This is a genomic window from Rhodothermales bacterium (assembly GCA_034439735.1).
In the GTDB taxonomy this organism is placed as follows: domain Bacteria; phylum Bacteroidota; class Rhodothermia; order Rhodothermales; family JAHQVL01; genus JAWKNW01.
The window spans coordinates 1-57,235 of the sequence record JAWXAX010000098.1 but is presented as its reverse complement, the minus strand read 5'-3'; the positions used below and the strand labels follow the sequence as shown (position 1 = coordinate 57,235).

Annotated in this window: 54 protein-coding genes and 3 tRNA genes; 45 read left to right on the top strand and 12 right to left on the bottom strand. The window is 61.0% G+C overall.

The features are described from left to right. The 17 genes from SH809_08215 to SH809_08135 all read left to right on the top strand — a co-directional run. A partial coding sequence (locus tag SH809_08215) for an NFACT RNA binding domain-containing protein (protein MDZ4699672.1) occupies positions 1–597 on the top strand: 597 nt, incomplete at its 5' end. Between the two features lie 120 nt (positions 598–717). Next, positions 718–1,536, top strand: a complete 819-nt coding sequence (locus tag SH809_08210; GenBank protein ID MDZ4699671.1) for an undecaprenyl-diphosphate phosphatase — start codon at positions 718–720, stop codon at positions 1,534–1,536. A 264-nt stretch (positions 1,537–1,800) separates the two neighbouring features. Next, positions 1,801–3,288: a sigma-54 dependent transcriptional regulator gene (locus SH809_08205; GenBank protein MDZ4699670.1), complete on the top strand. Its 1,488-nt coding sequence runs from the start codon at positions 1,801–1,803 to the stop codon at positions 3,286–3,288. Positions 3,289–3,329: 41 nt separating this feature from the next. Continuing rightward, complete coding sequence (locus SH809_08200; GenBank protein ID MDZ4699669.1) at positions 3,330–4,145, top strand: EcsC family protein; 816 nt, start codon at positions 3,330–3,332, stop codon at positions 4,143–4,145. Between the two features lie 40 nt (positions 4,146–4,185). Further along, positions 4,186–5,499, top strand: a complete 1,314-nt coding sequence (gene der / locus SH809_08195; GenBank protein ID MDZ4699668.1) for a ribosome biogenesis GTPase Der — start codon at positions 4,186–4,188, stop codon at positions 5,497–5,499. A 206-nt stretch (positions 5,500–5,705) separates the two neighbouring features. Continuing rightward, entirely contained in the window at positions 5,706–6,731 is a 1,026-nt protein-coding gene (gene holA, locus SH809_08190) for a DNA polymerase III subunit delta (protein ID MDZ4699667.1), read from the top strand. Between the two features lie 200 nt (positions 6,732–6,931). Continuing rightward, the gene (locus SH809_08185; protein ID MDZ4699666.1) at positions 6,932–7,510 is read left to right on the top strand and encodes a sigma-70 family RNA polymerase sigma factor; all 579 of its coding nucleotides are present in this window, start codon (positions 6,932–6,934) and stop codon (positions 7,508–7,510) included. A 118-nt stretch (positions 7,511–7,628) separates the two neighbouring features. Then, complete coding sequence (locus SH809_08180) at positions 7,629–8,261, top strand: hypothetical protein (GenBank protein MDZ4699665.1); 633 nt, start codon at positions 7,629–7,631, stop codon at positions 8,259–8,261. Positions 8,262–8,491: 230 nt separating this feature from the next. Further along, positions 8,492–8,564: transfer RNA gene (locus tag SH809_08175), tRNA-Val, on the top strand. A 55-nt stretch (positions 8,565–8,619) separates the two neighbouring features. After that, a complete protein-coding gene (gene bioD, locus SH809_08170; protein MDZ4699664.1) occupies positions 8,620–9,345 on the top strand; it encodes a dethiobiotin synthase in 726 nt (241 codons plus the stop codon). Between the two features lie 66 nt (positions 9,346–9,411). Further along, positions 9,412–10,185 carry an AmmeMemoRadiSam system protein B gene (gene amrB, locus SH809_08165; GenBank protein MDZ4699663.1) on the top strand — a complete coding sequence of 258 codons (774 nt, stop codon included), beginning with the start codon at positions 9,412–9,414 and terminating at the stop codon, positions 10,183–10,185. Between the two features lie 13 nt (positions 10,186–10,198). After that, positions 10,199–11,119 (top strand): DUF2520 domain-containing protein, encoded by a 921-nt coding sequence (locus tag SH809_08160; protein MDZ4699662.1) that lies wholly within the window; start codon positions 10,199–10,201, stop codon positions 11,117–11,119. Between the two features lie 75 nt (positions 11,120–11,194). Then, the gene (locus SH809_08155; protein MDZ4699661.1) at positions 11,195–11,608 is read left to right on the top strand and encodes a hypothetical protein; all 414 of its coding nucleotides are present in this window, start codon (positions 11,195–11,197) and stop codon (positions 11,606–11,608) included. A 46-nt stretch (positions 11,609–11,654) separates the two neighbouring features. Beyond that, positions 11,655–12,470 (top strand): peptidylprolyl isomerase, encoded by an 816-nt coding sequence (locus tag SH809_08150; GenBank protein MDZ4699660.1) that lies wholly within the window; start codon positions 11,655–11,657, stop codon positions 12,468–12,470. Between the two features lies 1 nt (position 12,471). Then, positions 12,472–14,010, top strand: a complete 1,539-nt coding sequence (lysS, locus tag SH809_08145) for a lysine--tRNA ligase (GenBank protein ID MDZ4699659.1) — start codon at positions 12,472–12,474, stop codon at positions 14,008–14,010. 42 nt (positions 14,011–14,052) lie between these two features. Beyond that, complete coding sequence (locus SH809_08140; protein MDZ4699658.1) at positions 14,053–15,309, top strand: MFS transporter; 1,257 nt, start codon at positions 14,053–14,055, stop codon at positions 15,307–15,309. Between the two features lie 328 nt (positions 15,310–15,637). Further along, positions 15,638–16,810 (top strand): ATP-binding protein, encoded by a 1,173-nt coding sequence (locus SH809_08135; protein ID MDZ4699657.1) that lies wholly within the window; start codon positions 15,638–15,640, stop codon positions 16,808–16,810. An 8-nt stretch (positions 16,811–16,818) separates the two neighbouring features. Here the strand turns inward: SH809_08135 and SH809_08130 are convergent, their stop codons facing one another. Together SH809_08130 and SH809_08125 are read right to left on the bottom strand one after the other, a co-directional pair. Continuing rightward, positions 16,819–17,493 carry a response regulator transcription factor gene (locus tag SH809_08130; GenBank protein ID MDZ4699656.1) on the bottom strand — a complete coding sequence of 225 codons (675 nt, stop codon included), beginning with the start codon at positions 17,491–17,493 and terminating at the stop codon, positions 16,819–16,821. A gap of 16 nt (positions 17,494–17,509) precedes the next feature. Next, positions 17,510–20,416 carry a two-component regulator propeller domain-containing protein gene (locus SH809_08125; GenBank protein MDZ4699655.1) on the bottom strand — a complete coding sequence of 969 codons (2,907 nt, stop codon included), beginning with the start codon at positions 20,414–20,416 and terminating at the stop codon, positions 17,510–17,512. Between the two features lie 606 nt (positions 20,417–21,022). On the opposite strand from SH809_08125, the gene SH809_08120 reads away from it, so the two are divergent. The 7 genes from SH809_08120 to SH809_08090 all read left to right on the top strand — a co-directional run bounded on the left by SH809_08120 (position 21,023) and on the right by SH809_08090 (position 27,092). Beyond that, on the top strand, positions 21,023–22,204 hold the full coding sequence (locus SH809_08120; GenBank protein ID MDZ4699654.1) for a hypothetical protein: 1,182 nt from the start codon (positions 21,023–21,025) through the stop codon (positions 22,202–22,204). A gap of 120 nt (positions 22,205–22,324) precedes the next feature. Further along, positions 22,325–23,551, top strand: a complete 1,227-nt coding sequence (locus SH809_08115; GenBank protein ID MDZ4699653.1) for a hypothetical protein — start codon at positions 22,325–22,327, stop codon at positions 23,549–23,551. Between the two features lies 1 nt (position 23,552). Further along, positions 23,553–24,017 (top strand): hypothetical protein, encoded by a 465-nt coding sequence (locus SH809_08110; protein MDZ4699652.1) that lies wholly within the window; start codon positions 23,553–23,555, stop codon positions 24,015–24,017. 29 nt (positions 24,018–24,046) lie between these two features. Continuing rightward, a complete protein-coding gene (locus SH809_08105; GenBank protein ID MDZ4699651.1) occupies positions 24,047–25,033 on the top strand; it encodes a hypothetical protein in 987 nt (328 codons plus the stop codon). Continuing rightward, complete coding sequence (locus tag SH809_08100) at positions 25,030–26,175, top strand: molybdopterin-dependent oxidoreductase (protein ID MDZ4699650.1); 1,146 nt, start codon at positions 25,030–25,032, stop codon at positions 26,173–26,175. The genes SH809_08105 and SH809_08100 overlap by 4 nt, the downstream gene beginning before the upstream one ends. A 198-nt stretch (positions 26,176–26,373) precedes the next feature. Beyond that, positions 26,374–26,670: a hypothetical protein gene (locus tag SH809_08095; GenBank protein ID MDZ4699649.1), complete on the top strand. Its 297-nt coding sequence runs from the start codon at positions 26,374–26,376 to the stop codon at positions 26,668–26,670. A 173-nt stretch (positions 26,671–26,843) separates the two neighbouring features. Then, positions 26,844–27,092 (top strand): hypothetical protein, encoded by a 249-nt coding sequence (locus tag SH809_08090; GenBank protein MDZ4699648.1) that lies wholly within the window; start codon positions 26,844–26,846, stop codon positions 27,090–27,092. A 15-nt stretch (positions 27,093–27,107) separates the two neighbouring features. Here SH809_08090 and queG read toward each other — a convergent pair whose 3' ends face one another. The 4 genes from queG to rpsT form a co-directional block, all read right to left on the bottom strand. Next, entirely contained in the window at positions 27,108–28,100 is a 993-nt protein-coding gene (gene queG, locus SH809_08085; GenBank protein ID MDZ4699647.1) for a tRNA epoxyqueuosine(34) reductase QueG, read from the bottom strand. A 51-nt stretch (positions 28,101–28,151) separates the two neighbouring features. Then, on the bottom strand, positions 28,152–29,294 hold the full coding sequence (locus SH809_08080; protein ID MDZ4699646.1) for an OmpA family protein: 1,143 nt from the start codon (positions 29,292–29,294) through the stop codon (positions 28,152–28,154). 187 nt (positions 29,295–29,481) lie between these two features. Beyond that, entirely contained in the window at positions 29,482–30,411 is a 930-nt protein-coding gene (locus SH809_08075) for a PKD domain-containing protein (GenBank protein ID MDZ4699645.1), read from the bottom strand. A 301-nt stretch (positions 30,412–30,712) separates the two neighbouring features. Further along, positions 30,713–30,964 (bottom strand): 30S ribosomal protein S20, encoded by a 252-nt coding sequence (gene rpsT, locus SH809_08070; GenBank protein MDZ4699644.1) that lies wholly within the window; start codon positions 30,962–30,964, stop codon positions 30,713–30,715. Between the two features lie 251 nt (positions 30,965–31,215). Between rpsT and SH809_08065 the strand changes: the two genes are divergently transcribed. The 13 genes from SH809_08065 to SH809_08005 all read left to right on the top strand — a co-directional run bounded on the left by SH809_08065 (position 31,216) and on the right by SH809_08005 (position 41,793). Further along, positions 31,216–32,130 (top strand): M23 family metallopeptidase, encoded by a 915-nt coding sequence (locus SH809_08065; GenBank protein MDZ4699643.1) that lies wholly within the window; start codon positions 31,216–31,218, stop codon positions 32,128–32,130. 85 nt (positions 32,131–32,215) lie between these two features. Beyond that, positions 32,216–32,635, top strand: coding sequence for a polymer-forming cytoskeletal protein (locus SH809_08060; protein ID MDZ4699642.1), 420 nt, complete (start codon positions 32,216–32,218; stop codon positions 32,633–32,635). Between the two features lie 38 nt (positions 32,636–32,673). Then, on the top strand, positions 32,674–32,940 hold the full coding sequence (locus SH809_08055; protein ID MDZ4699641.1) for an AtpZ/AtpI family protein: 267 nt from the start codon (positions 32,674–32,676) through the stop codon (positions 32,938–32,940). Positions 32,941–33,103: 163 nt separating this feature from the next. Then, entirely contained in the window at positions 33,104–33,409 is a 306-nt protein-coding gene (locus SH809_08050; GenBank protein MDZ4699640.1) for a hypothetical protein, read from the top strand. A gap of 24 nt (positions 33,410–33,433) precedes the next feature. Then, a complete protein-coding gene (atpB, locus tag SH809_08045) occupies positions 33,434–34,585 on the top strand; it encodes a F0F1 ATP synthase subunit A (GenBank protein ID MDZ4699639.1) in 1,152 nt (383 codons plus the stop codon). A 53-nt stretch (positions 34,586–34,638) separates the two neighbouring features. Then, positions 34,639–34,875: an ATP synthase F0 subunit C gene (atpE, locus tag SH809_08040; GenBank protein MDZ4699638.1), complete on the top strand. Its 237-nt coding sequence runs from the start codon at positions 34,639–34,641 to the stop codon at positions 34,873–34,875. Positions 34,876–35,011: 136 nt separating this feature from the next. Beyond that, positions 35,012–35,506, top strand: a complete 495-nt coding sequence (gene atpF / locus SH809_08035; GenBank protein ID MDZ4699637.1) for a F0F1 ATP synthase subunit B — start codon at positions 35,012–35,014, stop codon at positions 35,504–35,506. A gap of 90 nt (positions 35,507–35,596) precedes the next feature. Continuing rightward, positions 35,597–36,148 carry an ATP synthase F1 subunit delta gene (atpH, locus tag SH809_08030; protein ID MDZ4699636.1) on the top strand — a complete coding sequence of 184 codons (552 nt, stop codon included), beginning with the start codon at positions 35,597–35,599 and terminating at the stop codon, positions 36,146–36,148. Between the two features lie 44 nt (positions 36,149–36,192). Beyond that, the gene (gene atpA / locus SH809_08025) at positions 36,193–37,785 is read left to right on the top strand and encodes a F0F1 ATP synthase subunit alpha (protein ID MDZ4699635.1); all 1,593 of its coding nucleotides are present in this window, start codon (positions 36,193–36,195) and stop codon (positions 37,783–37,785) included. A 110-nt stretch (positions 37,786–37,895) separates the two neighbouring features. Beyond that, on the top strand, positions 37,896–38,819 hold the full coding sequence (atpG, locus tag SH809_08020; protein ID MDZ4699634.1) for an ATP synthase F1 subunit gamma: 924 nt from the start codon (positions 37,896–37,898) through the stop codon (positions 38,817–38,819). 134 nt (positions 38,820–38,953) lie between these two features. Next, positions 38,954–39,042, top strand: a tRNA-Ser gene (locus SH809_08015). 87 nt (positions 39,043–39,129) lie between these two features. After that, positions 39,130–40,536, top strand: coding sequence for a chromate efflux transporter (gene chrA, locus SH809_08010; GenBank protein MDZ4699633.1), 1,407 nt, complete (start codon positions 39,130–39,132; stop codon positions 40,534–40,536). 87 nt (positions 40,537–40,623) lie between these two features. Further along, complete coding sequence (locus SH809_08005; GenBank protein MDZ4699632.1) at positions 40,624–41,793, top strand: T9SS type A sorting domain-containing protein; 1,170 nt, start codon at positions 40,624–40,626, stop codon at positions 41,791–41,793. A 13-nt stretch (positions 41,794–41,806) separates the two neighbouring features. Here SH809_08005 and SH809_08000 read toward each other — a convergent pair whose 3' ends face one another. After that, entirely contained in the window at positions 41,807–42,583 is a 777-nt protein-coding gene (locus SH809_08000; GenBank protein ID MDZ4699631.1) for an enoyl-CoA hydratase/isomerase family protein, read from the bottom strand. A gap of 132 nt (positions 42,584–42,715) precedes the next feature. Here SH809_08000 and SH809_07995 point away from each other — a divergent pair. The 4 genes from SH809_07995 (at position 42,716) to SH809_07980 (ending at position 46,586) form a co-directional block, all read left to right on the top strand. Beyond that, positions 42,716–42,802 (top strand) — tRNA-Ser (locus SH809_07995). A gap of 131 nt (positions 42,803–42,933) precedes the next feature. Beyond that, positions 42,934–44,331: a TolC family protein gene (locus tag SH809_07990; protein MDZ4699630.1), complete on the top strand. Its 1,398-nt coding sequence runs from the start codon at positions 42,934–42,936 to the stop codon at positions 44,329–44,331. Between the two features lie 82 nt (positions 44,332–44,413). After that, complete coding sequence (locus tag SH809_07985; protein ID MDZ4699629.1) at positions 44,414–45,829, top strand: efflux RND transporter periplasmic adaptor subunit; 1,416 nt, start codon at positions 44,414–44,416, stop codon at positions 45,827–45,829. Between the two features lie 22 nt (positions 45,830–45,851). After that, positions 45,852–46,586, top strand: coding sequence for an ABC transporter ATP-binding protein (locus tag SH809_07980; protein MDZ4699628.1), 735 nt, complete (start codon positions 45,852–45,854; stop codon positions 46,584–46,586). 116 nt (positions 46,587–46,702) lie between these two features. On the opposite strand, the gene SH809_07975 is transcribed toward SH809_07980, so the two are convergent. Next, positions 46,703–47,200 carry a hypothetical protein gene (locus SH809_07975; GenBank protein ID MDZ4699627.1) on the bottom strand — a complete coding sequence of 166 codons (498 nt, stop codon included), beginning with the start codon at positions 47,198–47,200 and terminating at the stop codon, positions 46,703–46,705. Between the two features lie 84 nt (positions 47,201–47,284). Here SH809_07975 and uvrA point away from each other — a divergent pair, with 84 nt between their 5' ends. The 4 genes from uvrA to SH809_07955 all read left to right on the top strand — a co-directional run bounded on the left by uvrA (position 47,285) and on the right by SH809_07955 (position 54,541). Beyond that, entirely contained in the window at positions 47,285–50,242 is a 2,958-nt protein-coding gene (uvrA, locus tag SH809_07970; protein MDZ4699626.1) for an excinuclease ABC subunit UvrA, read from the top strand. A 220-nt stretch (positions 50,243–50,462) separates the two neighbouring features. Next, positions 50,463–52,436 carry an ATP-binding protein gene (locus SH809_07965; protein MDZ4699625.1) on the top strand — a complete coding sequence of 658 codons (1,974 nt, stop codon included), beginning with the start codon at positions 50,463–50,465 and terminating at the stop codon, positions 52,434–52,436. Between the two features lie 115 nt (positions 52,437–52,551). Continuing rightward, positions 52,552–52,890, top strand: a complete 339-nt coding sequence (locus SH809_07960; protein ID MDZ4699624.1) for a hypothetical protein — start codon at positions 52,552–52,554, stop codon at positions 52,888–52,890. Positions 52,891–53,197: 307 nt separating this feature from the next. Next, on the top strand, positions 53,198–54,541 hold the full coding sequence (locus tag SH809_07955; protein ID MDZ4699623.1) for a M24 family metallopeptidase: 1,344 nt from the start codon (positions 53,198–53,200) through the stop codon (positions 54,539–54,541). Positions 54,542–54,567: 26 nt separating this feature from the next. Here the strand turns inward: SH809_07955 and SH809_07950 are convergent, their stop codons facing one another. From SH809_07950 to SH809_07935, 4 genes are all read right to left on the bottom strand, one after another. Continuing rightward, a complete protein-coding gene (locus SH809_07950) occupies positions 54,568–55,389 on the bottom strand; it encodes a hypothetical protein (GenBank protein ID MDZ4699622.1) in 822 nt (273 codons plus the stop codon). Positions 55,390–55,397: 8 nt separating this feature from the next. Then, positions 55,398–55,709 carry a PqqD family protein gene (locus SH809_07945; GenBank protein MDZ4699621.1) on the bottom strand — a complete coding sequence of 104 codons (312 nt, stop codon included), beginning with the start codon at positions 55,707–55,709 and terminating at the stop codon, positions 55,398–55,400. Positions 55,710–55,892: 183 nt separating this feature from the next. After that, the gene (locus tag SH809_07940) at positions 55,893–56,270 is read right to left on the bottom strand and encodes a hypothetical protein (GenBank protein MDZ4699620.1); all 378 of its coding nucleotides are present in this window, start codon (positions 56,268–56,270) and stop codon (positions 55,893–55,895) included. A 50-nt stretch (positions 56,271–56,320) separates the two neighbouring features. After that, positions 56,321–57,235: dihydrodipicolinate synthase family protein (locus tag SH809_07935; GenBank protein ID MDZ4699619.1), on the bottom strand; the 915-nt coding region annotated here is incomplete at its 5' end.

Below are 57,235 nucleotides of genomic sequence, written 5' to 3'. Positions count from 1 at the left end.
CGTTCCCTCCTCGAAAACGCCCGCGCCTATTACGAAAAAGCGCGCGCCACCCGCGATGCCCGCGCCCACGCCGAAACCCGGCTCGACGACGCCGAACGCCAGACTTCAGAGGCGGAACGATTGCTCGAACGCCTCCGGCCCCTCACCACCGCCGCCGACGTACAGAAGTTCATGAGCGACGAGGCGGATGCCCTCGCGCCGTTTATGTCCGCCGGCGCTAGATCCATAGAACGCCTGCCGTTCCGGCGGTTCGACCTCGGGCAGGGATACGAGGTGTGGGTCGGGAAAAATGCGCAACAGAACGATGCGCTCACGTTTCAACACGCCAGAAAATTCGACCTCTGGATGCATGCCAGGGGCGTCGCCGGCTCCCATGTCGTGCTCCGCAGACCCGGTAGAACGACTCCGACGCCGCGTCCGCTGCTCGAGCGCGCCGCCGGCATCGCCGCGTATTTCAGCAAAGCCCGCGGCAGCAATCTGGTGCCCGTCATCGTCGTCGAGCGGAAGTACGTCCGTAAACCCCGCGGCGCCGCCCCGGGCGCCGTGCTCGTCGAACGAGAAGAGGTCCTGATCGTATCACCGGCGCTGCCGGTGTAAAGAAATGCGCACGGCCGGCGAATACATCTAAAAGATCCGCAGCCGTCTACCGCATCAACGAGTCTTGAACAATGGCAACATCTCCTTGAACCTTACACTTCAAACCTGATACTAAATCCTATGCATTGGTGGGAAGCGGTGTTACTCGGGCTCATACAGGGCCTCACTGAATTCTTACCCGTTTCCTCATCGGGCCATCTCGTGCTGGCGCAACACCTGCTTGGCCTATCGCCCAAGGGGTCGCATAACGTCACATTTGATGTATTTGTGCATTTTGGGACGGCCATGAGCATCCTCACCGTGTACCGGCACCGCATCCTCGAGATCCTCACCGAAACCCTGCGCGCGCTGGGCAAACCGGCCCAACTGCCCCGGCAGTACCATACCAACGAAACGTTCCGAACGGCCTGTTTCATCCTCCTGACGATGATCCCGACGGGCATAACGTACATCCTATTCAAAGACTTCCTGGAGGCCCGTTTTTCCGATCCGCGCTTCACCTGCGCCATGCTCCTCGTCACGGGCACGCTGCTCCTGTTGACCCAGCTCCGCAAAAACCCCTCGGGCCCCATCACCCCCATCAAGGCCCTGCTGATCGGCGTCGCCCAGTCGGTCGCGATGCTGCCGGGCATCTCGCGTTCCGGCTCTACCATCTGCGCCGCGCTCTACCAGAACGTGACGCCCCAGCGCGCGGCGGACTTTTCTTTCCTCATGCTTCTGCCCGTCGTGATTGGCGCCACGCTGATCAAGGGCATGGAGGTCCTTCAAACCGGCATCGAGATCTCCTGGACGAACTTCGGCATCGGCGCCATCGTTGCCTATGCATCGGGCATTCTCGCGATCAAGGTAGCCATCGAATTCGTCCGCCGGGGTAATCTGCGCTACTTTGCCTACTACTGTTTTGTGGTCGGGGCCCTGGGTCTGTGGCTGATCACGTGATCGGCCGTGGGCGTCGTTTGCGGTGAGGCAACAAAAAAGGGCATTTGCGCTTTAAGACGATACGTGATGCCGCTTTCGATACGTATGTTGTAGCCAGATCGGTTGTCCTCCGGCCCCCTTCCGCACGGTAGCCGCATCTCCATCCCCGGTCGTCGGCCGTGCAGATCCCCTGAGTAGTAGATATCCCCACGTATAGAGGCCGCTCCGGTTGTTTGTTGCCGGCGGCCATTTCGCGTTTCCCCCCACGATACCGTTTAGAGTGCCATGCGATCCAGGATTTTTGTTGTCGACGACGACCACCACTATGCCCGCATGATCAGCTACCACCTGGATAAAAATCCAGCGTACGAGGTCACGGTTTTTGCAAGCGGCAACGAGATGCTGGAGCAGCTGGATGAGCAGCCCCACGTAATCGTCCTGGATATCATGATGCCGGGCATCGGGGGGATTGAGACCCTCAAGACGATCAAAAAGCGGTATCCGGATCTCCCCGTGATCATGATGTCCGCCCAGGGTGTTGTAGATACGGCGGTAGAAGCGATGAAGGCCGGCGCGTACGACTATATTACGAAGGGAAGGGACGACCTCAATAAGCTTTCCATCGTTGCCAAGAATGCGCTGGACCGCGTCTCGATGTCGCAGGAGTTAGAAAATCTGCGTGAGGAAGTGTCGGCCCAGTACAGCATCGAGGGGTTGATCGGCGAAAGCGCGGCCATGCAGGCCTCGTATAGGCTCATCCACAAGACCCTCCGGGGCGACCTCACTGTCGCCATCCAGGGCGAAAGCGGCACCGGAAAAGAACTGGTCGCCAAGGCGATCCACTACAACTCCGTCCGTAAGAACGGTCCCTTCGTGGTGGTGAACTGCGCCGCCATTCCGCGCGAGCTGATGGAGAGCGAGTTCTTCGGCCACGAAAAAGGGTCGTTCACGGGCGCACACGCACGCAAGATCGGGAAGTTCGAACAGGCCGATGGTGGGACGATCTTCCTCGACGAAATCGGCGAGTTGAACCTGGATCTCCAGGCCAAACTTCTGCGGGCGCTCCAGAACTTCGAGATTACCCGCGTGGGCGGGAACGATACGATTCGGTTCGACGCACGCGTCATCTCGGCGACGAACCGGGACCTCATCCCGATGATCCGAAAGGGCGATTTTCGAGAAGATCTCTACTACCGCCTCTGTCAGTTCCCCATCCAACTCCCGCCGTTGCGCGACCGCGGCCAGGACATTCTGCTGCTCGCGCACACGTTCCTCAGCACCTACCTCAACGCGCACCCCGAATTCAAGGGCAAAAAGCTGTCGACCGAAGCGCGTAAGGTGATCCTCAATTATGCCTGGCCCGGCAACGTCCGCGAACTCAAGAGCGCGATCGAGCGGGCCATCCTGATTTCCGACAGCGCCGAGATTTCCGTCGAAGATTTGATGCTCCACGAGCGGACGATGATCTCGGCCTGGGCGGACCGATCCGCCGGAGCCCAGCCCTCTTCGACTGCCGTTGCTGAAAGCCGACCGCGGCCGAAGGCGCAACATCACGAGTCCGAGAACGGTATAGAGGTGGAAATCGAACAGGTGGCCGGCGTCACGCTCGGCCACAACGGGACGGACATCGTGCCGCTCGAAGAACTGAAACAGCAGGCTGTCGAACGCGCCTACCGCATTTGTGATGGCAATGTCGACAAGGCGGCCGTAGAACTTGGCATCGGACGGGCCACCATGTACCGATTACTGAAGAAGTACGAATTGATCGGCTAATCCATACGCGTGCCGTGCCGACAGCGCACGAACGGACTCCTATGCGGCTCTCGGCTTACGAAAAAGACGTCCAACGCGAGTTGGAGACGTGGCAACACGGGGATGCCTCCTTCCTCGTCAAAGCGCTCAACTGGGCCATGCAGCCCATGGACTGGGTAGTGGAGCGTGTAGTCCCGGCGGACCTCATCGATCAGGCCAGCGGCGCCGTCGAGCAGTTCATCACGATGCTCAACAACGCCTCGGAATGGACGATCGACACCAACGACATCCTCGCGGAAGCGCGCCGGCGCGGGTTGGAGGTGGACGATGTGGCGGACCTCCGCGATCAGCCCCTGGAAACCCTCGATGCCATCGCCCGGAGCTTCTTCAATCAGAACGCCCTGCTCGCCGCGGTAGAAGGCGGCGGTACCGGACTCGGCGGCGCGGTGTTTATAGCCGCGGACATCCCCCTGCTGTTTGGCATCAATCTTCGGTTGATCCAGCAGATCGGCGCGGCCTACGGATTCCTTTTGCGCGGCCCGTCGTACGAACCCCTCGTCCTATCGATCTTTAACGTGGCCTCAAGCAACGAGCCCCGCGCGAAACACGAGGCCATGCGCGAGATCAGCGTCGCCGCGGCGGCCATCGCCAACAACCTGGAGTACAAAGGCCGGGTTACAGGCACATTCCGGGATCAGAACCGCCACCTGCCGCGCGAGATTGCGAAGAATATCCTTGGGCGAAAAATCGCTCAGGCCATACCGATTGCCGGCGCCGCCGTCGGCGCGGGCATCAACTACTGGTTCACCACCGAAACGGCCGAAACCACCTATATGCTGTTCCGCGCGCTCTACCTCGAACGCAAACAGCGGCTCTAGCGCCACCACCCCTCCGACGTACGTCCGAACGCCCAATCCAATGCCCTTAGTCGCTATTGTAGGACGCCCCAACGTGGGCAAGTCTACCTTTTTTAATCGGCTCATCGAAACACGTCAATCGATCGTTCACGACGAACCGGGCGTCACGCGGGACCGGATTTACGGGGAGTCCGTGTGGAACGGCGTGGCCTTCGCGGTTACCGACACCGGCGGCTATGTCGCCCACTCCGAGGATCGATTCGAAAAAGCGATCCGCGAACAAGTTGAGATCGCCACCGAAGAGGCGGATCTCGTCCTATTCGTCGTGGATGTCATGACCGGGATTACGGGGCTGGACCAGGAACTGGCGCAGATGCTACGCCGATCGAAGACGCCCGTGATCGTCGTGGCCAACAAAGCCGACAATGCGGAGCGGCGCTGGGGGACGAGCGAATTTTATGAACTCGGCTTTGAAGAAATCGTGGCTATCAGCGCGTTGAATGGGTCGGGCACGGGCGAGTTACTGGATATCGTCGTCCAGCGCCTGCCGCCTCCTGTCGTGCGCGACGTCGCCGACGAGCGGCCGCGCATCGCGCTGATCGGCCGGCCCAATGTGGGTAAGTCGTCGCTCACAAACACGTTGTTGGACCAGAACCGTTCGATCGTAACCGAGATCAGCGGCACCACGCGCGACGCCATCGACGCCACGTTTAAATACCACGGCCGCGAGATCATACTCGTCGACACAGCCGGCCTGAGGAAACGAGCCCGCATCGTCGAAAACGTGGAGTATTACGCCCAGTTGCGGACTGAACGCGCGATCCAGGAATGTGATGTGGCTGTACTCCTCATCGACGCGACACAGGGCATCGAGTCCCAGGACGTCCGGGTCCTCAAGCAGGCCGAAGAGATGAAAAAAGGGCTCGTGGTCGCGGTCAATAAGTGGGATCTCATCGAAAAAGAAACCAACACGGCCCGCGATTTCACCGCAGACATGCACGACCGGCTCAAAACCCTCACGTACGTGCCCGTGGTTACGGTATCAGCCGTGACTAAACAGAGGGTGCACAAATTGCTGGACACGGCGCTCGACGTCGCGGAACGCCGCAGCACACGCATCCCGACGAGTAAGCTCAACGAGGCCATGCTCGATGCGATCGGCCGGACGCCGCCCCCGCTCTACCGCAACCGGGCGATCAAGATCAAATACGTCACCCAGGTACACGAGCGCCCACCCGTCTTCAGCTTTTTCTGCAACTACCCACAGGGCGTGCAGGAGTCGTACCGCCGCTTCCTGGAGCATCAACTGCGCAAAGCATTCCCGCTCGAAGGCGTCCCTTTTACGATCCACTTCAAGGCCAAGTCCACGCGTTAGCCCGGCGAAGGTAGCCGCGGCATACGATTCCTATCCCCCGAGACGTTAACACTCCGAGGCCAGCCGGCACACGGGTCGCCCCGGCGTCGTATCTTGTCCGTCCCGGCATGCCTTTCACCGCACGGCCCGATCGTACACTGGGTGTGGCCGGCCCATCGGGGGTATTACGACTGTGCTTCGCCCTCCCATCCAATCCAGGAATATCCATGGCAGGTGGTGGTCTAACGTTCGAACAGCTGGAAACGGCCTTCCGACACCGCAACTTCAAGCCGCTCTACTTTCTGTACGGCGATGAGCGGTTCCTGATGGACGAGTTGCAACGCCTGCTGATTGCCAACGGGCTGGAGGAGCACGAACGCGCGTTCAACCTGGACATCGTTTATGGAAACGAATCCGATGCCCCGGCGGTGCTGGCGCTTTGCTCCACCTACCCGGTCATGGCGCAGCGTCGCGTCGTGATCGTGCGGGAATTCGATCAAATGCGGGACAACCAGCGTTTCGCGACCTATGCGGAGCATCCCAATCCGACAGCCATCGTGCTCCTGCTCTGCGGGAAGAAGCCGAATCTCTCCGCACACCCCTACCGCGGCTTGAAGAGCCACGCCGAATGGGCGGAGATCAAGCCGCTATATGACAACCAGATGGGCGGCTGGCTTCAAAAACGTGTCCATGGCCTGGGATATACAATCACGCCTGAAGCCGTCCAGATGCTTACAGACTATGTCGGAGTCAACCTACAGGCCGCTGTTGGCGAAATCGATAAACTCATTACCTACATAGGCGACCGCTCCGTCATCACGGGCGATGACGTTGTTCGCGCGAGTGGACAAACGCGTGAGTTTAATGTATTCGAATTACAACGCGCCATCGGCGAGTACCGCTATTCTGACGCACTACGGACGTCGGAACGGTTGTTGCGCCAGGCATCAAATAGACGGGGAGAGGCTCTGATGATTGTATCAGTGCTAACCTCTTACTTCACAAAATTATGGAAACTTCACGGTATGCAAGGGCGCGGTGTTTCCGACAAAGAAATTGCAGCGCGTGTCGGAGTTTCTCCTTACTTTATTAAGGAGTACCAGCAAACGATCCGACGTTTCAACAGAATGTCTGTGGAAAACGCATTTGCATCTTTACTCGCCGCAGATTATGAATTAAAGGGGGGCTCGGGCCGAGAAGAGGGGCTTGTACTCTCCCTGCTCATGCGCCGTCTGGCCGGCACGCCTGGCTGAGCATGACACCAAAACCCGCTACGTGTACGGGTTGTAACGATATAGCTACAAGATAGACACACGGACTGACAGGTTGGCATATGCCATGCTGACCGTCACCGACCGATAGAACGCATATGACACCGACACCGTCGAAGAAAATAAAGGACGTCGTTCAGCGTAAGCCTCAGGCCAATCGGCATTTCGAATCGCTCTCTTCCATGAGCGATGAAGATCTGATGTCGTACTTCCAGGCCGGCACCGTCGAAGCGTTTGATATCCTCGTGAGCCGGTACAAAGACCCGCTTACGAACTATATATATCGATTCCTCGGAGACATGAAGGAGTGTGAGGACCTGCTTCAGGAGACGTTCCTGCGTGTCTATCGCAACCGCCATTCGTATCGCCGCATCGCGAAATATTCGACATGGCTGTACACGATCGCCGGCAACCTGGCGCGCTCGGAATACCGGAAGCGTAAGCGGCGCCGGCTGTACTCACTCCAGTCCGTAAACCGGGATGAAGAAGAGTACGAGGTCGAAATCCCGGACGAAACATTCTCCCCGGACAAGCATACGGAGAGTACCATACAGGATCGCCATATTCAGGAGGCTCTTCGTCAGATACCGGAAGAGTTTCGTGAGGTGGTCGTGTTGCGCGACGTCCAACAACTGGCGTATGAGGAGATTGCGGAGATTACCGGGTTGCCAATGGGGACGGTTAAGAGCCGAATCAACCGCGGCCGCACCAAGCTCCAAACCCTCCTGAAGGACGTGTACGTGCCGCACGAGACGAACTGATACCCGATGCCTCCCGAGACCTGGAATTTCCAGGACTCGGGAGGGCCGGTCCGGGTCGTCTGGGCGACTTTGCCTTCCTGGATGTACACCACGTACGTTTCAGTAAGTGCGTCTTGTTATGACAGACGGATACCACGACTCGGAAAACGAGGACTTTTCGGACCTGGACGAGTGGCTATGTGAGTATGTCGACGGCACGATCGACATGGCCGCTCGTCACGCTCTCGAAGACTACATGCGGGTGAATCCCGCACTGGCGCAGCACGTCCAGTGTCTGCTCCAGGCAAAAAACCTCCTTTGTCTGTACGGATGCCGCCATCAGGCGCCCCGCAGTCTTCAACCTCGCCTCCACGAACGGCTGGCGCGTGAGTCTCATGGCACCCCCCTACAAGGCGCTGCCTTCCTCACCTCTCGGCTCGGCAAAGTAGCCACAGTATCCGCTCTTGTCGCCCTCGTCATCCTGATAGGAAATCTACCACAAACCCAACCACCCGAACGCGCGATCCGGCTCCCCCCCTCCGCCGCCACGTATTCCCAACGCCCGTATCGACCGTCGCTCCGCGCCAGCTTCTTCGCCTCTCCCCTGAGCGCCCGAGCCGCCTCGCCCTCTTTCGCCTCCCTCAGCTACGTCCCGCGTGTCTACCCACTTGTCCCACCAGCCCTCTTTCTGGAAACGCTGGAGGTCTCCCGCCCCGTTACCGGCCCTACCGTCGAACCAGGCAGCAGCCTCTCGGAAATCGGTACACCCTAAGGGGTGTTGACATTCGGCGGATTGTCAACACACCCTAACGTTCGCAACACAATTCTTACACAAACGTGGCTATTGTCGTAGGCGCCAACCACTCACATGGTACGACTGCCGTACAGCACGTTCTTTTCCATCGATAGCGAAACTTGCACGATTGCATCGGGGTTTGTGGTGCTTCCAAATGGGACCAGACGTGCCTGCGGCAGGTCCGACTCCCGTGATGGCTACATTCCGGGCTCTTAGCTCAGCGGTTAGAGCGCTCGCCTCACACGCGAGAGGTCACAGGTTCGAATCCCGTAGGGCCCACTCCCAGACGTAATGATGTACCGGCGCATGCCACATGCCGGGCCCCCGCACCTCTATGGCAGATGGACTTTTCCTCGTTGGTACAGACCGTGATGTCGGTAAAACCATCATAGGGGTAGGCCTGGTTGGTCTCCTACGCGAAATGGGCATCGACGCCACGTTGCTCACCCCGATATCGACCGGTGGATCGGTGGAACGCGCCACCGATCTGCTCCGGCGAATCGGCGTCACGCTCCCCAAACGGCTCCTCAGTCCCGTATCCTACGAAACGCTGGCATCCCCCTACGTGGCCAGCCAGGTAGAGCATAAACCTGTAGACATGGAGCGTGTCTGGGAGGCCTACGCAGAACTACGCCAGCAAGGCAAGTTTGTCGTAGTTGAAGGAGGTGGCCTCATGGTGCCTATCACCAGCCGATATGCCCTGGTCGACCTTCTTAAGGACTTTGATCTACCGTCGATAATTATCGGTAAAACGGCTAGAGGTACACTTAACCACTGCCTCCTGACGCTTCGCATGATGCTGGCCTTTGGGCTGCCGCCCAGGGGCTTTATCCTGAATGGCTTCGGCCAGTTCGGCGACGGGTTTGCGGAGTCCCTGAACCCGGACGTTCTCGAAGAGCTCACAGCCCCCTTGAAGGTGCTCGCCGTACTCGAATGGCGGCCCGAGTACCAGGAAAACCCCGAAGCCTTCATTCGCGCGCTGAAGCAGCAAGATCGCATCGTTTCGTTACTGGAAGAACTGACAAACACCTCCTTCCAGAATCCTGCGCGAGACTATTAGCGCCCCGTCCCCACCCCAAACGGGCGGAGCCCGTAGTTGCGCACATCACTCTAAGTCTCATCACGTATGGTAGTCTACGAAGGCGCCGTGTATCCCACACAGCCTAAACCACTCCGGAGCCATATCCAGCTCTTGCTGGATCGTGCCACCGCACCCCGCATTGATGGCGAAATCCTCGCCCTGATCGTACCAGACAATAATCTGCTCGCCGGCGGCGCCGTCGCCGCGCAGATCTACAAAACCGTGGCCCGCGAGACATACGACACCGTCGTGCTTATATCGCCCAGCCACTCGGGAAGCTTCGAAAAGATCACCATCTGCAGCCTTGACTCCTACCATACCCCGCTCGGAGAACTCCCCGTCAATGTCGATGTCTGCAACGAGTTATGCGATGAGGACGACGACATCTTCCTGGACGATACCGGCCATTTCCATACGCTGGGTGTCGATGTGCAATTGCCGTTTCTCCAGGTGATGCACGGCTCGTTCAAGATCGTCCCGATCGTGATGGGCGACGAACGGCCGGCATTCTGCACGGAACTGGGCTCGGCCGTAGGCGAGGTCATGTTCAACCGCCGTACCCTGATCGTTGCTTCCGTCGATATCGTCCGCAGCACCCCGGAAAGCCTAGACACGCTCAAGCGGCTGTTCGAACTGGGAGACGTCGCCGGCCTCTCGGCCTTGCTGAATGGCTCGGAGATCGAAGTCCGCGGCAAAGGAGGCCTCATGGTCGCCCTTATCGCCGCCCTCCATCGCCGGGCGCGCCATATGCGGGTCCTGAGCACCGACCTGCCCGACAGCCGTCACCCGGGGTTTTTCGGCGCTATTCTGTATCGATAAAAAAAGCGCTTTTATGCCTCTTTTCGCCCTTCCGCCGGGCGAAACGCCCTGGCGAGTCGCCATCGTGGGCGCCGGTGCCCTGGGGACCACCCTCGCACTCCGCCTTCACCAGGTGGGGGTCCCGATCGAAGCGGTCGTTAGCCGCACCGAAGCTAGCGCACGGGCGCTGGCGGAACGTGTGTGCGCGCGCGGCGGCGCCGATCCGCGTGACCTCCTGCCCGACTCCGTCAATACGGTCATCTGCTGCACGCCGGACCGGGTCGTCGCCGAGGTAGATCACTTGGTAGCCGATGCCAGGGCTCGTTGGGCCGGCGCGCTGGTCGTCCATACCTCGGGTGCTCTGACCGCTGCCCACCTGCCGGCCTGCGCCGCCGCGGGTGCAGAGGTCGCCAGCTTCCATCCCATCCAGACGTTTACGAAGGACACCCACCCCGAGGCATTCGCGGGTGCGTACGTCGGCATCGAAGGCGAGCCGGCCGCGCTCGATGCCTGCACCGCCCTGGCTCTACGCCTCGGCGCGCATCCAATCGTTGTCCCGGCCGACCAGAAAGGGACCTATCACCTGGCCTGCGCGCTGGCGTCAAACTACCTTGTCACGCTACTCCACCTCGCTTCTGAGGCCCTGAGACCCATCGGCGTCGACACGCCGACGGCGTTCCGCATCCTGGCCCCACTTACCGACCACGCCGTGGCCAATGCGCGCAACACCACGCCGGCGCTCGCGCTCACCGGCCCCCTCGTCCGCGGCGATCTCGAGACGATCACCTCCCACCTCAACGCGCTCGCCGAACACGCCCCGGGCCGGCAAGCCACTTATCTAGCCCTTGCCGAAGAGACCCTTCGCATGGCATCACACGCCGGCCGACTGGACGCCTCGCAATCCGACGCCATCCGGCTGTTTCTGGAAGACCGCCGGCGCGACGCGAAGCCATGACTTCGACGCCCGGAATCCTGGAGGCCCGTGCGCGGGTTATACGCCCGTCCATCCGCCCGACACCCTCTTCCGCGCATGCCCGACCTCATTCAAACGCTGCTGTCAACCGATGAAACGGCCGTCGGGACCCGTTGGGATCAGTTAGAGCGCCGGATGGAGCAACGGTTCGGGAAAAAAGCCGGCATCGAGTCTGCCCTGTTCCTCATTGGCATCCAGGCCCGCGGCCGTGGCTTCGAGCCCAAGATGGCGAAAGAGGACAAGCAGGATCTCATCATGGAAGGCACCTACCTGGCCTTTGAAACACTGGGTCTGTATGAACGTGTGGTTACCTTCCAGAATGGGCGAACCGTCTGGCAAAAAAGCGCCACCCTTCCCGCCGGCCTGGGCCTCGAAGATCAGGAAAAATTGTTGCGGATTGCTATCTTGAAGTACTTCGAACAGGTCTGGCCCGAGCCAGCGGGCGCCCGGCCGCTTCGGCCCTCGCCCTGACCCATTCACCCTGCAAGACCTCAACCGATCGTATCCATCCACCCGTATGGTCAAGTCTACTCTTTTTCTTTTTGCCTCCGCCCTGCTGATGATGAGCTGCGAGGTACGCGTCCGCGATGGCAGTCCCACCGGTCTCACGGGCACCCTCTCCGACAGCCTCGCATCGGCCAGGGTACAATCCGATCGCCCTGTGAGCGGCTCCATTATGGATGTTCCCGTTACAGTCGCCAACCCTCCGGTAGAGGCGCAATCGAATTTTTATGAGATCGTGACACCCTACGGCAGCATGACTGTTCGACTCTACGACGATACGCCCCAGCACCGAGACAATTTCAAAAAACTGGTCGCCGAAGGATTCTACGACGGTACGACCTTCCACCGGGTGATGCCCGAGTTTATGATCCAGGGCGGCGACCCCAATTCGAAAGACGACGACCCCTACAACGACGGCATCGGCGGTCCGGGATACACCGTGCCGGCCGAGTTCAACCCGGCCCTGATCCACAAAAAAGGCGCACTCGCTGCGGCCCGGCAGCCGGATCAGGTGAACCCCGAGCGCCGTTCGAGCGGCAGCCAATTTTATATCGTCCACGGCCGAGTTTTTCAGGAAGCACAGCTGAGCGATGTCGAACAGGGGATGCCCTCCCGCATAGGCGAACCGGCCTTCCAGTTCTCCGGCGAGGCCCGACGTACATACATGCGGGATGGAGGCGCCCCTTTTCTCGACATGCAGTATACCGTCTTTGGCGAGCTGGTCAGCGGTTTCGATACCCTCGACCGCATCGCGCAGGTGTCGACCAATGAATCCGACCGCCCTCTCGAGCCCGTGTCCATGACCGTCCGGCCGGCGCGCGGGTTGTAACATGCAGGAACGCACCGAACAGGAACTCCAGCGCAGGCAGGAACGCGCGGCACTCGAAGCCGCCGGCATCAATCCCTATGCGTACAGCTGGAATGTGACCGATCACGCCGCCAGCACCCTGGCCGCGTTTGACGACGCCCGTCACCAGCAGGATGCCACCGGTGTCGCGCCCGAGCCGCTGATCGTGTCGATGGCCGGCCGCATCATGAAAAAGCGCGTGATGGGCAAGGCGGCGTTTATCGACCTGCAGGATGGCTCCGGCACCATGCAGGTCTACGTCACCCGCGACGACCTCCCCGAGGGCTTTTACAATGACGTCTTTAAACGCATGCTCGACCTCGGGGACATCGTCGGCATCGAGGGTTTTGTGTTTCGGACACAGACCGGCCACGTGAGTGTACACGCGCGCCGGCTCGAACTGCTCGCCAAAGCGCTCCGCCCCATGCCCGTCGTCAAGGAAAAAGACGGCATTGTCTACAACGAGGTCACCGACAAAGAATTCCGGTACCGACAGCGGTATGTCGACCTGTTCGTGAACCCGGAGGTGCGGCAAGTCTTCCGGCTCCGCGCGAAGATGATCTCGACCATGCGGCGCTTCCTGGACGACCGCGAGTATGTCGAGGTCGAAACCCCCGTCCTCCAGCCCGTCTACGGCGGTGCCGCCGCCCGGCCGTTTACCACACACCACAACGCGCTGGACATGCCGCTCTTCCTGCGCATCGCGGACGAGTTGTATCTCAAACGGCTCATCGTCGGCGGGTTCGAGGGGGTATACGAAATCTCCAAAGACTTCCGCAACGAGGGGCTGAGCCGGTTCCACAACCCCGAGTTCACGATGATGGAGTTGTACGTGGCGTACAAGGACTATCGGTGGATGATGGAGCTGGTCGAGGAGATGATCGAGCACATCGCCGTGATGCTGCACGGCAAGGCCGATGTTGAGGTGGGCGACAAAACGATCTCGTTTGCGCGTCCATGGCGGCGGGTGAGCCTGTTCGAAGCAATCCGTGAGCACACGGGCCACGACCTACGCGGGAAATCGCGCGAGGAGTTGGCCGCCGCCGGCAAGGCGTTGCGGCTGGACATCGACGCCACGATGGGTAGCGGCAAGATCATCGACGAGATCTTCGGCGCCTTTGTCGAACCCCGCCTCATCCAGCCCACCTTTATCACCGACTACCCGGTCGAGCTCAGCCCCCTGGCGAAGCGCCACCGGGCCGAGGCCGGCCTCGTCGAGCGCTTTGAAGCCATCTGCAACGGCAAGGAAATCTGTAACGCGTTCAGCGAGTTGAACGACCCGGACGACCAGCGAAGCCGCTTCGAGGAACAGGGCAGGCTCCGCGCCGCGGGCGACGATGAGGCGATGCAAATCGACGAGGACTACCTCCGCGCGCTCGAATACGGCATGCCGCCTACCGCCGGCCTGGGGATCGGGATCGACCGGCTGGCGATGATCATGACGAACCAAGAATCAATCCGCGACGTCATCCTGTTCCCACTCCTGCGACCGGAAGGATCGCAGGGCGCCGGCGAAGCCTGAGCCATCACCTGGTGATCGTTTTCGCGGAGCACGCGGCTGTACATGCGCGATCAGGCGGGTTATGTCGAGCTGATTCGAAACAACGCCAACTTCCGTCGGCTGTGGGCCGGGCAGTTGGTCTCCCTCCTCGGCGACTGGTTCAACACCATCGCCCTCTACAGCCTCATCGCCTCCCTTACGGGTTCTCCGCTGGCGATGGGAGGCGTATTCCTGTTTAAGATGGTGCCCTGGGCGCTGGCATCACCGGTTGCCGGCCTGCTCGTGGACCGCTTCAATCGTCGGCAGATCATGATCGTAGCCGACCTTCTCCGCGCCGTGGCGGTGCTGGGCTTTCTGCTGGTCGACCGCGCCGAACACGTGCCGCTGGCGTATCTACTCATCGCCCTCCAGGTCATCATCGGATCGGTCTTCGATCCCGCGAAGAGCGCCTCACTCCCCAACATCACCTCTCCCCGTGAGCTGATCACGGCCAACGCCCTTTCATCGGCCAGCTGGTCCGTGATGCTGGCGATCGGCGCCGGCGTGGGCGGGCTGGCCACGGAATGGCTAGGCATCCGCGCGGTCTTCCTCATCGACAGCGCCACCTACCTTGTCTCCGCCTACTTCATCTACCGAACCCGGATCCCGCAGCAGACAGGGCCAGCGGGAAGGGGGTCGCCCCTGGGGGCGGCCTACCGACAGTTTACCGATGGTTGGGGCTACCTGTTGAGCCGGCCGCAGATCGGCCGAATCGCCCTGGCCAAGACGGCCTGGGCCGTCGGCGGCGGCGCCACGGTGTATATGCTGACGCTGCTGGGGCAACAGCTTTTCCCGGGCACCCAGGCCGCCGGTATGGGAGCGCTGTTCTTCGCGCGAGGCATCGGGACCGGCATTGGACCTGTTCTGGCCCGAAACCTCTTTGTCGACCAGAAACGATGGCCGGCGGTGCTCGGGGTCTGTATCTCCCTGAGCGGGCTGTCGTACCTCACCATCGGATTTCATGCCTGGCCGATCGGCGCCATGCTGGCCGTAGGCTGCGCCCATGCCGCGAGTGGCGCCAACTGGGTATTCTCTACCGTCCTCCTCCAGCAGCGCACGATCGATGCGTATCGGGGACGCGTATTCGCATCCGAAATGCTGCTTGTACTCGGCACCGAAAGCCTGTCGATCCTCGCGGCCAGCCTCATGCTGGAATATGGAGGATTTTCGTTGCAGACCGCTTTCCTGGTGTTCGCCTCGTTGCAGGTTTTGAGCGGACTGGCGTGGCTCCAGGCCGTTGTGCCGGCCGAGCGCAGAGGGGATGCCGCGAGCCACGCCTGAGTCCATTCGTAGCGCCCTTTGCACACTTTGGCCCCGAATTTGATTTACACTACGGTGACCCACGCGATGGGGATCGGCAAGAGCCGCGACTCGCGTGGATCCAGCGCAGAGGGCATCTTCCGCGGCGGACATCCGTCCTGCTTACTGGAATAAGTCCCCGATTGAGAAAATACCTTCCTGGCGTCAGCCTCATCCCGGCGTCCCGAAAAAGTACCCCCGTCCCACGCGCCATGTTGCACCCGGGGAGACGCATTCGTACCATCCGTCGCCGGCCTGGCCGGCGGTCCACCGCTGCCGGCGACTTCACCCGGCGCGACCTCGTACCTCCATGGAAATTGAGCGTTTTGTAGTCGGCTCCTCAACCGAAGGCGATGGCCTTCCAGGGCACGATGCGCCGATACCTCAGTTGCACCTCTTTATCGAGCACTCCCCTTCGGCGACGCTGTTCATGAACGCGGCCGGTAAGGTGCTGTATGCCAATGCTCGGTTCTGGTCGTTGTTCGACACGTCGTTCTTCGATAGGAGCTTGAACCCGCTCACCATGTACCATCTTAGCGGGTTTGATGAAGGGTTACTCGCTTCGATTCGTGCGCTGCTAAATGGCCGGGCTACCGACTTTTCCCTTACGTCGCTCTACCGGATGGGCCCGGAATCCACCGCGCACCCGCTTCGTATTCGCGGGACCGCCGTCCGAGATGCACGGCAGACCGTCCAGGGCGCCGTGCTGGTGTTTGACAGGGAGGAGGAGAAGATCCAGGCCAAAGCGCCGTCCGTCACGGCGCATCCTGCGCCTCCGGACGACTGGTTGGCGCAGATGCAGCACGTGTTCATCCACACGATGAGCCACGAATTTCGCACCCCGCTCGGGGTCATCAACGGCTACGCCGAGTTGCTGCGTCAGGAGCTGACGGAACTTGGGGCGGCGATGCCGGCGGGGCTTCCGCCTCAGATTGACGAGTTCACCACGGCCATCCACGAAAACGCCCAGAAGTTACTGCTGCTCACCAATGAGCTGTTCGACCTATCTAACATGCGACAGCTCCCGCTCCTCCCCATTGGTCTGCATGATACGCTGCGCCCGGTAGCGAATCAGAATGGGGAGCTGCTGGCGCGGAAAGGCGTCCGCTTCGAACTGGAACTCGATGGCGACGAGATCATGGTCCGGAGCGACCGTAAGCGCCTCTATCAGGTGCTCGATATCCTGCTCTCGAACGCCGCCAAGTTCACCGACACCGGCATCGTACGCCTGGCGACCCACCACCAGGGGCACGAGGTAGAAATCGAGGTGACGGATACCGGCATCGGGATGTCGACCGAATTCATGGACATGCTTTTCACCCCGTTCACGCAGGAGGACGACCGCCTCAATCGAACGTACCCTGGCGCCGGCCTGGGCCTGGCGCTGGCGAAACTGTTTGTGGGGCTCATGGAGGGTCGCATCGAAGTCGTCAGCAAAAAGGGTGTCGGTTCCACCTTTAAACTCGTGTTGCCGACAGCCTGATCAACCCTTCAGGCCGTCTCCTTCGGGCGAAGGCCGTATCGGACGGCCAGCGCCACCGCCTCGTTCCGCGAGTGGACGTGCAGCTTGTCGTACAGATTCTTGATGTGGGAGCGGACGGTATCGATGCTTATGCCGAGATGATCCGCAAGGCGCTTGTAGGTATACCCGTTCACGAGGCCCTGGAGAATCTCCTCCTCACGCGGCGACAGCTCGTATTCGGAGCGCGGATCGCCGGTATGCTGGAACTGTTCGAGGATTTTGAGGGCCACGGGCCCTGAAAGAAAACTCCCCCCGCCGCGAACCACACGAATGGCCTGGAGCAGGTCGGGCGGCGCGATGGATTTGATCAGGTACCCGACGGCGCCAGCGCGAATGGCCTGGAGGATCGTATCTGTATCCTCAAACATCGTGATTGTGAGGATGAGCAAACCCGGCCACTCCTGGCGCACGATCCGGGTGCCCTCGATGCCCGTCATGCCCGGCAGCCCGACATCCATGAGCACGATGAGCCCAGCCGGCGGAGGTGTGGCTCGCCAGGTCCCTATGGCCTCCTCACACGAGCCATAGGCCCCGTAACACAGGAAGCCAGGCGAGGACTCGATCATCCACCGCATGCCCTGCCGCAGCCCGTTGTCATCTTCCACGATGGCGACGGCGATACTCGATTCAGGGGATGTGCTCATGGGGTTGGCAATGGGTTCAGGCCTGTGCATTAAACGGGCAGCGGACGGTAACACGGGTGCCGCCCTGCTCGACGGCGTGGATGAAGAGCGATGCGCCGGATTTGCCGGCGCGCATGCGCATCGTCCGTAAGCCATATCCTCCGGCCGGCGTGCCCGATGGGAGCCCCTTGCCGCTGTCTTCCACCTCCACAGTCAATGCATGCTCCTCCGATCGCATACGAATCACGATCATCGCGCTCCCGCTGTGTTTGATCGCGTTTGTCATCGCTTCCTTCACAATCAGGTAGAGATTGCGCCGAACGCGGGGCGGAAACACGATCGCATCGATCTCCGGCCCGATCTGCCATTCGATATCGATATCGCTGGACGCCGTCATCCGTTGCGCGAACCCCTGGAGCCGTTCGATGACGCTTCGAAACGTATCCTGCATCGGATCGATCGCCCATACGATGTCGGACATACTATCTACGAGTGCGCTAGCGGTGAGGCCGATTTCCGACAATAGCGGCGATACCTCTTCCTTCTGCTCGCTACGCTGGCGCGCCATGGTGGAGAGCAGGGACAGACTCATCAGGGAGCTTCCGATGTCGTCGTGAAGATCCATCGCGATCTGGGTGCGTGTACGTTCGATATGGACGAGGTGGCGGACGCGGTACCGATGACCGCCATACAGCGCACCGAGTAAGAGCAACAGTGCGGAGGCCCACACAATCGGGTGTTCATGGAACGGTCTCGGAATCGCAAATGCGTAGGCTACTGCCTGACTGAATACATTGGGCTCCACGCCGGCCTGCACCTCGAACTGGTATGAACCCGAGGGAAGGTCCGCGTAGTGCACCGCGTTTTCATCGGTTTCCCGCCACATGTTGTCGAAGCCACGCAACCGGTAGCGGTAATACACCCGATGCTGGCTGGCGAATGCTGTGGAACTGAACGAAAAACCTACATTCCGGTCGCGGGCAGAAAAACGCAGCGGCAGGGCCGGCGTGTTGTTGATTCCGTTCAAATTCACCGCCGTGAGCAACACGGTAGGTGGGGGCAGCTCGCGGTATACAACCGAAAGCGGCATGACGGTGAGGCCGCCCGGATGGGCGACCCAGAGCGCTTCGGCGCTAGTCACTGCGCCGGCTACGATACTGGACAACAGGCCATCCGACTGTCCAATGTGATACCGGGGCGTCAATGCTTTTTTTACGGCATTGCCCAGGCGGAGCCGGCGAATGCCGTTATCGATCTGCCGAAAGGCGAAGGCGTGCAGGCCGTCGTGGGCCTCGACGGCCATCAAGCTATCGTTGAGTTGCTCGACACGCGTGATCTCCTGGTCCGGGAGTACGAAGAGTACATCGTCTCCCTGGATGCAAAACAGCCCGCGACCTTGCAGCGACACCCAGATGCGACGCCCTGAATCCATCGCGACCGTTCGGACGCCCACGCCGCGCAGCGCTGGAAACTCCGCGATCACCCGGACCTCCGCCACGCCGGTATCGGCGGACGACTGCTTCTCCACGTCGAGCAGCCGGCCGTTATCCCACACCAGGAGCCTGCCGTCGGGCGTCAGGGTGTGTTCGTACAACATGCGCTCATCCGGCAACCAGTTCACAAGCCGATCTTTCGTGCCATCGGGATCGTGCCGATAGAGGCCGTCCGATTGTTTGAAGAAGCCGGCGCCGGCGCCATCCACAACCCCGCGGATTGCGCCATCGTGCGGTCCGACCTGAACCCAGCGCTCCGCGCTGGCGAACCGATACCAGGCGTGGTCCTCCAGCGCATACAGCTGACCGTCCTGGCCATCGATGAGCGCCGTCCACCGCGCGTCAGGGGCGGGCTGAAACACGCCGGGTTGTGGGGCAACCCGCACGAGGCCCCCCGTCCGAGACGCAACCCAGATCGAACCGTCGCCGGCGCGGCCGATGCCTTCGAGCTCGACCAGGGGTTGGCCGGCCGCTTCCATCACATGTTCCACACCCGGGTTGATCAGTTGCACCAAGCCGTCCTGCGTGCCGATCCACGTATTGCCCTCATTGTCGCGAAAGAGGCAGTTGATCCGGTTGGTGGGTAGCCCGCGTTGTTCATCGAGTGGGGTGATGGGCGCCTCTTTCTGAAGATCCCACATGAGGCCGCCGAGCCGCCCGGAGGCCACGGCGATGCGATCCGGCGTGACGCATATGTGTTCGGCCCCGTTCGCGGCAAGGACGAGTTCGAGGGAACCGTCAGAAACGATCCGGTAGAGGCCCTCGTGCTGATGCGTGACCCAGCCGGTACCATACATGTCGAAGCGGAGAAAGCGCCAGGTCGAGGCCTGCATCTGCGCGAGCTCCTGACGGAAGTGGACGACACCATCTTCCATCATCCGGCCCGGCCCCAGCCGGCCGTCGAGTACCCACACCGTGCCGTCCGCAGCGATATCGGCGCTGACGATGCCGGCGCCCTGCGGCGTCCCGGCGGCATACCGGTAGGGGGATCGTCCAATCGTCTGCGTGGCGAGATCGATGGACCATCTCATCTGAGGTCCAAACAAAAATAATGTATCCTCGCGCAGGACGAAGCGATGGATCCGCTCGTTGGCCAGCATCGGAAACGGCTGGGTCGCCCTACCGTCCTGGACGAACCACACCCCGTGGGATACAGTAGCCACCCAGAGGCTACCGTCCGGCATGGCCTCCAGCTCGTAGACCGACGCCGGCGTGGCCAGATCGGCGAAGTCGATGTCGATAAACTCCGCCCCGTTGAACACACTCAACCCGGCGGACGTGCCGATCCACAGCCGGCCATCCGCCGTCTGGGCCAGCGCTTTTACGTTTTCGTGCGGCAGTCCCTCGGAAATCGAATAGTGACGAAACGGGACACGGCTTCCGGCCACAGCCGGCGAAGTCATGCCGTACAGAAGGATCGCCGCACAAGCGATCCGGCAAAACATACGCATAGGTATTCTGTGGGTCATTGTAGGCATCGTCCGATAGGCAGGAACTCGGGCCGAGGTCCGGTGAATCGACGAAGGCGACCCCGGTAGAGGTCGACTGCGTGTCGCCGCAAAGCGGCGGGGCGCATCATGAGAGGCGAGGGGCTGACTGGAGTCCCGGGCCGGGCGCGGTAGGCGGGACACGTTGTTTCGAAGGATCGCGTATTTCGTACGATTCCTTAAACGTGGGGCCCGGCAGGCGCGCAGATCGGGATGAAACAGGATGATACGTCTACGTCGGCGCTTCGACAGGGTTGAATTGACTCCTTACATATGCGCCTTTGGCTATGCTCACATCTTCATGTGATGGGAAGGCCACTCCTGGAATCAAACGCTACCACATACTACTCCCACGATAACCTGCCAATGCCTGTCAAAATGCCGATCATAGTCAGATTCCAGGGGGATGTAGGGCATCCCCCGCCACACATGCATGCGATTGCAGTCCCTCACATCAATTGCGTTACTTAGTCCCACGGCAACGAGCTCCACCGGCTCGTACCTACACGATGCACCCAAAATCAACTCTGCAATTCGCATAGTCCTAACTATTCTGGAGGTAATTACTACATGAAAACGAATCGCGTCTTTACGACGCTAAGAAGCGTCAAAGGTCTTTCTTCCCTGGCTCTGGCGCTCGGCCTGAGTGTCGGCCTGATGGGATGCGACGGAGCTTCGGATCCCGAGGCTGAAGCCTGTGGCGGAGAAGGCATCCTCTGCAACGTATCGGGTGTCGCCGGCAGCGCGGGGTTCACCCGAGAAGGCACGCTTGCCATCGAGTCCCTCCACTACTGGCCTGTCGATGTGACCGTCGGAACGGCCGGCGAACTGTATATCACCGACTGGAACAACCACGTCGTCCGTAAGATTACGCCGGCCGGCATCACGGAGAACTTCATCGGGATCAGTCAGCTCGGCGACGACAACGTCGGCCCTGCCGACCAGCTGTCGTTGAACCACCCGACCGGCTTCGTGATCGGTGACGATGGCGACTACTACCTGGTTGCCTGGCACAACTGGAAGATCAAAAAGTTCGACAGCGCGACCATGGAAACGTCGGTCGCCGTGGGCAGCACCCAGGGCTTCGTGGGCGACGGCGGCCCCGCGACGGCGGCTAAGATGGACCTGCCGAGCAGCCTCGTATTCGACTTCGACGGCAATATGTACATCTCCGACCAGGCCAACCAGCGCATCCGGAAGGTCACGACGGACGGGACGATCAACACGTTCGCCGGCGGCGCCCGCGGCTACGCGGATGGCGTCGGCATAGCCGCGCAGTTCTCGCTGCCCGCTGGTCCCGACGCCGGCCCGGGCGGCCGTATCGCGATCAACGACGATCGCACGACCCTCTACATGGCCGACACGCAGAACCATCGTATCCGCAAGATCGATCTGGCGACGGGTGCGGTCACGACCATCGGCGGCACCGGCACGGCCGGCTACACCGGCGACGGCGGGCCGGCAACGGCGGCCACCTTTAACGCCCCAGCCGACGTGTACCTCACGCACGATCAGGAACTGTTCATCGCCGACGCCGAAAATAACGTGATCCGCAAGATCGACGTCGCGGGCAACGTCTCGACGGTTGCCGGCACCGGAACGCGCGGCTTCTCCGAGGACGCCACACTGGCCACGGAAGCCGAACTGGATCGCCCGTACGGCATCGCCTACGACGAAGCGAACCACCTGCTGTACATCGCTGACACGTTTAACCATCAGATTAAACGCGTCGACCTCAGCCACGCGGAATAATTCGCGAATGTCCGCACAAGAGGGCTGGAGGGATGAGGATTCGTAAACCCTCGTGTCTCCAGCCCTTCCACTTTTTCCCGATCCGCTTTCGTTTCTCGTCGTTATTTCCTGTCCGCACGCATGACCCTGCTGCCACACATCCGCTCTCCCCGTATTGAATGGGCGTTCAACCGCTTCATCCGCTTCGCGGTGCTTGGCGCGTTTTGTGTGGCCGGCTGCGATTTTAATCCAGACTTCTCCGAGTTCAACGACCCCGTCGAGACCGGTCCAGATCGTCCCGACGCCTGCATGGAGGAAGGGCCATTGTGCACCGTCGCCGGCGTTGCCGGAGAAGCCGGCTTCTCCGGCAACGGCGGGCCGGCGCACGACGCCCGGTTCAACTTCCCGATCGACGTCGCGATGCCGCCTCTTACGCTCGCGCAAACCGGGGATCTGTATGTGGTGGACTGGCAGAACCACGCCATCCGCCAGATCACGCCCGACGGCAGCGTCATTTCCTTCATCGGCAGCGGCATGCCCGGCGACGGCACCGAAGGCGACGCCGGTCAACTCCAGCTCCAGCTCCCGACCGATCTCACCATAAGCCCCCGCGGGCATTTCTACGTGAGCGATTGGCAGAATGGGAAGGTCAAGGTGATCAACCCGGTCACGCTCCGTGCCGTTGATTTTTATGGCACCACGCCCGGGTTCGATGGCGACGGAGGCCCGGCTGTTCAGGCGCGCATGAACCTGCCAAGCAGCTTCATCTTCGACCCCAACGGCGACATGTATGTCTCCGACCAGCACAACCAGCGCATTCGACGCATCGGGCTGGACGGCGTGATCTCCACCTATTCCGGCGAGCAAGCCGGCTTCTCCGACGGCCCCCTCGGAATCGCTCGTTACCACTTCCCCGATGACGAGCTGCCCACGCCAGGCGGCAAAATCCACATGAACACCCACGACTGGACGCTGGTGGTCGCCGATACCGAAAATCACCGCGTCCGCCGTATCAATGTGCTCACGGGTGAAGTGACCACGATTGCCGGCAATGGCTCACCCGGTTATGCCGGGGACGGAGGCAACGCGCGCTCGGCACAACTCAACCGACCGACCGATGTCATCTTCCGGGAAGATCATCACATCTACATCGCCGACTCCGGCAACCACGTCATCCGAAAAGTCGACCCCTTCGGCTTCATCACTACCGTCGCGGGCACTGGCGAGGCCGGCAACTCGCCCGACGGCACGCCGGCGACGGAGGCCCGGCTCAACACGCCCATGGGAATTTTCTACGATGAAGTCACGTTCACCCTGTATATCGCCGATACCTACAATCATCAGATCAAGAAAACGAAAGATCGCTAACATGACGACAAATCTGCACCGCATGGCCTCGTTTACCCTGGTTCTGGTCCTTGGCCTGCTCTTCGGCGCCTGTGAACATGCCGGCACGGAAGACGAACCCCTGGTCTGCAATACCGCTTTTAATGCCGGCGACTACCCGGCCTCGACAATCTCGTTCGAGGATGACATCAAGCCGATTCTGGCCAACTATGGCTGCAACTCGCAATTCTGCCACGGGGCCGATACGCCGCCATCCAACTTCTCCGTACGGACCGCTACCAGCATCCTCGGCCCCGGTAACGAGGCGGAACAGCTGGGGGTCTGCAATGTGACGCGCGGCGATCCCGAAAACAGCTACATCATCCGGAAGCTGCGCGGCGATGCCGGCATCATCGGCGGCCGCATGCCCGAAGGCGGCGGCCAGATCGACGACGCCGACTTCCAGGTCATCCGTCAATGGATCCTTGAAGGCGCGCCCAATAACTGACGCGCCGGCAGTATCCGACCGAACGCCCCATGAATGCACGCTTCAGCCCGCGGAGACGATGCCTGGTCCGGCTCGGCTCCGCCTGGCTGCTCTGGTGTCTGATTGGCTGCGGCATCGTACATGCCCAGGCGTGGACGCTCCCGAAAGGCGCCTCGTACACCAAGGTCTCATACGGCGCCAGCACGGCGGCCTACCAGTACACCTTTGACGGACGGCGGACGGATTTTATCGACGGCCTCCCCGGCGATACGTTTAAGGACCGTAGCCTGTACCTCTACAGCGAGCTCGGGCTCTGGGAACACGCCACGCTCGTGCTGAACGTGCCGTACAAACGCATCTTTGTCCGTGACCACGCCTTCCGGTTTCGCGTTTTCGGCTTTGGAACCGCACAGATCGGGTTGAGGGTTGGCCTGCTGCCGCTGTTTGGGGTACGGCCTTCATCACATGCGCTGGCGCTCACCGGGACGCTGGGGGTGCCCACCGGCTACACCCGGAACTACGCGCCCAGTGTGGGGACGGGGCAATGGGATGGGCAGATGGGGTTGCACTACGGGCTCAGCCTGTGGCCGTTTCCCGGATATGCCCAGGCCGGCGCCAGCGTCCGGTACCGATCGCCCCTCTTCCTGTTGTCGAACGCCATGGAGTGCCGGCCCGGGAACGACATCGACTGCATCCCGGACCGTAAACCGCGCTACGGACACGAGATGATCTACACCGGCGAGGTCGGCCTCACGCCGTTTGACGGGATCCTGCTGCTACAGGCCATGGCCGGCGCCATCTGGTCCATCGACGCGCCGACGGTGGGCTTCTCCGCACTCAACCCGATCCCGACGCATCAGCGCGCCGTGAAAGTCGGACTGGGCGCCGGCATCTACCCGTTTCGTCTGCTCCGCATCGATGCACTGCGCACTCTGGGCTTCAGCGCACAGTACTACCGCACCCTGGGGGGCCGCAACGCCCTCGACGCCCGCGAGTTGTTCCTGGGTATCGACTATCAGCGCACGCGACATCCATGAGCGATCAACCACTCACACGACGCGCATTTTTCCGGCGCTCCGCACAGATCGTGGCCGGCGTGTCTCTGGCGTCGCTGGCCGGCTGCGATAGCTTTGGCGTCCAGCCGGTAACGGATGGGATTGATTTCTTGCCGTACATCACCCCCAACGACGTCTTTTTTGAGCAATTTGGCGGCGACGGCGGCGTGCGCGACTGGCCCGGCATCCAGCAGATCGCGCGGGATGCGTGGTCGATGACCATCGACGGCGCCGTAGCCTCACCCTCAACCCTTCGTTTCGACGATATCCTCGCCCGGCAGGATCAGGAAACGACCGTGCTCTCCACGCTCCGGTGTATCCTGGACAACAACGCCGGCCAGGGGCTGGTCGGCACCGCCACCTGGACGGGTATCCCGCTCCGGCTTTTCCTCGATGCCGCGGGGATCGACCGGGGCCGCGGCCGCCGGTTGCGCTTTTATGGCGCGGATGGGTTTACGAATAATCTACCGCTGGAGCGGGTGTACGACGAAAACCGGAGCGACCTCGTTGAGCCTCTCCTGGTCTATGGAATGAACGGCAACTCGATGTCGGCCACCCACGGTTCGCCTATCCGGCTCCTGGTGCCCGGCTATTACGGCTATAAAAGTGTGAAATGGTTGACTCGCGTTGAGGTCTCCGACAGCGACGACGCGTTCGGAACGTACCAGGAGGTGCTTGGCTATGCAGACGACGGCCGGATCGATGTGGCGTGTAAGTCGACCAGCATCCTCCGCGGCGCCCGCGTCCCCGCCGGCCCGACACGGATCGCCGGCTTCGCGCTTAGCGGCCACGGCCACATCGACCAGGTCCGCATCACCATCGACGGCGCACCGCCCCGGCCGACGCGCCTCCTCACCCTGAACGAGCTAGTCGCGGCCGCCCCCGGTATCCTCGGCGCCCTCCAACTCACGGATACGGACCGATTCCCCTACCCCTATCGGGGGGTGTGGACCCTCTGGGAATATCTGTGGGATGCCCCTCCCGGCAGCCATGTGGTGCGTGTGGATGCCCACGACGCGGCCGGAAACGAACAACCCGTGACCGATGACGACCCGACCGACGGCCAGAACCCGGCGTTTGAATTCACGGTGACTGTTACACCGGCCGAAAAGGCCACCACATGAGGCCAGATGGTCAATCCCGTACGCTCGTGGATAACCTGATTGTTACATCCATCCAGGAAACTCACGTGCAGAGTGGGGTAGAAGTACACCGTTAAGCTACCTTGCGTCAGGCCGACATTACGACACATCCGCGCAGCGATTGTCCTGGCGAGCTTTATCGTCGGCATCATCGTCGCGCCGCTTTCGCACTACGCCTACATGGCGTGGAGCGACGTGCTTGTGTCCGTCGACGCCGCCGGCGCGCACCACGCCGGCATGGGGCACGCGATGCCCCCTGCTCCCGCCATACCCAAAGGGACCACTGTCGCGGACGATATCGACGCATTCACCTGCTCCTACTGGAGCCTCTTCGGTACATTCGTAGCCGTAGGGCATGCCCAGCCGCCCGTCCTCTTCGCCCCGATATCCGGTTTCGCGCAGGATGAAATTCCGGCCGGCGAGCCCTTGCCTATCTCTCCATCGACCGCCCATCTCCGCGGCCCACCCGTCGCCTGAGGCCCAAGGTGATCCGAGGCCCCTCGTCTGCCCTCTACGCCAACACGAGTCAGGGCTTCATCCCCCCGAAATCGGCGACCTGTACCGCGGCGTGAAGGTGCCTACGTTGCAGCCGGCGAACTTCGACTCGTACGAAGCCGGCGGATGGGCAGCCTTCTAGCAGGGCAAGCTGTATGTCAACGCCAGCCTCCGATCAAACGGTCCAATTGTATGAAAACCACCCGAACCGAGCGCCTGTTTACGTGACGTGGGAAGACAAGACAGCGCAGGCTGTAATGCTGGGGCACACCACCGGTGATGGCCTGGAGTGGACGCCGATCCGCTTCGAGAACGCCGCATTCCCGGCGATCTCCGCCGGCGCCAGCGGCTGGCTCGCGGTCAGCCAGCACGAGAGCGATGCGGTCATCGCGATTAGAAAATGAGCCGTGGATTCAGGCTCAGGGAAACGCCGGCGCCTCGACCAGGCCTGGATCCGGACGATTGTTCTCTATGGCCATCCGCACATTGCGGATAAAGCCCTCGAATTTCGTCCGCTTGACCGGGTTTTTGCCGAATCGTTTTCGGAACGCCTCGATGTCGAGCTCGATCCAGTCCTGAAGCTCCGTATCGACGATCCCATCGCGCGGGGCATAACGGGGTTCGCGGGACGGATGTTTGAACTTATTCCAGGGACACACATCCTGGCAGACGTCACATCCGAAGATCCAGTCGCCGATCTGTCGCTGGAGCGCCGGCGGAATGTCGTCGGCCCGGTGCTCGATGGTGAGGTACGCGATGCAGCGGTTGGCGTCCACCGCGTACGGCTGGTAGATGGCATCTGTGGGGCAGGCGTCGATGCAGCGGGTGCAGGAGCCGCAATGGTCGGGCACCGGTCCGTCGGGTTCGAGGGGAACGTCGACAATCAGTTCGCCGATAAAAAAGAACGACCCCAGGGAGCGGTTGATGAGATTGGCATGTTTGCCCATCCAGCCGAGACCGCTTCGCCGTGCCCAGGCTTTGTCCATGACCGGAGCAGAATCGACAAAAGCGCGCCCGGCGATGCCGCCGGCTTCCGCATCGAGCCATGCGAACAGTTCGACCAGCTTCTCCTTCAGCACCTCGTGGTAATCGTCTCCCCAGGCATACCGGCTGATCTTGCCCACCCCCGAACGTTCTGAATGCGCGACTGGCTGGTAATAATTGTGGAGCACCGATACCACCGACCGGGCTCCATCCACAAGCCGGCGCGGATCGACGCGTTTGTCGAAGTGGTCCGCCATCCACCCCATCGTGCCGTGTCGCCCCTGATGGAGCCACTGTTCGAGCCGGGCGGCTTCCTCGTCGAGCGGACCGGCACGAGAAACGCCGCATGCATCGAAACCAAGTCGACTGGCTTCCTGCTTGAGCGCGCCGGCGAGTCGCTGCTGTGCGGCCGTATCGAATCCGGGCATGGGGATAAAGACTCCTGGTGGCAAGGTCCGTCAAGATACGGCTTCGCGCGTTCAGGGTTCGCGGTATCCCGGAAAGGTCGTGCAGGCCACCATCTCCGACTCGACGCGTCGGTTGAGTGAGCAGGTGGGATCCTCTTTCCGATTACACGGCAGGGCAGCACCTACGGCGCGGAGTGCGAGGCGTTCCTCGGCGATTTCTCCGGCTATATAGTAGTCGAAGACCACCTCCGCGCGTTCTCGGGCGATGCGGTACGCCTCTTCGTGCGTGTCTCCCCCTTCGGTATAGCCCACCACCTTGACGCAACAGGTCGGGTTGGCCAGCAGCGCTTCAACGTTTTCATCGAGCCGCGCCCGATTCGCCGGCGATAGCTCCGTTTCAGCAGGATCGAAATAGAGTGTATTTAGCTGCACGATCACACAGCGATCGGGCGCGGCTTCCTCGGGAATCAACGGAGGCTCGTAGGGTGGAAATTCCCGCGGCTCTGGGAGCGGCAGAGGGGGCACTTCTTCGACCACCCTCTCGAGGCGACGCAGATTGAAGCGCAGACCGGCCAGGATGAGGGAGGTATTGTGTGGATGCCGTGTGCCGGCGTTGCGCACGACATAGTTAAAGTTGACTCGGAAGCTTAGGTCGAGGAAGGCCGAGAATCGGGGTGCGAATGAATAATCCATCCCGACTCCCAGCGGAATGCTAAAGACAGAACGGGAGGGTCCATTTTGAAGACCGCCAGGCTGGTTGGGCTGGCCAGTCGGTGCCCCAAACGGATTGGCGATCAGACTTCCGAATCCCGAATAGACGTAAGGAAGCCAGCGGTGTTTGGTGCCGGGTAGCGGCGTATAGACGACCTGCGGCTCAAACCAGAGCAGCTCGCGCTCCAGAAACTCGTTGGTAGCCGCTCCCCCTGCGTTGAAGTCGCCCAGATTCGTGAGACCGACCATCCCTCGAAAGAAAAAGCGGTCGCGAACAATCGGGAACGAGCCGAGGACGACGAGAGCCGGGTCGCTGGCGCGGGTAAAGTTCGAGTCGCTTCGATCCTCTGATAGATCCCGCCGACCGTGGTATGTAAATACCCCTGCACCAATGCCGACATGCGCCTGAGACCCTCGGAAGGGGAGGCGCTGGGCGACTGCCGGCGGCGCGAGGGCAAACAAGAGTGGAAGCGCGAGCAGCGCGCGTGTGAAGAAGCCTTTCATGGCACAGTCAATAAAACCAGCAAACGGGCGCTTGATAAAATGAGGAGCTATTACCTCGCATTCGTCACATACGCCCGGGCCCACGGTAGCGACATCCGAGCCAGCGGTTTTGGAAAACACAAACGGGCCTGCCCGAAGCAGGCAGACCCGTTGTACCATTCAGTTGATACGTTTCAGGCTAAAAGCCTTAACGCACCGGAATCGTATCGACGCGGCGGTACTGCTCGATACCTTCCTTCTTGCTCGTCGTGCCGGACACGAGGCCTTTGCCGACCGCCATGGCGCGGCTGATGGCAATGCCGCTCTCGGCGTAGAACTGTTCGACGGCGCGTGCGCGATCCTCCGAGAGACTCTGCGCATTCCGTTCGCCAGGAGCCGCATACCCTTCAACGCGTACCGAGGTGTTCGGGCAATCGTTGAGGATCTGCAGGTTTTCCTGGAGCGCGGCGCGCGCTTCCGGGGTCAGGACGCTCGAGTTACGGGCGAAGTACGCCGCGTTCATTTCGATCACTTCGCTGCAATATTCCGCTTCGAACACACCGACTGTAAGCGTCATGGAGCGCGTATCCGAGCCATCCGCATTCGTCGCCGTAAGCGACACCGTATAGGTGCCCGGCGTGTCGAACGTGTAGGTCGGGTTAGCCGACGTGCTGCTGCCCATGTTGCCGAACGACCAACTGTACGTCAGCGGCACATCCCCACGGACGTTGGACGTAAAGGCGACGGGAGTGCGCGTATTGGGGTTCTGCGGGTTAGCGCTGATCGTGACAATCTCAGCGGGAACCGGGGGCCGAAATACGACAACCGTGGTCTCACCGGAATCCGGGCCTTTCTTGTTCGTTGCCGTAACGGTCACCGTGTAGGTGCCGGGCTGGCCGAACGAGTGGGTCGTCGACTGGCCAATGCCGGTGCGGCTATCGCCAAAATTCCAGTTGTACTCGATGGGTAAGCTGGCCTTTTCATTGACGTTAGCCATGAAGGTACCAGATTCATTCGTCCTCAAGCTGTCGGGCCCAGTCACCGAAAGAACCTCGACTGCGGTTTTACAACCGACCATGCTCAAGGCACCGATGAAAAGCACACCCGTGAGCAAAAGCGAGGAGCTTAGTTGTTTCATCATGTCTTTTTTCTCCTTGAGAGATATGTGATTATGCCGGAAATCGGATATCGCCTGGCGTTCGGGTAGAGCCGCCGGGCGCAATGCCTTTTAACCGGTCAGGAAAATAAGCACTCGTTGACCGTAATTGCCAGAAATTACGATTATTTCTGCGAAATCAAGGGAGCATGAAAGAAAATAATCCCTTTTTCAACAAACTTGCCAGCACGAAACCGTTAACGAATGGCCCGCAAGGCATGTTGCCCCCTTACCACTCGAACTACTCGATATGCGGGAAGTTGCCTGCGTACCGGTAATGAGGTTAAAGAGCGTTGACGCCCTTCTCAAGCCGGCTTTTATAATGAGCGGCTTTGCTCTTGTTGAGGATTCGCTTGGTGGCCAGCCGATCCAGATAGGCTTTGACGACCGGCAACATCGCCAGTGCTTTTTCCTTATCCTGTTCGGTGGACAACTGCTTGATCAACGTGCGCATTCTGCTGCGGTGCATCCGGTTTTGCTCGGTGCGCCGCAGGGTTTGCCGTACGCGCTTCGCCGCTGATTTATGCTGTGGCATATAATTTGAGGCTTAAAAAGAGTGAATCTGGCAAGTTTTTTCGCTCGCCGTAAACAAACGCAGCGCGGGCAAAGTTTCCCGGGCGGATCTAACGCCATCCTATTACATTATAGTTTCACGTTCCCCAACCCTGGGGCGGTGCGAGATGCTCCATGTCACGTAACGCGTGCGTTTTTCACATAGCCCGGCTGCTTCCGGAGCCGCACGCGACCCCTCCCGTTCATCGGGTCAGACTATTAGCCGCCGGCGAGATGTTGTTAAAGTTCCTTTCAGAATTCGTCCGAGGTTTCCGAAACACCTACACGATCATCGTGATGGACGAGCGGCAGATCCAGGACCCACGCCAGTACCGGGTCAAATCGAGCCGATTCCTCCAGTTATGGCTGGCTTCGCTGACGTTAGCCGGCGCGATTACCGTGAGCATTGTGGCGTTCACGCCGCTCAGGGAACTCATCCCCAGCGACGGCACGGCGGAAATGCAACGCCAGATTGTCGTCAATTCCCTGCGGGTAGCGGCCTTACACGACTCGCTTGAGGCGCAGCTCAGCTACGCGAGCCAACTCCGCATGCTTATCATGGGACATGTGGATTCTACCCTTTTTGCCAACGTCGAGGAGCCCGTCCGCCCGGCGACGGTTCCCCAACCCCGGCAACCCCGATCAAACTTCGAGGCGTCCACGTCCTTCCTGGCGGATCACGATCAGCCGGCCATGACCATCCCCAGCATGCCGGCCAACTTTATTCCGGGCCCCAAGTTGGCGGCAACCACCGGCGCACAGTATCTTTCGAGCGTGCCGTTCCCCGCGCTCCCCCCCGTGGAAGGTTTTCTGACGCGCGGGTTCGACGCAAGGACAGGACATTACGCCGTCGATGTCGCGGCCGAAGAAGGCAGCATCATCCGAGCGGTAGGCGACGGTTACGTGATATTTGCCGACTGGACGCATGAAGGCGGCTACACCATCTCCGCCCAACATGCCGACGGATACGTATCGGTATACAAACACGCACGACAGTTGTTGAAGCGCGTCGGCGACCGAGTAAGAAACCGTGAAGCCATTGCATACAGCGGCAATTCCGGCGAGATTACGTCTGGACCCCACTTGCACTTTGAGCTCTGGCTAAACGGACTCGCTCAGGACCCACGCTATTTTTTCGTAGGGTGGTAGCGCTCTATCCACGCAAACCCCACCAGTTATGGCACTTTTCGGCAGCAATAAACAAGAACCCATGGCAAGGCAGCAAATAAGCAGCATGCCCTCCCCCAGTCAGATCAACATGATCGGAGAGGGCACCGTATTCGAAGGAACGCTTCGTTCGGAAAGCGACCTGCGTATCAGTGGCCGGATCGTCGGCAAACTCCATGTCGGAGGCAAGGCGATCGTGGCGACGGAAGGCGTAGTTGAGGGCGAGATGATGGCGACGAACGCTGAGGTCGCCGGCAGTGTACAGGGTGAGATCCGCATCAAGGAACTGCTGGTACTCAAGGGTTCCGCTCGCGTCGACGGCAACATCGAAGCCGCGCGTCTCATCGTCGAAGAAGGGTCGATCTTCAACGGCAAATGCCAGATGACGAAGGAGGCCCCGACGGCCAAGGTACACCCCGTTTCACAAGGTTCCTCCTCCCCTGGAAACGCCCAACACAACGAAAAACGCGTGGCCGCCAACCAGTAGGGCGTCAGGCGTCTTCCTGAAGCGTTTCGTGTCTCGCCATGGTCCATCCTCCTGAAAAACGACCTCCGAGCCACTGGCTCCAGGGCATGGGCGGCGCTCAGCGCTACCTGGGCCTGGGCATTCAGGCTGGCGCTACGGTCGCGTTTTACGTGGGCGGCGGGTTATTGCTGGACCGCTGGCTCGGCACAATGCCCTGGCTCACACTCGTCGGATCCGTACTGGGTCTGGTTGCGATGTTTGCCCTCTTTTTCCGATTAAACGCCCAGCTGACCCGCGAGCACGACGCTCGGGAGGAGAAGTCATAGCTCTTCTGAGTAGCCCCTCTGAGCGCGGCGAACCGCTTTCACCCAGAATTCACCAGAAGCGCCCCGATTGCGGGGCGCTTTCTTACTGTTAGTGCGTTTTCCAGGCGGTTCTTTTGAATGAGTCTGATCAAAGACGACCCGAAACCGCCATGGCAACATCCTCATGGTAACTACTGTATGGTTCGGCGTGATGCTCGGCCTCGCGATCGGCTGCCTTTACGGCGGGGCTGTTTTCGGCGTGGTCCATCTGGCGAATCGATACCAGGATAATCGGTTTCTGATCTTCGTCTTCGGCGGCATGCTGCTGCGCATGGTCGTCGTGCTCCTCGTGGTCAGCGCTGTATTGCTTTTTGTGCCCGTCCACATCGTGGCGTTCGCCTTGGCACTGGCCGGTGCGATCCTGCTGGGCCTGGGGCTTGAAGTGTGGATGCTTCATCGCCGGCTTCATTCGAAAACCGGCTCTTCATAGAAGACATCGCTAGTAATAGTAAGCATGCCTGTATCTCTTTTAGGTGGCGGTCGTGTCTGGTTACTCATCGGCGCCGTGATCGCGGCCTTGTTGTTGGCGTTACCGACGGCCGATCACGGATCGGACGCGGGTGACGGCAACCCTGACGCCGTGGGGCACTCCGCGGATGGGTATTACTTCGACCTCATGGTCGGCCACCGCAAGATCGAACTCCCGCGGCTTTTCCTGACCCGTGGCGCGAACGACCAGCTCCGTTTCGACGCGTTCGGTTCCACGCATGGCGCCGTCGAATCGGGTCAGTATACACTCGCCGACGCGGCTGGACAGCCATTGGCCGAAGCTGAACTCCTGTCGATTGCGGCAGAGCACAAGCAGGTCTACTACCCGGTCATCCCGCGAGATGGCGGCGCCGTCGTGATCGACTTCTCGATTAGCCGGCAGATACTGTTTGTCTTCATCTCGGCGCTGGTATTGTTGATCATCGCTTTCCGTCTGGCAAGCCGCTACCGGATGGGTATCGGCGCCAGGCAGGCGCCGAAAGGAGCCTGGCAAAACATGCTCGAGGTGCTGATTCTGTTTATCCGAGACGAAGTGGCCAGGCCGGCGATCGGCCCTACATACAAGAAGTACGTGCCGTATCTGACAACGGCCTTTTTCTTCATCCTGCTCGGCAATCTATTGGGCCTCGTGCCCTGGGGCGTCACCGCCACGTCCAACATCATGGTGACGGCCACACTCGCCTTTTTCACATTCATGATTACGCAGTTTTCGGGTAGTAAGGACTATTGGAGGCATATTTTCTGGCCGCCCAACGTGCCCATCGGCATCAAGTTTATCCTTATCCCTATCGAAGTCATCGGCATCTTCACGAAGCCCGTAGCCCTGGCTTTCCGTCTTTTCGGTAACATGATTTCGGGTCATATTGCCATCGTGAGTTTGCTAGGGCTGATCTTTATCTTCTCGGCCAAGATTGGCCCGGTGGTCGGTGGCCTGTTTGTGCTGTTCAGCGTCCCGCTGACGATCTTCATCTATCTGCTCAAGATTCTGGTCAGCTTCATCCAGGCCTATATCTTCACCATGCTGTCGTCCGTGTTTATCGGCATGGCTCTGGAGGAACACCACCACGACGATCACACCCACCATGCGCCGGACGGTACCGTCCACGCCGCGCACTGATCGCCTCTTTTCGCGTTTCAATCAATCACTAACGACAACGTACATCAAACCATATGGGTAACTTAGGTCTTGCTTACATCGCCGCTGGCATTGGTCTTCTTGGCGCCGCTCTCGCGGCTGGTCTTGGCATCGGCCGCATCGGCGCATCCGCTGTCGAGGGCATAGCGCGTCAGCCTGAAGCCGTCAACGACATCCGCGGCACGGCCATCTTGCTGAGCGCCTTCATCGAAGGCGTGGCTATCCTCGCCGAGATTTTCGCGCTGGTATTCTTCTTCATCGCCCAGCCCTGAGCCGTATCAACCGGCTTTCGCCCCCGGCAAGCGGTCAGGTCCCTATACATGGCGCCGGACTATGCCGAATGAAAGGCCTAAACGCAACGAACGTATGCTGGCAATGATGCTAGTTGGCCTACTGGCCGACGAACCGATGCCCACCCTCCTCAAGGTCGATCCGGGTCTGGCGATCTGGACGGTCATTACGTTCTGCCTGGTGCTGTACCTGCTCTCGCGTTTTGCCTGGCCGACGATCTCCGGAGCGCTCGAAACCCGCGAGTCGTCCATCCAGGAGGCGATGGATCGCGCTGAAAAGGCGCTGGCGGAAGCCCGACAGATCCAGTCGGACAACGAGGTGGCGCGCCGGAACGCCGAGCAGCAAGCGCAGGGCATCCTCCGGGACGCCCGCGATGCGGCGGAGCAGATCCGGTCGACCGAAAAAGAGAAGCTCCAGGTGGAAGTCGCCCGGATGCGCGCTGTCGCAACGGCCGAGATCGAACAGCAGACGCAGAGCGCTATCGAGTCCCTGCGCGCCCAGGTCACCGATCTGGCGATCCAGGCCGCCGGCAAGATCCTCCAGGAGAATCTCGACTCCGATCGGCAGCGCAAACTCGTCGGCAAGTTCATCGATGAGCTGCCGAAGAATTAGTTACAAGTTACAGGTTGACAGGTGTCAGGTTCTTGCACCTTCACACAGTCTGCCAACCTGTAACCTGCCAACCCGCCAACCATTTCCCTTATGAGCCAGACGATTGCCAGGCGGTATGCGCGGGCCCTGTATGCGATGGCCGAACAGGAAGCGTCCATCGATCGGGTGGATGCGGACGTGGCAATGATCCAGGAGAGCTTCGGCGCCTCGTCGGAGCTTGCTCGTTTCTTTGCCGACCCTATCCTGAGCGCTGAGAAAAAACGCGCCGTGATCGCAACGCTGTTCGGTCCGCGCGTACACGCCGTGACGGCCCGGTTTCTCGCCCTACTGGTAGAGAAGCGGCGGGAGTACCTCTTTCTGGAGGTTGCCCGCAGTTACCGAGCCTTACGCGACGACCAGATGAACGTGGTCCAGGCCGATGCGCGAGTGGCGTTGCCACTGGAGGTCTCGGAAGAGAAGCAGCTACGCGACGCCCTGGAGCGCCTCACGGGACGGACTGTCCGTCTAAAAACGCATCTCGACCCGACTATTCTGGGCGGAGTCGTGATCCGAGTCGGGGATACGGTGTACGACCGCAGCGTGCTTAACCAACTGAGCCAATTGAGAGACCAGTTGGAACAGCGCAAGCTGTCCACAAATTGATTCCCGAACCGTACGACGTTAACGCACTTTTAAGATAGAGACTTATGGCAACGGCTATTCGACCCGATGAAGTCACTGCCGTCCTGAAGCAGGAACTGGGCGGTTTCGCGGCAGGCACGGACATTTACGAAGTAGGCACCGTCTTGCAGGTGGGCGACGGTATCGCACGCATTTACGGTCTCTCCAACGTCCAGGCCGGCGAGCTCATCAGTTTCCCGAGCAGCGGCGTGACCGGCATGGTGCTCAACCTCGAAGAAGACAATGTCGGCGCCGTTCTCTTTGGCGAGGCGAACAAAGTCAAGGAAGGCGACCAGGCCCGGCGTACGGAACGCATCGCGTCGATCCAGGTCACCGAGAGCATGCTTGGCCGGGTGATCGATCCCCTGGGTGAGCCCATTGACGGCCTGGGCCCGCTTGGCGGCGAGAAGTTTGACATGCCCCTGGAGCGAAAGGCGCCGGGTGTCGTCTACCGCCAGCCCGTCACCGAGCCGTTGCAGACCGGCATCAAAGCCATCGACACCATGATCCCGATCGGCCGCGGCCAGCGCGAGCTCGTCATCGGCGATCGTCAGGTGGGCAAAACGGCCGTTCTTGTGGATGCGATCATCAACCAGAAAGGAACGCACCAGACGGACAAGCCTGTCTACTGTATCTACGTCGCTGTCGGCCAGAAGAACTCGACCGTGGCCAGCGTGCGCCGCGCCCTCGAGGAAAATGGCGCGATGGATTATACGGTCATCGTTAACGCGCCGGCCTCGGCACCAGCGCCGCTCCAGTACATCGCTCCATTTGCGGGCGCGTGTATCGGCGAGTACTTCCGCGACACCGGCCGGCATGCGCTTGTGATCTACGACGACCTCTCGAAACAGGCCGTCGCCTACCGCCAGGTATCGCTTTTGCTTCGGCGCCCGCCAGGCCGCGAAGCGTATCCCGGCGACGTGTTCTACCTCCACAGCCGCCTGCTCGAACGTGCCGCCAAAATCAACAACACGGATGCCGTGGCCCGTCAGATGAACGACGTGCCCCCGTCGCTCCGTGGCAAGATCAAGGGCGGTGGCTCGTTGACGGCGCTCCCGGTGATCGAAACCCAGGCCGGCGACGTGTCCGCCTACATCCCGACGAACGTGATCTCGATCACCGACGGGCAGATCTACCTCGAGGCCGACCTCTTCAACGCCGGCGTCCGCCCCGCCATCAACGTAGGTATCTCCGTCAGCCGCGTGGGCGGCAACGCGCAGACGAAGGCCATGAAAAAAGTGGCCGGCACCCTTCGCCTCGACCTCGCCCAGTTCCGCGAACTCGAAGCGTTCTCGAAGTTCGGCTCGGACCTCGACGCGGCCACCCAGCGCCAGCTGCGCCGCGGCGAGCGTCTTGTGGAAGTGCTCAAGCAAGGTCAGTACCAGCCCGTGCCCGTCGAACACCAGATTGCCGTCCTCTACGCCGCCACACAAGGCCTGCTCGATGAGATTCCGGTAGCAAAGATCAAGCAATTCGAGAAAGAATACCTCGAACGGCTGACCCTCTCGCACGCCGATGTCCTCCAGAGCGTCGTCAAAGGCGGCACGCTCACGGATGAGGCCGCGGCCACGTTTAAGAAAACGGCGCAGGATCTGGCGAGCGTTTACCTGAACAAGTGATTGGTTACAGGTTGGCAGGTTCCAGGTTACAGGTTCCTCTTGCCTGGCGACATGGTACTAGATTCTGCCAACCTGTAACCTGCCAACCTGTAACCTCAAACCTTTCATCCATGGCGAGCCTTCGCGATATACGTAAGCGGATTTCCTCCGTGAAGAGCACCCAGCAGGTGACGCGCGCCATGAAGATGGTGGCCGCGGCCAAGCTGCGTAAGGCGCAGGAACGCACCTTCGAGATGCGGGCCTACGCTTACAAACTCGGGGAGATCATCAGTCACCTGAAGCAGCACATCGACCCCTCCGCGCACGAACTTTTTCAGCCCCGCGATGAAGTCAAAAATGTGTTGTTGATCATCGTCACGGCCGATCGTGGCCTCGCTGGCGCGTTTAACGCCAACATCATCAAGCTGGCGGAACAGACGATCAAGGAACGGTACGAATCCTATCATGCCGCCGGCGCCCTGCACCTGATCTGTATTGGCCGCAAGTCGCATGAGTACTTCCGTCGTCGGAATCACCAGCTCGTCGGCGACTTTCGAGGCGTGTTTAACGATCTCGAGTTCGAGGACGCCAGCCGGATCGTGAATACGGCGGTCGAAGGGTACCGGGAAGGCCGCTGGGACGAAGTTCAGGTGATCTATAACGAGTTCAAAAACACGATCTCGCAGAACCGGATCGTCGAACCGTTGCTCCCGATCCCGCCGGACCAGTTTCGTACCCCGGTGATGGAGCGCGTGGTCGAACGTGTCGCGAAGACGAAGGAAGGCCAGTCGGTCGACTACATCTTCGAGCCCGATCCGATTTCGATCCTCAACGTCCTCGTGCCCCGATTCCTGCACTTCACTGTCTGGCGGGCGTTGCTTGAATCGAACGCGGCCGAGCAGGGCGCGCGCATGGTGGCGATGGACAATGCGACCTCCAATGCCGAGGACTTGATTCGCGACCTCAAGTTGAAATACAACCGGGCGCGCCAGGATGCGATTACGAAGGAACTGATCGAAATCACGAGCGGCGCCGACGCGCTGGGGAAGGCCTAACGAGCACGACACAATTCCCCCCGGCCGTGCGAACCAGCCTTCGGATCGCGCGTTAGACCGCTACTTCGCACTATTCAGCCATTCCGTGCCACGGCGATACATCGATTGCATCGCCAGGGTATGGGTCCCGACCCGGAGAGGTGGGTGAGAGGCTGAAACCACCGGTTTGCTAAACCGACGTACGTAGCAATACGTACCGAGGGTTCGAATCCCTCCCTCTCCGCCCAAGCCCTGGAGGCATGCTTCCAGGGCTTGTTTTTTTCCATGCGCCCCGGTCTATCCCATCGTCTTAATCAATCCGCAGACAGACATGTCCGGCAAGGATTCCGATGTTCGACCCGAGGATACAATCGCGGCCCCTCACATGTCCCACGGTATCTCCATCCGCGAGGCCTTTCGGGTTTGGGTGTATATCGCCATTCATAGTTTCGGGGGACCTGCGGGCCAGATCGCGGTCATGCATCGGGTGCTGGTCGAGGAGAAGCGTTGGATCAGTGAAGACCGCTTTCTGCACGCGCTGAACTATTGTATGTTGTTGCCTGGTCCTGAAGCCCAGCAGCTGGCCACGTATGTCGGATGGTTGCTGCATCGGGTACGCGGGGGACTTATGGCCGGCGGTTTGTTTATCCTACCCGGGTTTCTGTCCATTCTCGCGCTGAGTGTCCTGTATGCCAAATTCCAGCAAACCGCGGCGATCGAGGCACTCTTTTATGGCCTGAAGCCTGCGATTTTGGCCATTGTCCTGGAAGCCGTATTTCGAATCGGGCGACGTGTGTTGAAGAATAATGTCATGTTGGGTATTGCGATCCTCGCATTTGTTGGCATTTTCTTCCTCGGCATCGCGTTCCCGTGGATCGTGTTATCCGCCGGCGTCCTGGGTCTGTGGGGCGGGCGATTTTACGAATCATCGTTCTACGTGATCAAGCCGCGCCAGACCTCCGATAACGTCGAGGAGATCGCCTTTGCGACCGACCGACTGCAACCGGTTGCGCGTCCGGCCGCGATGCGTTCCGTTCGCACCGCGATCACCTGGCTGACGATCTGGCTGGCGCCGCTACTCGTACTCTCCGCCTGGTTAGGACCCGAGAGCGTGTTCGTACAAGAAGGGTGGTTCTTCAGCAAGGCGGCCGTGGTGACGTTTGGCGGTGCTTACTCCGTGCTGGCGTACATCGCTCAGGAAGCGGTCGCGACATTCGACTGGCTGGAGCCTGGCGAAATGCTCGATGGATTGGGAATGGCGGAAACAACACCGGGCCCGCTGATCCAGGTCGTTCAGTTTGTAGGTTTTATGGGCGCGTTCCGACACGCGGCAGGTATCGATCCGGTGTGGGCCGGCGTCTTCGGCTCCGTGGTGACAACCTGGGTGACGTTTGCGCCGTGTTTCCTCTGGATATTCCTCGGAGCACCTTACATCGAATATCTTCGTGGCAAAAAAACGCTTTCGGCGGCCCTGTCTGCTATTACCGCGGCGGTCGTCGGTGTTGTGCTCAACCTGGCTTTATGGTTCGCCCTTCACACCCTGTTTGGGGTAGTCGACGAATCGTACTGGCATGGCGTGCGGCTTTATATCCCGTCCTGGTCCACCCTCGATCCCGTCCTCGTGGCCATAGCACTGTTTGCCGGTTTCGCCACGTTTCGCACCCGTCTGGGCATGGTGTGGACCATGGCCATCAGTACCCTACTCGGCATGATCGCCTTCTGGATTATGGCAGGTTGACCGGATGAGGGTCCGATTTGCCCATCTTTTCGCGTGTGGGCATCGCCGTCCTGACTTCCGATTACCAACATTAATCACCGCTTGCACATGAAATCGGTCCTCTCCTTCACCCTGGCCGCCCTGCTCTCCCTGTTTCTGGTCTCCCGTCCCTTCCTCGCGGAAACCCGCCTCCCGCCGGCGCGCACGGGCAACTTCTACGTATCCAGCTTCGCTGGGGACAAGGTGACCGTATTCGACTCCACGGGCGTCTACCTGCGCGACATCATACAGGACCATCTCGCCGGCCCCCGAGGCGTCGTCTTCGGCCCCAACGACCGCCTGTATGTCGCCAGTCAGAACAACGACCAGATCCTTGTTTTTGGGTCCGACGAGGCGTACATCACCTCCTTCGCGCACGCCGAACTGGACGGCCCTACCGGGATGGCGATCTCCCCGGCTGGCGAATTGTACGTCGGGAGCTATAACAACGATCAGGTCGTTGTTTTCGACCTCGATGGCGCCTTCCTCCGCTCGTTTACGGGAGGCGGATTAAACGGCACCAACTGCGTCGCATTCGACACCCATGGCAACAGCTACGTCTCCAGCGCGCTTACCAACGAGGTTGTCAAGTTCTCCCCCTCCGACGCCTTCGTGAAGACGTTCACCGGCGGCGGGCTGCTCAGCCCGATGAGTATCGCCCGCGATATTAGCGACTTGTTGTACGTTTCAGGCGGCAGCTCCAACAATGTGGCGGTATTTGATACGACGGGCAGGTTCATCGCCGCGATCACCCACCATATGGACACCCCACAGGGTATCGCGTTTGACGATCTGAATCATATGTACGTCACGTCGTTCAGCCAGAACGTGGTGCAGCAATACGCGCAGGACCGGAAGCACGAACGAGACATCACCGCGGGCGGCCTTCAGGTGCCCCGCAGCATCGCTTTCCGGCCGCTGCCAACCGCCACATCGACGGAGAAGGCGGAACGGCTGCTGGATGGGTTCGCGTTGCATCCCAGTTTTCCGAATCCCTTCCGGGAAGAGACGGTTGTCCGTTACACCGTGCCGGCCGGAGACGCAACCGTGTCCATCGAGGTCTTCGATCTCCAGGGACGTCGGGTCGCGACACTTTTTAATGGCCGGCAACCTGCCGGTAGCCATCAGGCCGAATGGGACGGGTGGGACGCCGGCGGCCGCCGCTCGAGCGCCGGCATCTATGTGGTCCGTCTGCGGACCGGGCCGGCGGTGATCTCCCGGAAGATCGTGCGGTTGTAGCTGAACTATTACCTCAGCGCTCCCGGATCCGGCGGAGCGCCTCCTGGGCCACGGAGGCCAGCACCAGCCGGCCACTGAGGGCGGCACGCTCTTCCAGCAGGGTCTCCCAGTGATCGGTCCCCTCCCACAGGACGTGCTTGAGCGCGGCCAACGCATCCGGGCTGAAGCCGGCGAGCCGGGCGGCGAGGTCTTCCACGGCGCGGTCGAGCGCCTCGATAGAGGGGTGGAGCGCGGCGTAAAGGCCGTGTTCGTGCGCCCAGGACGCCGGCCGTTCGGTTGTATCGATCGCCAGTGCCGCGAAGGCGGCGTTCCCGATCTTTCGTTCGATGGCCGGCCCGACCACGAAGGGTCCGATGCCGATGGACAGTTCGCTAAGGCGGACGGCGGCGTGCTCCGTCGCGAGCGCATAGTCGACCGCGGCCGCCAGTCCCACCCCACCGCCGACGGCTTTGCCCTGGATCCTACCGATGATCAGGTGTGGACAGCGCCGGCAGGCGTTGATGACGCGGGCGAATCCACCAAAGAACCGCCTGCCGGAGGCCTCGTTGTCAATGGCCGCGAGTTCATCGAAGCCAGCGCCGGCGCAGAAGGTCCGATCCCCCCCGCTCGACAGAACGATCACCCGCACGTCGGGTGCGTGGCCGGCTTCCTCGATGCGATCGGCCAGCTGCGCCAGGATCTCGGCCGGGAGCGCATTGTGGTTGGGCGTGGTGAACTTGATGCGAGCGACGCCAGTCGCGGTGGAGAGCGTGACAGAGCCTCCGGCTGGCTGGAAACGGGATGCGTCCATGGGTGTGATCGATTGCAAGAGAACGTTAAGAACGTTAAAAAATAGCGCATCGGCAGAGATTCCTGAACATCCCCCGCGGTATCGCGTAATAGTGGCGCTTTTTAACCCGATCTACATCCGATCGGGATCGTAGGAGGGGTGGCAGAGCGGTTGAACGCACTGGTCTTGAAAACCAGCATACCTTCGCGGGTATCGAGGGTTCGAATCCCTCCCCCTCCGCACGAGCCCCGCACCGTTGAAAGTCAGCGAAGGGATCTCGTTTCCGGCGTCCCGTAACAACTGAAGTGACGAGGCGTACAGGAGCGTTGTTTACGATTACATCCAGATTGTTCGCTCGTCCCGAAACCGTCATGACTTTGCCAAAGCCCTCGCCCGACTGGCGCCTTTATCGCTTTTCATCGCTGCTCGTAGCCGGCGTATTCCTTGCGCTCGCCGGTTTCGCACCCCGCTACAGCCAGGCGCAAACCCCCACGCAGATCACCTTCGATGAGGCTGTACGTATCGCCCTCGAGCAGAACGTGTCGTTGATGCGCTCCGCGAACACCGTGGAGTTGGACGCGATCAACCTCTCGCGTCAGCGAAGCGCCTTCCTTCCCGATCTTTCTATGAACGCCAACGCCAGCCAGAACTACGGCCGGAACTTCAGTACGGAGGTATTGGACTTCGTCGATCAGACCACGAACCGCATGAACGCCTCGGCGAGTAGCCGGGTCACCCTGTTCGATGGGTTCGGGCGCGTTTCGGCGTACCGTCAGGCGCAGCGAAACCTGGAAGCGAGCGACTTCGACTTTGAGCGGCAGCGGCAGACAGTCGTGTTCAACGTGATGTCCAGCTACCTCAACCTTCTCGAACGGCGGGAGCAGATCCTGATCCAGCAAGAGAACCTGGAATCCCAACGGCAGCAACTCGTTCAGATCGAGGAGTTCACCAATGTGGGCTCGCGTCCCATCTCGGACCTCTACCAGCAGCAGGCCGCCACGGCCAATGCCGAGCTAACCCTCATCAATGCCGAGCGGGCGTATCAGTTGGGCGAAGTCGGCCTAATGCAAGTCTTGCAGCTCGACCCTTTCGGCGCTTACGCATTCGTAGCGCCGGAAGTGACCGATGCGCTTCTGATGCCGCAGCAATACGAGGTGCCCGTGATGCTTCAGGAGGCGTTCGGGCAGCGGTTGGACCTGAAGGCGCGTGAAAATGACATCATCGCGGCGCGTGAGGGTATCCGGGCGGCGCGATCCGGCTTCTTCCCGAGCCTGAGCCTCGCGGCGAATACCAGTTCGAATTATGACGACCAGAGTACGTTCAGCTTTTCGGACCAGTTCACCGACATTCGCCGGAGTAGCTCGATCGGACTTAACCTGAGCATCCCTATTTTCGATCGCTTCGAGACCAGCAATTTTATCCAGCAAGCGCGTGTGCAGTACGATAACTCGCGTCTGGTCCTGGAAGACCTCCAGCAGAACATCGCGCTGGACGTACGGCAGGCGTACCTGGATTACGTCACTACCGAAAAGCGGCTCGACGTGACCGAGAAGCAAGAAATCGCGGCTCAGCAGGCCCTCACGGCGGAGCAGGAGCGCTACAATGTAGGCGCGGCGACGCTTGTGGAGTTATCGCAAGCGCGCGCCAACTTCGTGCAAGCCGCGAGCGACCGCACGCAGGCCCGGTTCGATTTTCTCTTCCAGAAAAAGTTGATTGATTACTACATGGGCCGGCTCAATCCGACCGAGCCGTTGTTTCAGCAACCATAAGCCCGTTTGACGGTTATTTGGAGGCGCCTTCGGGCGCCTCTTTCGCATCTCCCTACTTGAAAGGCCGGGTTGGCCACCTTATATGGCGAAGAAAAAAACGTCAGCTACACGACTGATTGTGTACCTGCTGATTGGACTTGTGGTGGTGGTCGGCGCGCTGGCGGGTCTGCGCGCTGCCGGCGTGTTGGGCGAAAAAGACACGTCGCTGGTCGTCGAAGTAGCCGACATTGAACGGCGGAATATCACCCAGATGGTAACCGCATCCGGTAAGATTCAGCCGGAAATCGAGGTTAAGATCAGCCCGGACGTGCCCGGTGAAATTGTAGCTCTTCCCATCAACGAAGGTGACTATGTGGAGCAGGGGCAGTTGCTGGTTCGCATCCGTCAGGACGACTATGCCGCCCAGGTGGAGCGCGGCGAGGCCAGCGTGCTTCAGTCCAAGGCCATGCTCGCTCAGCGGCGTGCGGACATGTTGATTGCCGAGATCGAACTCAAGCGTCAGCGGGGGTTATTCGATAAGCAGGCCGTCTCCGAGAGCGAGTTTCAGCGCACGGAATCGCAGTTTGAGGTGGCTAAAGCCGGCTACGAAGCCGCCGAATACTCTGTCCGCAGCAGCGAGGCGCAGTTGAAGGAGGTGCGAGAGCAGTTGGCGAAGACGGCGATTTACGCCCCGATGAGCGGCACGATCAGCATGCTGGACGTGGAGTTGGGCGAACGCGTGGTGGGCACCAGCCAGATGGCCGGCACCGAGATGATGCGTCTGGCGAAGCTGGATCAGATGGAGATCGAAGTAGACGTCAACGAAAACGACGTGGTGAACGTCACGTTAAACGATTCCGCGCTGATCGAAGTCGACGCCTACCCGGAGCGCGGCTTCCGTGGCGTCGTCACCGAGATCGCGAACTCGGCGCGCGTCACGGGCGCCGGCACGCAGGAGCAAGTGACGAACTTCCCGGTCAAGATTCGGATCGTGGATACCCACAATCTGGACGAAAAGGAAGGGATGGCGGCTTCCCGTGGCGTGCGCCAGGAGGAAGTCCCACCGACGCCGCTAGAATCGCCCAACTTCCGCCCGGGAATGAGCGGGACGGTGGATGTGTTCACCGAGACGGTGCGTGACGCCATCGTCATCCCTATCCAGGCCGTAACGGTTCGGGATTTCAACCGAATCAAGGCCGAAGCGGAAGCCTCGGATGAGTCGGCGACGCCAATGCAGGAAGTGGACAACCAGGAAGCCGGCGTACAGGAGGCGGGTGAGCCGGAGAATGTCGTCGAGGACCTGCGCAAAGTCATCTTTGTAATGGTGGACGGGAAGGCTCAGATGCTGGAGGTTGAAACCGGCATTTCGGATGATACCCATATCGAAATCAAGAGCGGTCTTACGGGTACGGAGAAGGTGATTATCGGTCCCTACAGCGCCATCAGCCGGCAACTTGAGCCCGATGCCGCCGTAAAGCTCGAAGAACGTAAAGGCCGCCCGGCCATCGGGCCCCGCTAATCCCCAAACGCAACGCGCTGCAATGAAGAATCCCGACCAGTCGTTGATCGAGCTTACTCGCGTCACAAAAGTCTACCAGATGGGCGATCAGGAGGTGCGCGCGCTCGACGGCGTGTCGCTGAAGGTGGATGTAAACGAATACGTGGCCATTATGGGGCCATCCGGATCTGGCAAGTCCACGATGATGAACATCATCGGCTGCCTCGACACCCCGACGAGCGGCACCTATTTTCTGAACGGCCAGAGTGTGAGTGAGATGAGCGATAACGAGCTGGCCATGATCCGGAATCGAGAAATTGGGTTCGTATTCCAGACGTTTAACCTGCTGCCCCGGGTCACCTGTCTCCAGAACGTCGAGCTCCCACTCGTGTACGCCGGCATGCGGAAGTCCGCCCGTCGCGAACAGGCCATACGCGCGTTGCAGAGTGTGGGATTGGGCGATCGCATGTCTCATAAGCCCAACGAATTGTCCGGCGGTCAGCGCCAGCGCGTGGCTGTGGCCCGCGCCCTCGTCAACAAGCCTTCCATCTTGATGGCGGATGAGCCGACCGGCAACCTGGACTCGAAGACCGGTGACGAGATCATGCACCTATTCGAGTTGCTGTACCGGCAGGGCAACACGCTCCTGGTCGTGACCCACGAAGAAGATGTCGCCCGTCACGCCCGCCGTGTGGTCCGGCTGCGCGACGGCAACATCGAGAGCGACATTCGCGTGGACAACCCGACCCTCGCCCATGTGGATATGGCGGTCGCATAGGGTGATCTTACAGATTAAAAATTACAGGTTAAAGGGACGTTTCTGGTTCCAGTGGCATCACCGCACCCCCATTCCCATTTAATCTTTACCCGGCAATTTCCAATAGTATGACGTAATCATTGCATCGTGCATGGATAGGGTTCGATGCTATGCTCGAACCGGACGGGGCGGTCGCTCCGGGGGACGACGACAGCTTGAAATGGAACGGCGATGCCGTCGATCGCGCGGCAGTCGCGCGCCGGCATACCGATCGAGTAGGTGGCGATCCAGGTTTGTCCGTCGTCCTCGACGGAATCGAACTGGATGTTCGTCCCGCCCGTCGGCGTGGGGACGGCGACGAGCAGTACCATCGCATCTGTAAAATCGACGGGGGGCATGGGCAGCAGCGTTTCAAGCCTGCCCAGCAACGCGTCCCAGCTTTCAGCATCTCGCACGACCATCTCCACGGTATCCGCAAACGCGGCCGACTGCCCGCGCATGAGGGCCTCGAAGTACACCGCGGTAGACGGAGAAATCGCATCGGGATCTTGTGCGGGCTCGCAGGCCGCGAGCGCAACGGGGAGGCAGCAGCAAACCGCCAGATTAGGCCAGAACGAGGAATGTGTAAAAAACATGTGTGCGAGCCGGAAACTCAAAGGTGTGTGTATAAATTCCACTCTGATAATACCACGTATCGGCATCAATAAACGGCGAAGAGCATGGACGAGCGCATCATTATTCGGGGCGCGCGTGAACACAATCTGAAGAATATCGACCTCGATATTCCCCGGGACCAGTTGGTCGTGATCACCGGGCTGTCCGGTTCGGGTAAATCCAGCCTCGCCTTCGATACGATTTATGCCGAGGGGCAGCGGCGCTACATGGAAAGTCTCAGCGCCTATGCTCGCCAGTTTCTCGGGATGATGGAGCGCCCTGACCTGGATTTCATCGACGGGCTGTCGCCGGTTATCTCCATCGAACAGAAAACCGTGAGCCGCAATCCGCGCTCCACGGTGGGCACCGTCACGGAAATCTACGACTTTCTGCGCTTGTTGTACGCGCGCGCCGCCACGGCCTACTCCTACATCTCGGGAGCGCCGATGCGGAAACAGTCGGACGACGAAATCATCAACCGCATTCTAGCGTTTGAGGAAGGCACGCGGTTGCTGCTGTTGGCGCCTGTAGTAAAGGGCCGCAAAGGCCATTATCGAGAGCTTTTTGAGCAGATCGGCCGGCAGGGCTTCACGCGGGTTCGGGTGAATGGCGAGTTGGTGGAGATCACCGACGGCATGAAGCTCGATCGGTACAAGACACACGACATCGAAGTCGTGGTCGACCGCGTGGTGATCAAGGAGGACATTCGCACCCGCCTCAGCCAGTCGATCGACATCGCGCTCGGGATGGGGGGCGGCACGCTGGTGGTGGCGCTGCTGGATGGCGAGAAGATGACGGACTTCCTGTTTAGCCGGCACCTGTTTTCGCCGGAGGACGGGTTGTCGTATGAGGATCCATCCCCCAACTCGTTCTCGTTCAACTCTCCATACGGCGCGTGCACCGAGTGCGCCGGCCTGGGGACCAAACAGGAGCTGGATCCAGCGCTGATCATCCCGAATCCATCCAAAACCATCGGTCAGGGCGGCATCGAACCGATCGGCAAGCCGCGCGACATCTGGATGTTCAGCCAGCTCAAGGCCGTTGCCGAGATCCACGGATTCGATTTCAACACGCCACTCAACCAGCTGACCGAAAGCCAGATGCAGGTGCTGCTGGACGGCGCCGGCGACGAACAGTTCGAGATCGTATACACGTACAAGAACCGCGAGGTGGCCTACAAGCATCGGTATGGAGGCATCAACCAGCACATCTGGCACACCTACAGCAACTCCACCTCGGTCACCGCCCGCCGGTGGGCCGAGGGCTACATGCGCGCGATGCCCTGCAAGGCCTGCGGTGGGGGCCGGCTGCGCAAGGAAAGCCTGGCGTTTCGGCTGGGGGAGAAAAACATCGCCGAGTTGGTCCGCATGGACCTCAACGCCCTGCGCGTCTATTTCGGTCAGTTGTTATTGACCGAGCGCGAGTGGATCATCGCCCGGCCCATCGTGAAGGAGATCCGGGAGCGGCTCGAGTTCCTGATCAACGTCGGCGTAGGGTATTTGAGCCTCGACCGGCCGGCGCGAACCCTCTCCGGCGGCGAAAGCCAGCGCATCCGCCTCGCGACCCAGATCGGCACGCAGCTCGTGGGCGTGTTGTACATCCTGGACGAACCCAGCATCGGGCTGCATCCGAGGGACAACGACAAGTTGATTTCTTCCCTGCGACAGCTGCGGGACATGGGCAACTCGGTCCTGGTCGTAGAGCACGACCGCGAGATGATCGAGGCGGCGGACTTCGTGGTGGACCTCGGTCCCGGCGCCGGCGAATACGGCGGCCACATCGTCGGGCGATCCGCCCCGGCCGGCCTGGTGAAGGGGTTTAACGGCTACGAAAGCCTCACGGCGTCGTACCTTTCGGGCGAGCGCACGATTGCGTTGCCGCGTGAGCGCCGGGCCGGCAACGGTTCGTGGCTCGTGTTGACGGGCGCCACCGGGCACAACCTGAAGGGGGATACGCTCCGGCTGCCGCTGGGTACGTTTATCTGCGTCACCGGCGTCTCGGGCTCGGGGAAATCGAGCCTCATCAACCAGACGCTTTACCCGATCCTGGCCAACCATTTCCACCGGGCCATGCTGGTGCCTCTCCCCCACCAGGGGATTCAGGGCTTGAATCAGATCGACAAGGTGATCGACATCGATCAGAGCCCGATCGGGCGCACGCCGCGGTCTAACCCGGCTACCTACACCGCCCTCTTTTCGCACATTCGCGACCTGTTCACGCAGTTGCCGGAATCAAAAATTCGGGGGTATAAGGCGGGTCGTTTCTCCTTCAACGTGAAGGGAGGACGCTGCGAGACCTGCAAAGGCGCCGGCATTGTCAAGCTAGAGATGAACTTCTTACCCGACGTGTACGTGGCGTGCGAAACGTGCAAAGGCCGGCGATACAACGCCGAAACGATCGAGGTGCTGTATAAGGGAAAAAGTATTGCGGACGTGTTGGAGATGCCGGTTTCCGAGGCGTTGACGTTTTTTGAGAATGTCCCTCGGATCGAGCGCAAGTTGCGGACGCTGGAATCGGTAGGCCTCGGGTACATCCGACTGGGGCAGCAGGCGACGACGCTTTCCGGCGGTGAGGCCCAGCGCGTGAAGCTGGCAAAAGAGCTGAGCCGACCCGGGACGGGCAGCACCCTGTACATCCTGGACGAGCCGACGACCGGGCTCCACTTCGAAGACATCCGGCACCTGCTCAACGTCCTGCGCGCCCTCGTAAAAAAGGGGAATACCGTGCTGGTGATCGAGCACAACATGGACGTCGTGAAGGTCGCCGACCACGTAATCGACCTGGGCCCGACCGGCGGCATGGAAGGCGGGCATATCCTGGGAGCCGGCACGCCTGAAGAGTTGGCGCGGATGGAGACGTCGACATCGACCTATCTCCGCGACGAGTTGGAGCGCACGCGGCGCTTCCAGAACGGGAATGAAGAGGAGATCAACCTCGATGCATTCATGGGCGAGGGCGACGACCTCGATGACACGGACGAGATCGAGGAAGAAGAGGAAGAGACCAACGAGCCGGTAGCCTGAGGTGGAGTCGAGTGTGGAGAATCCGCAGACCAAAAACGCCCCTAACCATGCGCCAAAGGCGACAACCCGGCGCTCAAAAAGAATGATCTAAAATAAGATGCACTGAATATACTATATCCTTTCACCGACGCGCCCACGCCTTCCCCATCGGCATCACCCCTCTTCCGCCGCCGGCTCTCTCTGCGTCGCCGACCCGCATCTTTGAACCCTGCCCACGCCTATGTGGCGAAGCTCGTTAGCGGCCAACCGGGACCTGCCGGCCAGGCCGCTTGATTTCGACCGTCGGGACGAACGCATCGTACAGTCCGTCCGCCGGCTGGCCATGACGGTCGCCCGCATGTTCAGCGCGCCGGGGGCGTTTGTCGCCCTCTACGAAAAAGACGAGCTGCTCCAGATCATGGCCTGCTTCGGCATCGACCTGGCCGCACAACCGGAGAGCGGATTCCTCTCCCCGGCGCTTGTTTTCCCCGGAAAAAGCCTCATCGTACCGGACACCGACCTCGAGCCCGCCTTCGCCAACGATGTCTGGGTAACCAACGCCGGCATCCGCTTCTTCGCCGGCGCCCCGCTCATCGACACCTCCGGCCACCCCGTAGGCCTCCTGTGTATCGTCGACCGCGCCCCGAGGGCGTTTGCAAACGGGCATATCAAGCTGCTGCACGATATGGCGTCGATCGGGGTCAGCGAGCTGAGCACGCATCACCGGCTGAGGGTGCAAGAACAGGCTTTGCAAGAGGCTCAGGCACGTGTGTCCCGCGTCGAAGCGCTGTACGAACGGATGACCGCCGGCCTCCCGATCCCGCTCTTCGCCGTGGACGCCACCTGCCGGGTCCTGAACTGGAACCCGGCCTGCGCGGAAACCCTCGGCTACAGCCAGGACGAGGTGCTCGGACAGCCAATCACCCCCTTACTGGCCGAAGACGCCGTCACCGGGGGGTTCGACACCATCGTCCAGCGCGTCTTTAACCGCCGGCGGATTTCAGGGCTCGACCTCAAGATGCGCACGCGGGCAGGCAGCATCCGCCGCCTCTCGTGCCGGCTCCTCCCGGTGTACGACGCGCTCGGGCAGATCGAAGCCTGCGCGTTTATGGCGGCGGACATCACCGCGCTTCAACGGCTCGAACAGGCCAACCGGGAACTCGACGCCGGTAACCATCTACTCGCCGGGCTGACATCGGCCTGCTCGTTCGCCCTCACCCAGGAGGCCGACGGCACCTGCTGGCTCCAGCGCGCCTCCAGCGCGTTCGGCCGAGTGACTGGCATCCGGTTCGACACCTCGCAGCCGCTGCGCTGGACCGACATGGTGCATCCGGACGACGCCGGCCCGATGCTCGCCGCCTACCAGGCCCTGAGCCTCCAGCAGTCGGACACCGTCTGCGTCCGCCTCCGCATCCCGGACGCCGGGCACCGGAGGATGCAACATGCGGTGCAGCTGGTGGAACACGACCCGGCAACTGGTGCGCGCCGTTATCTGGGTGTCTTGCGCATCGACAAGACCGGGTGGCCGCCGCCGGCCGTCGACCTGCTCGACTCGTCGATCCTGTCGATTATGAGCCACGAGATCCGCACCCCGCTGACTTCGATCCTGGGGTTCGCGGAGTTGCTTGGCGCCCAGGAAGACGCGACCCATCGCCGGTTCGCGGCACTCATCGAAAAAAGCGCCGGCCGGCTCTTCGATACGCTCGGCGCGCTGCTCGATCTGTCGCAGCAGGAAGATCACCTGCTCGCGTTCGAACCGACCCTTTCGGACTTCGGCGCTCATGTCGCCGAAGTCGCGACGCCTTTCCGGGAGGACGCCATTGCCCGGGGTCTGCTGTGGCACTTCCACGCGCCGGCGGAGCCCGTCATGGCGTCCATCGACCCTGAAGCCTCCACCCGTGTCCTCAAGCAGATCCTCAGCAACGCGCTCAAATTCACTAGTCTTGGTGCGATCCAGATCATCGTCGCCTCGACAGAAGACGCCGTCACGCTTATCGTACAGGATACCGGCGTCGGCATCTCGGCCGAGTTCTTCCCTCACCTCTTCCGCGAATTCCAGCAGGAGTGCACGGGCATCACCCGCCCCTTTGAAGGTGCCGGCCTCGGCCTCGCGATCGCGAAGCGGCTTGTAGACGCCATGGGTGGCGTCATCGCCCTCGAAAGCGAAAAAGGCGTAGGCACCACCGTGACCCTCCGTTACACGCGGGCCGCCTGAACCTTCGCCGGCGGCATCGCGTTGGAGGGGCACTCTTGTCCGCCAACCCAACACCCGCGCCGATGGAACCGCCGATCATCCCCGCCTCAACAAACCCGATGCGCCCGGCATCTGGATGAGCTTCGACAACACGGTGTCGGTATACCACATCATCGAAGCCGGCCACGACTTCGAGCGGGCCTCGCAGGACCTCTTCGCGTTGCTCAAACAGGCCAACGAAAAATTCCCCGAGTGGCCCCGTGTCCTCTACCTGGAAATCCAGGACCACCTCGACTCCCTCGGCCGGTTCGACCCGGACATGGTGGAGCTCCAGCAGGAATTCCTCATCCAGGCCCTCGGCGAGTTTTGGACCGCCCTCGACCTGCCGCTCGTCTCGGTCGTGAACCCGAATCCTCAGAGTAACGCCATCCCCGATTCGCTGGCGGTGCGTCCGCCGGAACGGCGGTATGGGTGATGATTGATGGGCGATCGTCGATGGTCAATGGGCGATGGTCATTGAGCGTTTTCTCAGGATTAAGGGCTGATGAGCGTTTTCTTTTTGTCGTCATCCCCCGGTCAGGCCCGGGGCAGGCTCCCGACCCCGATCGGGGATCCATAGAAGGCATGAGAATATCTCGTTTGCGGTTCCAGATGTGATTCCCTGTAATTTTTGATGTATGTATGGATCCCCGCGTTCGCGAGGATGACGGTGCTGAAAGAGACGAGGTGATCATCCCACCCCCCTCGCTAATCGCTATTGCCTAATCACTACTCGCTAATCAATGCGTCTATTCTTCCTCTTCCTCCTCCTGACCCCATCCTCTCTGCTGGCTCAACACCTCCCGATGCCGGCGATTCTCCCGCTGCGTGAGCAGGCGGCAGTGATCGACCGGGTGTTGCTCGATCGGTTCGAAACCGTCGTTCCGGCATTGATGCGGCGGGAGGGGATCGATATGTGGGTGATCGTGGGGCGCGAGTACAACGAAGATCCGGTGATCGAAACCATGCTGCCGGCCACCTGGCTCGCGGCGCGCCGGCGGACGATCCTCCTCTTTTACGACCGGGGCGACGAGGCGGGCTTGGAGCGCCTGGCCGTCGCCCGCTACGCCGTCGGCAACGCCTTTCCGGCCGCCTGGAACCCCGAGGAGGAGCCCGACCAGTGGAAGCGCCTCGCGGCGCTGATCGCCGAGCGAAATCCCCGCAAGATTGCCCTCAACCGGTCGAGCACCTTCGCCCATGCGGACGGGATGACGGACACCGAGTTCGACGCCCTGACGTCGGCGCTGCCGGCCGGCCTGCGAGGCCGGATTGTCTCTGCTGAAAACCTGGCCGTGGGCTGGCTCGAAACGCGCACTGAGCAGGAGATGCAGCTCTACCCGATGATCGTGCGCATCGCCCACGCCATCATCGCCGAGGGGCTCTCCGAGCAGGCCATCCAACCCGGCGTAACGACCACCACCGACCTCGAATGGTGGTTTCGCGAGCGTATCCGGTCGTTGGGGCTTGTCACCTGGTTCCACCCGAGCGTGGACGTCCAGCGTGCCGATACGGCCGACGCGCGGAGCGATTTCTCCACCCGGCCCGGGGAAACCACCATCCTGCCGGGCGACCTCCTGCATGTCGATTTCGGGATCACCTACCTCCGCCTCAACACCGACACCCAGCAGCACGCCTATGTCCTGAAACCGGGCGAGACCGAGGCGCCGGCCGGCCTCCGCGCCGCGCTGGCGGCGGGGAATCGGCTACAGGACATCCTGACGAGTCAGTTCCAGACCGGCCGCACCGGCAACGAGATGCTGGCGGCCGCCCGGGCACAGGCCATTGCCGAGGGGCAGCGGCCGTCCATCTACACCCACCCCATTGGCTTCCACGGGCATGCCGCCGGGCCGGCGATCGGGATGTGGGACAGCCAGGGCGGCGTACCCGGCACGGGTGACTACCCGCTGTACCTGAACACCGCTTATTCGATTGAGCTCAACACCACCGTAGCCGTCCCGGAATGGGGGAAAGACGTGCGGATCATGCTGGAGGAGGACGCCTTTTTCGACGGGGACGAGGTGGGATACATCGACGGCCGGCAGACGGAATTTTGGCTGGTGCCGCGCCTGTCCGCCAACACCCCTTAAACCTTACACCTCGAACCTGGAACCCTTCAAAACGGAAACCCCTGAGCGTGGGTGTGAATGAGCAGTTGGGCGGCGGCTTCGCCGTGGCGGTAGGGGAGGTGAAAGGCCGGCGTGCGCTCGACGAGTTTGCCGAGGTAGCGGACCGCCTCGCCCCGGTGCATTTTTAAATTGAGGCAGTTCTGGAGCAGTTCGAGCGTGGCCGAGGCCGGGGCGGTGCGGACGAGCCGCATGTCCGCCTCTGGGCTGTACTGGGGGAAGATGAGCGCGGCGATGGCGCAGCGGCCGGCGTCGATCTGGCCCTCGCGCAATTCGATGGTGCGTTTTTCGAGTTGCGCCACCTCGCCGGGGCTCAGCAGGCGGTCGTCCTCCGTGGCGGCGTGCTCGCGCATCTGCGGCGTGAGGGGGAACGGCACCAGCTCGCCGGTTTCAAGGGAGACGGGCACGATGTCGTCCGACAGGTAGGACCAGCCGCGGAGGCACAGGTTGGATACGAGGGTGCTTTTGCCGCGCCCCCAGGTACCGCACATCACGACGGCCCGGCCTCCCTTCGCGGCGGCGCCGGCGTGCAGCCACAACAGCTCCCGGTGTTCGCGCACGAATCGGAACACGATCTCGAACTTGAGGCACTGCATCGCGCCATGGAGCGTGCCGTCGTGGTCGCCGAACTGGTCGGCCCCATCCACCACGTAGCGATCGCCCTCCCGACGAACGGTCAGCGTGTCCAATAGTTTATACGGCACCGGGACGAGCAGCTCGCGAAAGTTGTGCGCCAGCGGGACGAGGACTTCCTCGACCTCTCCGGCGACGGCGACTTCCTGATTGCCAAACGAAACAAAAAGCGTCTGCATAATCCGTATCAGGCGACGTCGGCCTCGTTATTGACCAGCGACTGTTTGTCCTGGATCAGGCCAAGCACCAGGAACTGCTCCAGCGCGAGGCGCACGTCGACGAGGAGTTCGCCGGCCGGGATGTCGAACACGCCACTCAAATCCTCGCAGATCTGCACCACGGTCTTCGATCCGTCACAGGCATCCCAGATGGCCTTGGCGGATGCGTTGAGGGAGAACCCCATTTCAGAGTTGCCGTCGTAGAGGACCATCTCCTCCAGAACACCCTGCGAGAGGACGTCCGGCCGTTGGACGGGGATCATATCTTCAGGAATCATCATGCGACCTATCGGGGATGCTTACGAGTACGATCGGCGCCACGTACAGCCCGGACCACACGCTTCCAGGTCGAAACGGAAGTCGGTCTCGGGCGCGCCTCTAGTACAGGTCGTCACGGCCCGCGGGTCTACAGAAGTGATCTGACGAATCGCGCAAATCGCTCTATATGGACGGCATTCGAGCGTTTAGGCGTCCTTACGAGCCGTCTGCGGAACGAGGAACAGGATGATCAGGAACGCGACGGCGCCGGCGTAGAGAAACGTCTTATTCCCCGAGAACACCCCCATCATCGCGCCGAATAGTACGACCCCTTCCCCGGCCGCCCAGCACACAAGTGTGTACGACAGAAATTGACGCCCCACGCCGGCCTGATCGCGTTTGCGTCTGAAGACGAACACCACGCCGGCCAGCGCGAGCAGCATCGCGATGAAATAACCCACGACGATCGGATGATCGGGGGGAAACAGCGGTTCCACCCGGCTACCCAGGAAATACGTCAGTGTTACAGCGATCGCTACCGTCAACACCATCGCAAACTTGATGAGAGTCAACGAACGCTGCATATCGGATGATGTGGATGCCATAGACGCCTTTTGAGCGGAGAGACTGGTTCTTAAACGGGGGATTGGACCTCCGCCAGAGCCGCCGCGTAGGCGGCCTGGAGGGCGTCCTCCTCCGAGGGCGTCAGCGGCGTGACCGGCGGTCTCATGTGACGCCACCCTTCGGCTCCGGTTCGAAGCTCGGTCAGCAATTTGAGCGCAGGAATCATGGGGAAGGACTCGATGGCCTGCCGGACAGCGGACATGCGGCGCTGGAGGTCGTCCGCCTGTGGGGACTGCCAGGCATCATACACCTCCGCCGCGAGGCGGGCCGTGAGGTTGACGGTGGCGGATATGCAGCCGGCTCCGCCGGCGCGTAGCACATCCACCAAAAACTTCTCGCTGCCGGCGAACACCCGGAAGCCAGGAAACGCCTGCGCCATGGCGCGCATGTTCTCCACGTTCCCGCCCGAATCCTTCACCCCGACGACGACACCCGGATAGGCGGCCAGCAGCCGATCAATGACGGACAGGGAAAAGGGGACGCCGGTCATCTGGGGAAAATGATAAAGATAGACTTCGGGCGATGCGGAGCCGATCTGCTGAATGAGCGCGTCGAACGCGGCGATGAGGCCGGCGTCGCGCACGTTTTTGTAATAAAACGGCGGCAGCACCAGCAGGCCATGGACTCCATGATCGAGCGCATGCCGCGCGAGGGCCACTGTGTCCGGCAGGGCGCAGCAGCCCACGCCGAGCATGATGCGGGAAGGCGGGATGCCGGCGTCCAACAGGCGTTCGAGCAGTTCCGTCCGTTCGGACACACTGAAGCTCACCGCTTCGCCGGTGGTCCCCATGATCGCCAGACCCGCGCAACCGCTGTCGAGCAACCACCGCGCATGCGCGGCCAGGCGGGGGTGGTCGACCTTCAGATCCGCCGTCAGCGGCGTGAGGCTGGCGGCGTAGACGCCGTCGGGCAGGCGATGCTCCAT

Bases quoted from the DNA above. Each gene is read 5' to 3' on its own strand.
- SH809_08210 (MDZ4699671.1), top strand. From the start codon at position 718: ATGCATTGGTGGGAAGCGGTGTTACTCGGGCTCATACAGGGCCTCACT.
- SH809_08205 (MDZ4699670.1), top strand. From the start codon at position 1,801: ATGCGATCCAGGATTTTTGTTGTCGACGACGACCACCACTATGCCCGC.
- SH809_08200 (MDZ4699669.1), top strand. From the start codon at position 3,330: ATGCGGCTCTCGGCTTACGAAAAAGACGTCCAACGCGAGTTGGAGACG.
- der (MDZ4699668.1), top strand. From the start codon at position 4,186: ATGCCCTTAGTCGCTATTGTAGGACGCCCCAACGTGGGCAAGTCTACC.
- holA (MDZ4699667.1), top strand. From the start codon at position 5,706: ATGGCAGGTGGTGGTCTAACGTTCGAACAGCTGGAAACGGCCTTCCGA.
- SH809_08185 (MDZ4699666.1), top strand. From the start codon at position 6,932: ATGAGCGATGAAGATCTGATGTCGTACTTCCAGGCCGGCACCGTCGAA.
- SH809_08180 (MDZ4699665.1), top strand. From the start codon at position 7,629: ATGACAGACGGATACCACGACTCGGAAAACGAGGACTTTTCGGACCTG.
- bioD (MDZ4699664.1), top strand. From the start codon at position 8,620: ATGGCAGATGGACTTTTCCTCGTTGGTACAGACCGTGATGTCGGTAAA.
- amrB (MDZ4699663.1), top strand. From the start codon at position 9,412: ATGGTAGTCTACGAAGGCGCCGTGTATCCCACACAGCCTAAACCACTC.
- SH809_08160 (MDZ4699662.1), top strand. From the start codon at position 10,199: ATGCCTCTTTTCGCCCTTCCGCCGGGCGAAACGCCCTGGCGAGTCGCC.
- SH809_08155 (MDZ4699661.1), top strand. From the start codon at position 11,195: ATGCCCGACCTCATTCAAACGCTGCTGTCAACCGATGAAACGGCCGTC.
- SH809_08150 (MDZ4699660.1), top strand. From the start codon at position 11,655: ATGGTCAAGTCTACTCTTTTTCTTTTTGCCTCCGCCCTGCTGATGATG.
- lysS (MDZ4699659.1), top strand. From the start codon at position 12,472: ATGCAGGAACGCACCGAACAGGAACTCCAGCGCAGGCAGGAACGCGCG.
- SH809_08140 (MDZ4699658.1), top strand. From the start codon at position 14,053: ATGCGCGATCAGGCGGGTTATGTCGAGCTGATTCGAAACAACGCCAAC.
- SH809_08135 (MDZ4699657.1), top strand. From the start codon at position 15,638: ATGGAAATTGAGCGTTTTGTAGTCGGCTCCTCAACCGAAGGCGATGGC.
- SH809_08130 (MDZ4699656.1), bottom strand. From the start codon at position 17,493: ATGAGCACATCCCCTGAATCGAGTATCGCCGTCGCCATCGTGGAAGAT.
- SH809_08125 (MDZ4699655.1), bottom strand. From the start codon at position 20,416: ATGCGTATGTTTTGCCGGATCGCTTGTGCGGCGATCCTTCTGTACGGC.
- SH809_08120 (MDZ4699654.1), top strand. From the start codon at position 21,023: ATGAAAACGAATCGCGTCTTTACGACGCTAAGAAGCGTCAAAGGTCTT.
- SH809_08115 (MDZ4699653.1), top strand. From the start codon at position 22,325: ATGACCCTGCTGCCACACATCCGCTCTCCCCGTATTGAATGGGCGTTC.
- SH809_08110 (MDZ4699652.1), top strand. From the start codon at position 23,553: ATGACGACAAATCTGCACCGCATGGCCTCGTTTACCCTGGTTCTGGTC.
- SH809_08105 (MDZ4699651.1), top strand. From the start codon at position 24,047: ATGAATGCACGCTTCAGCCCGCGGAGACGATGCCTGGTCCGGCTCGGC.
- SH809_08100 (MDZ4699650.1), top strand. From the start codon at position 25,030: ATGAGCGATCAACCACTCACACGACGCGCATTTTTCCGGCGCTCCGCA.
- SH809_08095 (MDZ4699649.1), top strand. From the start codon at position 26,374: ATGGCGTGGAGCGACGTGCTTGTGTCCGTCGACGCCGCCGGCGCGCAC.
- SH809_08090 (MDZ4699648.1), top strand. From the start codon at position 26,844: ATGTCAACGCCAGCCTCCGATCAAACGGTCCAATTGTATGAAAACCAC.
- queG (MDZ4699647.1), bottom strand. From the start codon at position 28,100: ATGCCCGGATTCGATACGGCCGCACAGCAGCGACTCGCCGGCGCGCTC.
- SH809_08080 (MDZ4699646.1), bottom strand. From the start codon at position 29,294: ATGAAAGGCTTCTTCACACGCGCGCTGCTCGCGCTTCCACTCTTGTTT.
- SH809_08075 (MDZ4699645.1), bottom strand. From the start codon at position 30,411: ATGAAACAACTAAGCTCCTCGCTTTTGCTCACGGGTGTGCTTTTCATC.
- rpsT (MDZ4699644.1), bottom strand. From the start codon at position 30,964: ATGCCACAGCATAAATCAGCGGCGAAGCGCGTACGGCAAACCCTGCGG.
- SH809_08065 (MDZ4699643.1), top strand. From the start codon at position 31,216: ATGTTGTTAAAGTTCCTTTCAGAATTCGTCCGAGGTTTCCGAAACACC.
- SH809_08060 (MDZ4699642.1), top strand. From the start codon at position 32,216: ATGCCCTCCCCCAGTCAGATCAACATGATCGGAGAGGGCACCGTATTC.
- SH809_08055 (MDZ4699641.1), top strand. From the start codon at position 32,674: ATGGTCCATCCTCCTGAAAAACGACCTCCGAGCCACTGGCTCCAGGGC.
- SH809_08050 (MDZ4699640.1), top strand. From the start codon at position 33,104: ATGGTAACTACTGTATGGTTCGGCGTGATGCTCGGCCTCGCGATCGGC.
- atpB (MDZ4699639.1), top strand. From the start codon at position 33,434: ATGCCTGTATCTCTTTTAGGTGGCGGTCGTGTCTGGTTACTCATCGGC.
- atpE (MDZ4699638.1), top strand. From the start codon at position 34,639: ATGGGTAACTTAGGTCTTGCTTACATCGCCGCTGGCATTGGTCTTCTT.
- atpF (MDZ4699637.1), top strand. From the start codon at position 35,012: ATGCCCACCCTCCTCAAGGTCGATCCGGGTCTGGCGATCTGGACGGTC.
- atpH (MDZ4699636.1), top strand. From the start codon at position 35,597: ATGAGCCAGACGATTGCCAGGCGGTATGCGCGGGCCCTGTATGCGATG.
- atpA (MDZ4699635.1), top strand. From the start codon at position 36,193: ATGGCAACGGCTATTCGACCCGATGAAGTCACTGCCGTCCTGAAGCAG.
- atpG (MDZ4699634.1), top strand. From the start codon at position 37,896: ATGGCGAGCCTTCGCGATATACGTAAGCGGATTTCCTCCGTGAAGAGC.
- chrA (MDZ4699633.1), top strand. From the start codon at position 39,130: ATGTCCGGCAAGGATTCCGATGTTCGACCCGAGGATACAATCGCGGCC.
- SH809_08005 (MDZ4699632.1), top strand. From the start codon at position 40,624: ATGAAATCGGTCCTCTCCTTCACCCTGGCCGCCCTGCTCTCCCTGTTT.
- SH809_08000 (MDZ4699631.1), bottom strand. From the start codon at position 42,583: ATGGACGCATCCCGTTTCCAGCCAGCCGGAGGCTCTGTCACGCTCTCC.
- SH809_07990 (MDZ4699630.1), top strand. From the start codon at position 42,934: ATGACTTTGCCAAAGCCCTCGCCCGACTGGCGCCTTTATCGCTTTTCA.
- SH809_07985 (MDZ4699629.1), top strand. From the start codon at position 44,414: ATGGCGAAGAAAAAAACGTCAGCTACACGACTGATTGTGTACCTGCTG.
- SH809_07980 (MDZ4699628.1), top strand. From the start codon at position 45,852: ATGAAGAATCCCGACCAGTCGTTGATCGAGCTTACTCGCGTCACAAAA.
- SH809_07975 (MDZ4699627.1), bottom strand. From the start codon at position 47,200: ATGTTTTTTACACATTCCTCGTTCTGGCCTAATCTGGCGGTTTGCTGC.
- uvrA (MDZ4699626.1), top strand. From the start codon at position 47,285: ATGGACGAGCGCATCATTATTCGGGGCGCGCGTGAACACAATCTGAAG.
- SH809_07965 (MDZ4699625.1), top strand. From the start codon at position 50,463: ATGTGGCGAAGCTCGTTAGCGGCCAACCGGGACCTGCCGGCCAGGCCG.
- SH809_07960 (MDZ4699624.1), top strand. From the start codon at position 52,552: ATGAGCTTCGACAACACGGTGTCGGTATACCACATCATCGAAGCCGGC.
- SH809_07955 (MDZ4699623.1), top strand. From the start codon at position 53,198: ATGCGTCTATTCTTCCTCTTCCTCCTCCTGACCCCATCCTCTCTGCTG.
- SH809_07950 (MDZ4699622.1), bottom strand. From the start codon at position 55,389: ATGCAGACGCTTTTTGTTTCGTTTGGCAATCAGGAAGTCGCCGTCGCC.
- SH809_07945 (MDZ4699621.1), bottom strand. From the start codon at position 55,709: ATGATGATTCCTGAAGATATGATCCCCGTCCAACGGCCGGACGTCCTC.
- SH809_07940 (MDZ4699620.1), bottom strand. From the start codon at position 56,270: ATGCAGCGTTCGTTGACTCTCATCAAGTTTGCGATGGTGTTGACGGTA.